We start from the raw sequence: 57,671 nt of genomic DNA, 5'->3' as shown, positions 1-57,671 counted from the left end.
TGGGCGCGGTGCGTCGACATCGAGGGGCTGTTCCAGGACTGGGCCGCCTTCCGGGAGCGGCTGACCCTCCTCGACTGCGCGCCCACCGGTCGGCTTCTCAAGGCCGCCGAGCGCTGCGCCGCGCAGCGGACGCCCGTCCCCTTCGGCGATCTGAGCCTGGTGGTGAGCGATCTGGACGCCGAGGATCCGTACGACAACGACCACTGCGCGTTCGAGGAAGCCGTCGTCGTCGACAGCAGGCCAGGCACCGGGGACTCCGCACGGTTCGACCTCGTCGTCGAGTGCGTGGTCACCGAGCAGCCGCGCTCCTGGCGCAAGGAGCCCGCGAGAGCCGAGATCACCCTGCTCAACGGCACCAGCGGAGGTTCGTTCGGGCGCTGCGGGCGGGTGGCGGGCCTGTACGGAGCCCGGCCGGACCCCGCCCGCCGGCCCGTACGGCTCATCGGCTGTGAGCCCTCGCCGGAACTGAGGCACCGGATGGTCCACCGCCGTCACGGCGGGGACAGCCTGCAGCTCTGGCTCCTCGACCGCACGGGCCGGCCGGCCCCGGTCCGGGAGCACATCGCGGTGGACGTCGACGAGTGCCGCCCCTCCACGCTCGGCGGTGCGCTGATCGATGTGACGCTCAAGGGCGGGCTCTTCCGCCGCCTGCCCTTCCCGCCCGCGGTCCGGCCGGTGTGGGAGGCCTGGTACGAAGGCCCGCCCGCGGTGCGCAACGCATGGGCGCGCTTCCCGGCCGAGGGGCGCAGCGAGTGGCTGCGGTTCACCGAGGTGTGCCCTGGCCCCGAGGAGCCCGGCACGGTGTGCGAGCTGGACGGGCGGTACGTCACCGACGTGCCGGGCCTGCACTGCGCGATCGGCGAGGCGGTCGGCGGCCCGGGGTACGCGTGGCACCAGTGCTGGAACGCGCTGCGCGGCTGCCAGTGCCGCGGCGAAGCGCCCCGCGCGCCCTTCACGCTCGTGTGGCACCACGCGGACGTGGCCCGGCAGGCCCTGGCGGGCGTCCGCGTGGACAGGGACGGCGAGGTCGACTACTTCGAGGCGGTGGTGCCGTTCCTGGAGCGGCTGGGCGTCACCGTGGTGCTGCGCTAGGCGCGTACGCCCGCCGGGTCCCGTACCTCCGGGGCGTCCTCCGACACCAGCCGCGCGGCCGTGTCCTCGGCCGTCCTGCGGGCCCAGCGTCCGCTGGTCAGCGCGCCGAGGACGAGGACCGCGAGGCCGCATGCGGCGATGATCCACCAGCCGGGCCGGGCGGCCGACACGAACGTGTCCCGGTAGGCCGCCCCCTGCACCCCCGACGCCAGCACGGCGCCGACCACGGCGACCCCGAGGGTGCCGCCGATCTGGCGGCTGGTCGAGGCGACGGCGGCGGCGACGCCCGCCTGGGAGCGGGGCATGCCGGAGACGGCGGTGTTGGTGATGGGGGCGTTGACGAAACCGAAGCCGATCCCGAACAGGACGTAGCCGACGACGAGCGTGACGTTCGACGTCTCCGCCTCGAAGGCCGCGAACAGGACGCCGCTCGCGGACATCGCCACGCCGGCGATCAGCAGCGGCAGGCGCGGCCCCCGGCTGCCGACCACCCGTCCCGAGACAGGGGCGCAGACGAAGCACAGGGCGGCCATCGGCAGCATCCACAGACCGGCGTGCAACGCGTCCAGACCGCGCACGTTCTGCAGGTAGAGCGTCGACAGGAAGAGGAAGCCGCTGAGCGCGGCGAACGCGCTGACGGCTATGACCGTGGCCCCGCTGAACGGCGCGGAGCGGAAGAAGCGCAGATCGATGAGGGGTTCGGCCCGTCGCGGCTCGAACCACAGGAGGCCGAGCAGCGCGGCCACGGCGACCGCGCCGAAGGCGAGGGTCTTCGGGGCGCCGGAGCTGGGCGCCTCGATGATCGCGTACGTCAGCGAGCCGAGCAGCGCGATGACCAGCAGCTGTCCGAGCGGGTCGGGGCGGCGGGCCTTCGGCGCGCGGGACTCGGGGACGAAGCGCAGGGTGAGCAGCAGCGCCGCGAGGCCGACCGGGAGATTGATCCAGAAGATCGAGCGCCAGCCGACCGAGTCGACGAGGAGGCCGCCGACCAGGGGGCCGGCGGCCATGGAGATGCCGACGACACCGCCCCACGCGCCGATCGCGCGGGCGCGCTCGCGCGGGTCGGTGAAGGTGTTGGTGATGATCGACATCGCCACCGGGTTGAGCATCGAACCGCCGACCGCCTGCACCATGCGGAAGACGACGAGGGATTCGAGGTTCGGGGCGAGGGAGCACAGGACCGAACCGAGAGTGAAGATCACCAGGCCCGCGGTGAAGACCTTGCGGCGGCCGATGCGGTCGGCGGTCGAGCCCGCGAGCATCAGCAGCGAGGCGAGGACCAGGGTGTAGGCGTCGATGGTCCACTGCAGGCCCGCGACGTCGGCGTGCAGTTCCCGCTGCATCGAGGGGAGGGCGACGTTCAGGACCGTGTTGTCCAGGCTCACGATCAGCAGGCTCATGCAGCAGATCGCGAGCACCAGCATCCGGTGGCGGTGGCTGAGCTCGGGCATCCACCCAGCGTACGCCGTTTTCAATAGTGCGTCTAACTAATGACCGGTACACGATCTTGGCCGCGGGGTGAGACCGGATCCCCGTACGAGCATCCGCCGGCGTACGCGACAATGGGGGAATGTCCACGCCCACCCTCGCCCCCGCGTCCCCCCTGTCGATCGGCCCCCACACGGTGCAGCCGCCCGTCGTCCTGGCGCCCATGGCCGGGATCACGAACGCGCCGTTCCGCACCCTGTGCCGCGAGTTCAGCGGCGGCAAGGGCCTGTTCGTCAGCGAGATGATCACCACGCGGGCGCTGGTCGAGCGCAACGAGAAGACCATGCAGCTGATCCACTTCGACGCGACCGAGAAGCCGCGCTCGATCCAGCTGTACGGCGTGGACCCCGCCACCGTCGGCAAGGCCGTCCGCATGATCGCGGAGGAGAACCTCGCCGACCACATCGACCTGAACTTCGGCTGCCCGGTCCCGAAGGTGACCCGCAAGGGCGGCGGCTCCGCCCTCCCGTACAAGCGGAACCTGCTGCGGGCGATCCTGCGCGAGGCCGTCACCGGCGCGGGCGACCTCCCGGTCACCATGAAGATGCGCAAGGGCATCGACGACGACCACATCACCTTCCTGGACGCCGGGCGGATCGCCGTCGAGGAAGGCGTCACGGCGATCGCGCTGCACGGCCGGACCGCCGCACAGCACTACGGCGGCACGGCGGACTGGGACGCCATCGCCCGCCTGAAGGAGCACGTGCCGGAGATCCCCGTGCTCGGCAACGGCGACATCTGGTCCGCCGAGGACGCGCTCCGGATGGTCCGCGAGACCGGCTGCGACGGCGTCGTCGTGGGCCGCGGCTGCCTCGGCCGGCCCTGGCTGTTCGGCGACCTGGTGGCCGCCTTCGAGGGGCGCGCGGAGTTCGCCCGGCCGACGCTGCGCGAGGTCCGGGACGTCATGGTCCGCCACGCGACCCTGCTCGGTGAGTGGATCGGTGACGAGGCCCGCGGTGTCATCGACTTCCGCAAGCACGTCGCCTGGTACCTGAAGGGCTTCGCGGTCGGCTCCGAGATGCGCAAGCGCCTCGCGATCACCTCGTCGCTCACCGAACTCTCCGAAGGACTCGCCGAGCTGGACCTCGACCAGCCCTGGCCCGCCGGCGCGGACGGGCCCCGCGGCCGCACCTCCGGCAACAACAGGGTCGTCCTGCCGGACGGCTGGCTGAAGGACCCGTACGACTGCGCGGGGATCAGCGAGGACGCGGAACTGGACACGTCCGGGGGCTGACCCGGTCCGTGCGCCCGGGCCGGCACGGCCCGCGCTACGCACCTCCCACGGCGGTGAGCAGCGCCAGCGGAGCCGCCGCCGACCTCGACTCCCGTACGCACGCGTGCGGGTAGGGCACCGGCTCGCGGTGCGTGTCACGGCCGTAGCCGGCGAGGACCTCGGGGAGCCGGTGCCCGGCGGCGGTGGCCGCGTCGACCAGTCCGTGCGCGACCGTGCGGGCCTCGTCGTGCAGGCCGTAGCGGGCCAGCCCCAGCGTGATCAGCGCGTTGTCGTGCGGCCAGACCGAACCGCGGTGGTACGACATCGGGTGGTACGCGGGCTGTCCCGCGGCCAGCGTGCGCACGCCCCAGCCCGAGAAGAAGTCCGGTTCGAGGAGGCGGCGGCCCACCAGCTCGCCGTACTCCTTGTCCAGCAGACCGGACCACAGGAGATGGCCCGCGTCCGAGGCGAGCGCGTCGACGTGCCGGCCGTCGCCGTCCAGCGCCAGCGCGGGGAAGCCGTGCTCGGACATCCAGAAGTCCCGCTGGAAACGGTCGCGCAGATCGGCGGCGGCCTGTTCGAGCAGGGCCGCGTAGACCTCGTCGTCCCAGACCGTGCGCGCCAGCTGCGCGGTCCGGCGCAGGGCGTCGTACGCGTACCCCTGCGCGCCCGCCGCCATCACCGGGCCGGTGGGGCGGCTGCCGTCGGCCGAGCAGATCGCCCCCGGCGAGTCCTTCCAGTTCTGGTTGGCGAGGCCGCCCCCGTCCGCGCGGTAGACGAGATAGCCGCGCGAGGTCAGACCGCCGTGGTCGAGCATCCAGCCGATCGCCGCACGGGCGTTGGCCTCCAGGCGGCGGGCCGGCGCCATGTCGCCGGTCTGCTCCGTGTACGCGCCGAGCAGCACCAGGAACAGCGGAGTCGCGTCGACCGATCCGTAGTACCGCCCGTACGGCACCTGCCCGAAGTGCGCCAGTTCGCCGTGCCGCACCTCGTGCACGATCTTGCCGGGCTGGGCCACCGCGCCGGCGCCCGTCTCCGTCGCCTGGGTCGCGGCGAGCGCGGGCAGCGTGGCGGCGGCGAGCCCGGGACGGTACGGCAGGGCGAAGAGTGAGGTCAGCAGGGCGTCCCGGCCCAGCAGGGTGAGGAACCACGGGACTCCGGCCGCGGGCACCCGCAGCTCCTCGCCGTCCGGGCCCGTCGCCGGGACCTGGAGCACGGCCAGGTCGGACAGGCCTCGCGCGCAGGCCGCGGCCAGCTCCGGCCAGCCGGTCGGGAAGGGCACCCCCTCCGCGAACTCTCCTTCGAGTTCCAGCAGTTGCTCATTGACGGCGGCGGGGGACAGCGGCACGCGCGGTGCCACGACGGCGCCGTGCGGACGGGCGGCGACGCGCAGCGCCAGCTCCGCCGAACCGTGCGGTTCGAGTTCGAGCGTCCACACGAGGCGGCGGGCTCCCGTGCCCGTCTCCTCCACACCGTCCGGCGCGGGCTCGGAGGTGACCGTCGTACAGGACCGCCACTCACCGCGCCGGTAGCTGAACTCCACCCCGTCGTCGAGGACCTGACGCTGCCGCACCACGCCCGTCTTCGCGTATGTGCGGTGGTCGGAGCGCAGTTCGAACTGGTCGGTGAAGTCGGCGTCCGCGGTGACCGCGATACGGACCGTGGTGGGCGTCGGACGGTTGCTGGTGACGCGCAGCGCCTCCACGAACGCGCCCTCGGAGACCGCCTGTTCGCGGAAGAGCGTGCAGGCGGGCGGCTCCGTGCGCCCGCCGCGCGGCACCAGCACGCACCGCGCCGTGTCGCCGTCCGCCACCGGCGTGAGCGCCTCGGGCACCGCGCCGTCGACGGTCAGCTGCCAGCGGCTGAGGTGCCGGGCGTCCCGGACGAACAGCCCGTCCGGCGAACTGCCGCCCCGCACGCCGCTGATGTCCCCGCCGTCGCCCACGGCGGCGAACGTCCCACCGTGCACGAGCAGATGATGCCGGTCCGTCATCCCCGGTCCCCTCCCTTGGCGCCCGTGTCGCATGCGCTGTGTGTCGTCGTGTCGTGTGGTGACGCGCCCTGTGTCCTGTCGAACGCGTCGCGGCCCGCCGGGGACACGCATCGGTCCGCCCCGAAGGGGTCGTGCAGCAGGTCGAGCGTCAGCGCGGCCGTCCAGCTGAAGCCGAGCGCTCCACAGGCCGCGCCGGTGTACGGGTCCACGTACTCCGCGAATCCGGACTCCTGAGCCGTGTCGAGCAGCGCGGCCCGCAGACCGTCCGCCCGCGCGTGCTCCCCGTGCAGCCGCAGGCCGCGTTCCAGTAGCCAGTTGGTGTTGAACCAGGCCGGTCCGCGCCAGTACCGGTGCGGGTCGAACGCGTCCCCCGCGAGGTCGTAGCTCGGTACGAGCCGGGTGTCGCCGCCGAGTCCGAAGTGCGGGCCGCTCGCCGTGCGGACCAGCGCGGCGGCGATCTCGCGCGGCAGCGCGGGCAGGACGATCGGCAGCAGCCCGGCGACACTGCGTTCGCGGATCAGCGCTCCACCGGGAGAGCGCCGCTCCGCGCCGTGGGCGCCGCTCCGTGAACGCTGCTCCGTGCCGTGAGCACTCCTCGGAGACCGTCGCTCCGTGTCGTGAGCACCGCTCTCGCCCCCGTCGTGCACGTCCCGGCAGAAGAACATGCCCGCCACCGGGTCCCACAGCCGCTCCACCAGGGCCGCGGTGAGGCGTTCGGCGCGGGCGTGCCGGGCCGTGCCCGCCGCGCCCAGCTCCTGCGCGATGCACGCCAGCGCGTGCTCGGAGGCGATCAGCAGTGCGTTGAACGCGGGGTCCTCGACGGCGAACGCGCCGCCCCCGTCCGCGTATCCGCCGTCCCGGTAGTCGGCGGCCAGGCGCACGTACCGCCCGTAGTCGAGATCGGTCGGCCGGTCCTCGGCGGCCCCGTGGTCGAGGTCGGCGCGGCGGAAGGAGCGGGCCGGCGCCGGGGTGACCCGGCTGAGCGGGGCGTCCCAGCAGGGGCTGTTGTCCATGCCCTGCTCCCAGGGGTGGACCACGGAGGCGAGGCCGCCGCCCCCCAGGTCCCTGCGGTGCAGGAGATAGCGGTGCCAGGCCGCGAGACGGGGATACATCCGGGGGAGGAACGCCCGCGCCCACGACAGGCCCGGGTCCGCGCGGTGCACCAGCCAGACGGCGAGCGCGTGCACCGGTGGCTGCACGATGCCCGACGTCTGTACGGTGCGCGGGGCGCCCGCAGCGCGCCCCGCGGTCGAGGAGCGCCAGAAGTCGGGGCTCGGGAAGTACGCGTCCAGCGGGACGGAGGGGTTGAAGACGATGTGCGGGACGCGTCCGTCGGCCCACTGGGCGCCGAGCAGGGTCTCCAACTCCGTCTGGGCGCGCAGCGGGGACAGGTGGCGCAGGCCGATCGCGATGAACGCGGAGTCCCAGGACCACTGGTGCGGGTACAGGCCGCGCGAGGGCACCGTGGACGTGCCGGTCCAGTTGTCGTCGAGGACGCGGGCGGCCCTGAGGTGCAGGGAAGCGGCCGGCCCGGCAGGGTCGTATACAAGTGGTCCGGACCGGGAGATTCCGCCCGTGCCGGGCGGGACCGGCGGGCCGGAGGCGGGTGCGGGAGTGCCGGAGGTGTGCAGGGGGGTGGCGGTCCCCGTGCGCAGGGCGGTGAGCTGGGTTGTGCGGTCCACTCAGGTCTCCCCGAAGACGTCCGGCCGACCGGTTCGGCAGTGGCTACCGTAGGGTTACGTCTATTTAACACGCAAAACTCAATATGTAATGCAGAGTTGAGGAACGCAAGGGGGTGCGCATGACGGGAAGGGCAGGGAGAACCGTGAAGGCCTCACATCAGGCGAGCGCCGGAGATCTGCTCGAACTGGTGCGCAGCGGCCGGGCCACCACACGGGGTGCGCTCCAGCAGGCCACCGGTCTGTCCCGCGCCACGGTCGGCCAGCGGCTCGACCGGCTCTTCCGCGCGGGCTGGCTGCGTGAGGGCGCCGGCGGTCCGGTCGACTCGCCCCTCGGGGGCCGCCCCTCCATCACCCTGGAGTTCGACGACGAGCACGCCGTCGTCCTGGCCGCCGACCTCGACACCCGGCACGGCAGGGCGGCCCTCCTCACGCTGACCGGGGAGATCCTCGCCGAGCGGACCGGCGTCCTGGTGGTCGACGAGGGCCCGGAGGCGGTCCTGGACGAACTGGGGCGCTGGTTCGCCGGCCTGCTGGAGGAGGCCGGGCAGCGCGCGGACGCGGTGTGCGGCATCGGCCTCGCGGTGCCGGGTCCGGTCGACAGCGACACCGGCCGCGTGGTGCAGCCGCCGATCATGCCGGGCTGGGACGGCTACGACACAAGGGGCCGGCTGGGCCGTGCCTTCGCCGAACACGCCGGCCCCCGCACGGCCCCGGGCGGGGGCCGTACGGCGGTCCCCGTCCTCGTGGACAACGACGCCAATCTCATGGCGTACGGCGAACAGCGCACCGGCTATCCGGACTGCTCGGCGTTCGCCCTGGTCAAGGTCTCCACCGGGATAGGCGCGGGCATGGTCGTGGGCGGCGGCATCTACCGCGGTGTCGACGGGGGAGCGGGCGACATCGGGCACATCCGGGTGGGCGCCGACGCGCTGTGCCGGTGCGGCTCGTACGGCTGCCTGGCCGCCGTCGCGAGCGGTGGCGCGGTGGCGCGCCGGCTCGCCGAGGCGGGAGTCCCCGCCGCGTCCGGCTCGGATGTGCGGGCCCTGCTGGCGGCCGGACACCCCGAGGCGATGGCGCTCGCGCGGGAGGCGGGACGGCAGGTCGGCGACGTCCTCGCCACCGTGGTGACGCTGCTCAACCCCGGCGTACTGATGATCGCCGGCGATTTGGCCGGAACTCCCTTCCTCACGGGCGTGCGTGAGCTCCTCTATCAGCGGGCACTGCCCCGTTCCACCGCTCATCTGGACGTGGTGACCTCGCGGCTCGGTGAGCGGGCGGGGCTGGTGGGGGCCGGTGCGCTGGTCGTGGAGCACCTGTACGCGCCGGAGCGGGCCGAGGAGCGGCTGGCCGCGCTCGGTGTGTGACCACCGTGTGTCGTGTCCGCGAACCGGTCCGCATGGTGAAATCCGGACGTCCTCACCGGCGTGATTCTCGCCACCCTTGATAGGGGTGCCGCTCAGATGAGCGGATCTTGGGCGGCTGCACTTCCCTAAGGGGTGGCACTCAGTGCCACCCCTTGATCGTTCATCGATTAAACTCAGGCGTGCTGAAGCCCGCTCATGTGAGCGCTCATGAGGTATCATGGGGGATCATGCGTTCAAGAAGTGAAAACATCCTGGCCTCGGCGCTTGCCAAGCTTTGACTTTCGATCTGCTGGCGGACGAGTGGTTACAGGCGCATGACGCACAAGTGGACGTACCCAGGCGCCTTCGATCTGGGTATGTTCCTCGCCGTCAGGGCAGCCACCGCGACGTCGAGGAGTCGAGACGCGTGTCGGAAAACAAGGATCTTCACGTAGCCGAGAACGGCGTCGAAGGCGTGAAGTTCGTTTATGACTTCACCGAGGGCAACAAGGACCTCAAGGACCTCCTCGGCGGCAAGGGTGCAAACCTCGCCGAGATGACCAACCTGGGTCTTCCCGTCCCTCCGGGTTTCACGATCACGACCGAGGCGTGCAAGACGTACCTCGACAGTGGCGAGGAGCCCGCGGCACTGCGTGACGAGGTGAGTGCACACCTCGAAGCCCTCGAGGCGAAGATGGGCAAGAAGCTCGGCCAGGCCGACAACCCGCTGCTCGTGTCCGTCCGCTCCGGGGCGAAGTTCTCGATGCCGGGCATGATGGACACCGTCCTGAACATCGGCCTCTCCGACAAGTCGGTCCAGGGCCTCGCCAAGCAGGCCGGCGACGACCGCTTCGCGTGGGACTCGTACCGCCGCCTCATCCAGATGTTCGGCAAGACGGTCCTCGGTGTGGACGGTGAGCTCTTCGAGGAGGCGCTGGACGCCGCGAAGGACGCCAAGAAGGTCACGGTCGACACCGACCTCGAGGCGGCCGACCTGAAGAAGCTCGTCACCAAGTTCAAGAAGATCGTCAAGACCGAGGCCGGCCGCGACTTCCCGCAGGACCCGCGCGAGCAGATGGACCTCGCCATCAAGGCGGTCTTCGACTCGTGGAACGGCGACCGCGCGAAGCTGTACCGCCGCCAGGAGCGCATCCCGCACGACCTGGGCACCGCCGTCAACATCTGTTCCATGGTCTTCGGCAACCTGGGCCCGGACTCCGGCACCGGCGTCGCCTTCACCCGTGACCCCGCCAGCGGCCACCAGGGCGTGTACGGCGACTACCTGCAGAACGCGCAGGGCGAGGACGTCGTCGCGGGCATCCGCAACACGGTCCCGCTCGCCGAGCTGGAGTCGATCGACAAGAAGTCGTACGACCAGCTGATGCAGATCATGGAGACCCTGGAGAACCACTACAAGGATCTCTGCGACATCGAGTTCACCATCGAGCGCGGCCAGCTGTGGATGCTGCAGACCCGCGTCGGCAAGCGCACGGCGGGCGCGGCCTTCCGCATCGCCACGCAGCTGGTGGACCAGGGCCTGATCGACGAGGCCGAGGCGCTGCAGCGCGTCACCGGCGCCCAGCTCGCCCAGCTGATGTTCCCGCGCTTCGACGAGCACGCGAAGGTCGAGCAGGTCGGCCGGGGCATCGCGGCCTCGCCGGGTGCGGCGGTCGGCAAGGCGGTCTTCGACTCGTACACCGCCGTGAAGTGGTCGCGTTCCGGGGAGAAGGTCATCCTGGTCCGCCGGGAGACCAACCCCGACGACCTCGACGGCATGATCGCGGCCGAGGGCATCCTGACCTCGCGCGGCGGCAAGACCTCGCACGCGGCCGTCGTCGCCCGCGGCATGGGCAAGACCTGTGTCTGCGGCGCCGAGGAGCTGGAGGTCGACACCAAGCGCCGCCGGATGACCGTGCCCGGGGGGCACGTCGTCGAGGAGGGCGACCTCATCTCGATCGACGGCTCCAGCGGCAAGGTGTACCTCGGTGAGGTGCCCGTCGTCCCGTCCCCGGTCGTCGAGTACTTCGAGGGCCGGATGCACGCCGGCGCCCACGACGCCGACGAGCTGGTCGAGGCCGTGCACCGGATCATGGCCTTCGCCGACCGCAAGCGCAGCCTGCGCGTCCGTGCCAACGCCGACAACGCCGAGGACGCGCTGCGCGCCCGTCGCTTCGGCGCCCAGGGCATCGGCCTGTGCCGCACCGAGCACATGTTCCTCGGCGACCGGCGTGAGCTGGTCGAGCGGCTGATCCTGGCCGACACGGACGCCGAGCGCGAGGAGTCCCTCAAGGCGCTGCTCCCGCTGCAGAAGCAGGACTTCGTCGAGCTGTTCTCCGCGATGGACGGCCTGCCCGTCACCGTCCGGCTGCTCGACCCGCCGCTGCACGAGTTCCTGCCCGACATCACCGAGCTGTCGGTGCGCGTCGCGCTCGCCGAGTCCCGCAAGGACCCGCACGAGAACGAGCTGCGGCTGCTCCAGGCCGTGCACCGCCTGCACGAGCAGAACCCGATGCTGGGCCTGCGCGGCGTGCGCCTCGGCCTGGTCATCCCCGGTCTGTTCACGATGCAGGTCAGGGCGATCGCGGAGGCCGCCGCCGAGCGCAAGAACGCCAAGGGCGACCCGCGCGCCGAGATCATGATCCCGCTCGTCGGCACCGTCCAGGAGCTGGAGATCGTCCGCGAGGAGGCCGACCAGGTCATCGCCGAGGTGGAGGCGGCGACGGGTACGGAGCTGAAGCTCGCCATCGGCACGATGATCGAGCTGCCGCGCGCCGCGCTGACCGCCGGTCAGATCGCCGAGGCTGCCGAGTTCTTCTCCTTCGGCACCAACGACCTCACGCAGACCGTGTGGGGCTTCAGCCGGGACGACGTGGAGGCCTCCTTCTTCACGGCATACCTGGAGAAGGGCATCTTCGGGGTCTCCCCCTTCGAGACGATCGACAGGGACGGCGTCGGCTCCCTGGTGAAGTCCGCCGTCAAGGCCGGCCGCGAGACGCGCCCCGACCTGAAGCTCGGCGTCTGCGGCGAGCACGGCGGCGACCCGGAGTCGGTCCACTTCTTCCACGAGGTCGGGCTCGACTACGTCTCCTGCTCGCCGTTCCGGATCCCGGTGGCGCGCCTGGAGGCGGGGCGCGCGGCCTCCTCCTCGAAGGGCAGCGACCACCGCTAGGGCCTGTCCCGGCCCCGGGACCGCCGTCGGTCCCCGACCCTCACCGACGGCGGTGGTCCCGGTGCACGAAGAGAGGGCAGTACCCCTGTGCGGGGGGTGCCGCCCTCTCCGCCTGCCCGGGGACGGGACGGCGCGTACCGTGAGCGCGTGGACCGTGATCGTCGAGGGCGCGGGAACCGGAGAGGGAATCCGTCATGACCGGGTGGAACGCGGGCGACATCCCCGACCAGAGCGGGCGCACCGCCGTGGTCACCGGGGCCAACAGCGGCCTCGGCTTCGTGACCGCGCGGGAGCTGGCCCGGCGCGGCGCCCGGGTCGTCCTGGCCTGCCGGAGCGCGGAGCGCGGCACCGCGGCCCGCGAACGGCTCGTCTCGGAAGTGCCGGCGGCGGACGTGGAGTTCCTGCCGCTGGACCTCGGGGAGCTGGCCTCCGTCAGGGAGTTCGCCGCCGGGTACGCGGGCGCGTACGAGCGGCTCGACCTCCTCGTCAACAACGCCGGGGTCATGGCGCTGCCCGAGGGCCGCACCGGCGACGGCTTCGAGACCCAGTTCGGCGTCAACCACCTCGGGCACTTCGCGCTCACCGGGCTCCTGCTGCCCGCGCTGCTGCGCACGCCCGGCGCGCGGATCGTGACCGTGTCGAGCATGGTGCACGCGCTGGCGAACATCGACATCGACGACCTGGGCGGCGAGCGCGGCCGCTACCGCAAGTGGATCGCCTACGCCCGCTCCAAGACCGCCAACCTGCTGTTCACGCACGAGCTGGCGCGCCGCCTGGCCGCCGCCGGCTCGGACGTCGTCGCGGCCGCCGCGCACCCCGGTTACGCCTCCACCAACCTCCAGGCGGCCGGGCCCCGGCTGGAGGGCCGCAAGGGTGCCGAGCGGCTGATGGAGGCCGGCAACCGGCTCTTCGCGCAGAGCGCCGAGGCCGGAGCGCTGCCCTCGCTGTACGCCGCCACCGCGCCCCGGGTGGCGCCCGACTCCTTCACGGGCCCGTCGCTGGCGATGTGGCGGGGCGCGCCCGCGCCGTCGTGGCGGGCACCGTGGACCCGCGACGACCGGGCGGGGGAGCGCCTCTGGGCCGCCTCGGAGCGGCTGACGGGCGTCACCTACGACGCGATCGGGGTGTGACACCCCCGGCCGCGGGAACCGCCCCGCGGCCGGGACGGCGCCTCGGACCGCGCCCTGCCGAGCCCGCGCCCTGTCGACGGCTCGCGCTCTGCCGACGGCCCGCGCCCGGATGACGATCCGCGCCCGGGTGACGGCCCGCGTCGGGACGACGGGCCGGGGCGCGCGGCACACCTGGCCCGCGGCCGGTCGGTGGGCCGGGACCGGCCGCGGGCCAGGACGTGCCCTCGGTCAGAGCGAGCCGCCGCCGTCGAGCACCAGGTCCGTGCCGACCGTCGAGGCCGCGTCGTCCGAGGCCAGATACAGGATCGCCGCGGCCGCCTCCTCGGTCCGCGCCACCCGGCCGAGCGGCAGGTCGTGCCGCAGCCGCTCCGCGCGTCCCGCCTCGGTCTCACCGGGACGCAGCGACATGGTGGTGGCGGTGGCGCCCGGGCTGACGACGTTGATGCGGACGCCCTCCCGGATGTGGTCCAGGGCGGCACCGCGGCTGAGCGCGGTCACGGCGGCCTTGGTCGCGGAGTAGGCGGCGGCACCCGGGGAGGCCGTGTGCGCGCCGAACGTGGAGGAGACGTTGACGATCGCGCCGCCCGACGGCTGGGTCCGCATCCGGGCGATCTCGGCCCGCAGGGCCAGGAACACGCCGGTGACGTTGATGCCGAGCTGGGCGTGCCAGTCGTCCTCCGCCAGGTCGGCCAGGGGCCGGCCGCCGCGGAAGACCCCCGCGTTGTTGACCGCCACGTCGAGCGAGCCGAAGTGTTCCACGGCCGCCCGGACCAGCTCCTCCGCGTCGGCGGCGCGGGAGACGTCCGCCGTCACCGCGAGGGCCTTGCCGCCCTGCTCCTCGATCAGCCCGACGGTCTCGGCCAGGGGCATTGCCCGCCGTCCGGCCACGACGACCCGGGCGCCCTCAGCGGCGAGGGCGAGCGCCGTGGTGCGGCCGATGCCGGACCCGGCGCCCGTGACGAGGGCGGTCCGGCCGGTGAAGCGGCTGCCGGTGCTCCGAGTGATCATGATCTCCCCTTTTTTGACCGATCGTTTCAATATGAGGACGAGAAAAAGGCCCTCCGGTGGAGGGCGCGGAATTCAGTCGAGCAGGGCCAGGGCCTGCTCCGCCGCGTCCCGGACGCGGGCCGGGTCCGACGAGGCCTTGCCGACCACCCGCAGGCCCTGCATCAGGACCAGGAGCATGCGGGCCAGGGCGAGCGGATCACGGCCGGGGGGCAGTTCGCCCTGGGCCCGGGCGCGCACCAGCGCGGTGTGCAGGACGGTCTCCAGCTGGTCCCAGTTGCGCTCGACACGCCGGGCGGACGCCGGGTCGTGCGGGGCGAGTTCGGCCGCCGTGTTGGTGACCAGGCAGCCGCTGCGGCGCAGCTCCTCATGGGCGGCCTCGGTCGCGTAGCTCCGCACGACCGCCCGGACGGCCGGCAGTGCGGGGCCCGGCTGGGACAGCTCCCCGACGATCCGGGTGAGTCCTGTCTGCTCGTACCGGTCGAACGCCTTCAGGTACAGCTCGTGCTTGCTGCCGAACGTCGCGTACAGGCTCGCCCGGCCGATGCCGAGGTGCTCGACCAGGTCGGCCATCGAGGTCGCCTCGTAGCCGCGCCGCCAGAACAGCTCCAGGGCTGCCCGCAGCGCGGCGTCCGGGTCGAACTCCTTGGTCCTGGCCATGCAGGTGACCGTAAGTCATTCAAGAACGATCGGTCAAGAAGGGGTGGTGGCCGGTCAGGCGGCACGCACCTCGTACACCGCCACCCCGACCGAGTCGTCGTCCAGGCAGCGTCCCGACTCCAGGTCGAAGCGCTGCTTGAGGAGCGGGGAGGCGACGAACGGGCGGCCCCGGTGGGTGCCGGTCAGGCCGCGGGAGAGCACCGCCGCACCGGTGAACGGGTCGCGGTTGTCGACGGCGTACGTCCGTCCAGCGCGGTCGGTGAACAGCGCGACCTGACGGCCGTCGGGCAGCAGCGCGGCGACTCCGCGGCCCGGGGTCAGCAGGGACGGGTCGCAGACCGTGAACCAGCCGTCCTCCAGCAGGAGCTGGAGCCTGAGGGCCGTGGTCGTCTCGGGTGCCAGGGTCATCGCTGGGCGCTTCCTTCCAGGAACGGGGTCTCCCCTGCTCGGGCGGAGCCGAGAGCTCGGGGACGGGTGCCGATGGTCAGCAGCGGCAGGTCGGGCTTGATCTGGTCGCGCTCGGCGACGAACCCGACGACCGGGTCGGGGGTGTCCGGGGCGTTCACGAAGGACACGAACCGGGCCAGCTTCTCCGGGTGGTTGATGGTCTCGGCCCACTCGTCGCGGTAGTTCGCCACGTGCGCCGACATCAGCGACTCCAGCTCCTCGCAGATGCCCAGCGAGTCGTGGACCACCACGTCCCGCACGTGGTCGAGGCCGCCCGGAATGCGCTCCAGCCAGGTGGAGGTGCGCTCCAGCCGGTCGGCGGTGCGGATGTAGAACATCAGGAACCGGTCGATCAGGCGCACGAGTTCGGCGTCGCTCAGGTCCTGGGCCAGCAGATCCGCGTGGCGCGGGGTGGCACCGCCGTTGCCGCCGACGTACAGGTTCCAGCCGTTGGAGGTGGCGATCACACCGAAGTCCTTGGACTGCGCCTCGGCGCACTCGCGGGCGCAGCCGGACACCGCCGACTTGAGCTTGTGCGGGGACCTGAGCCCCCGGTACCGCAGCTCCAGGTCGATCGCCATGCGCACCGAGTCCTGGACGCCGTACCGGCACCAGGTCTGCCCCACACAGGACTTGACGGTGCGCAGGGACTTTCCGTACGCGTGACCGGACTCGAAGCCGGCGTCCACCAGCCGCGCCCAGATCAGCGGCAGCTGCTCGACGCGCGCGCCGAACATGTCGATGCGCTGGCCGCCGGTGATCTTCGTGTAGAGCCCGAAGTCCCGGGCCACCTCGCCGATCACGATCAGCTTCTCGGGAGTGATCTCGCCGCCGGGGATGCGCGGGACGATCGAGTACGAGCCGTTCCTCTGGAGGTTGGCGAGGAAGTGGTCGTTGGTGTCCTGGAGCGCGGCCTGCTCACCGTCCAGGACGTACCCGTCCGCGCCGATCGTCGGCGCGAGGGAGGCGATGATCGAGCCGACGGCCGGCTTGCAGATCTCGCACCCCTCGCCGCCACGGGCCTCCTCGCGGCCGTGCCGGTCCAGCAGCACCTGGTGCGAGGTGATCCGCAGCGCGAGGACGATCTCGTACAGCTCCTCGCGGGTCTGCCCGAAGCAGCCGCACAGCCCGTGGTCGACCTCGACACCGCTCGCCTCCAGCTCGTCGTTGACGAGCTGGCCGAGCACCTTGACGCAACTGCCGCACCCGGTGCCCGCCTTGGTGCACTTCTTGACCTCGGGAACCGAGGTGCAGGAGTGCTCGGTGACCGCGCCGCGGATCGTGCCCTTGGTGACGTTGTGGCAGGAGCAGACGACCGCGGAGTCGGGCAGCGCGGAGGGGCCGAGCGCGACCGGCGCGCCCGCGCCCGCCGGCAGCACCAGCTGCTCGGGCGCGACGGGAGGAACCGAACCGGTCAGGGCGCGCAGCGTGCCGTAGGCCTCCGCGTCACCGACCAGGATGCCGCCGAGCAGCTCGCCGTCCCGGCCGATGACCAGCTTCTTGTACGTGCCCGACCGCGAGTCGGCGTAGACGACGTCGAGGCAGTCCGCGGTGGCACCGTGCGCGTCGCCGAAGGAGGCGACGTCGACGCCGAGCAGCTTGAGCTTGGTGGAGAGGTCGGCGCCGGTGAAGCTCGCCTCGTCGGCGGCGATGGTGGCGGCGACGGTCTCGGCCATCTCGTAGCCGGGCGCGACCAGGCCGTACACACGGCCGTCGGAGGCGAGGGCGCACTCACCGATCGCGAACACCCGCGGGTCGGAGGTGCGGCACTGGGCGTCGACCGTGATGCCGCCGCGCTCGCCGACCGTGAGCCCGATGTCGCGGGCCAGCTGGTCCCGGGGGCGCACTCCCGCCGAGAACACCACGAGGTCCGTGGGGAGTTCGGACCCGTCGGACAGCCGCATCCCGGTGACGGCGCCGTCGTCCCCGATGACGATCTCCTGCGTGCCGGTGCCCGTGTGCACCGTCAGACCCATGTCCTCGATGGTGCGCAGGAGCGCCGCGCCACCGCCCTCGTCGACCTGCACCGGCATGAGCCGGGGCGCGAACTCCACGATGTGCGTGGACAGTCCGAGCCCCTTGAGGGCACCGGCCGCCTCCAGTCCGAGCAGTCCGCCACCGACCACCGCGCCGGTCGTGGCCCGGGCCTTCGCGTACTCCTCGATGGCCAGCAGGTCCTCGATCGTGCGGTAGACGAAGCAGCCCTCGGCGTCCTTGCCGGGGACCGGCGGGACGAAGGGGTACGAGCCGGTGGCCAGCACGAGCGTGTCGTACGCGACCGTCAGACCCGAGCGGGCCGTGACCTTCCGCGCCGCACGGTCGATCGACTCGGCCGGGTCGCCGAGGTGCAGCTCGATGCCGTGCTCCTCGATGAACTCCGTCTCGGTGAGGGAGAGCTCCTCCGGGGTGCGGCCCGAGAAGTACGAGGTGAGCTGGACCCGGTCGTAGGCGGGGCGGGGCTCCTCGCAGAGCACGACCACGCGGTGCGTGGCGGTCAGCCCGCGCTCGGCGAGCGCTTCGAGGAAGCGCTGGCCGACCATGCCATGGCCGACGAGCACGATCGTGGGGGTGTCCATGGACATCAGGAGCCTCCGTCGTTGGTGAGCAGGTGGAGCAGTGGTGCGCCGTCCCCGGGGAGCGGCTCGGCTCCCTCCCAGGCGCGGGCGAGGGCACCGACGGTGCCCAGGTCGCCGACGAGCACGCCGCCGACCACCCGGTCGTCGCGGACGACGACCTTGCGGTAGGTGCCGCGGGTGGCGTCGGCGAGCTGGACGACGTCGTCCCCGGGGCGGGGGTCGGGTTCGCCGAACGCGGCGAGGTCGAAGGGGGCACGGCCGCCCGCGAGGGTGAGCCGGGTCAGCGACCGGGTCCCCGTGTAGCGGGCGGCGGAGCGTGCCCGGGCGGGCGGAGTGTCCGCGGCGCCGGAGCCGGATGCGGCGCCCGGACCGTCGGCAGCGTCGGAGCCGTCCGCGGCACCCGGACCGTCCGCGGCGGCCGGGGAGTCCGTGGCGGCCGGGGAGTCCGCGGCCTCGGCGACGATCAGCCCGGCCAGCACGTCGGCCTGTTCGAGGGCCGGGGCGGCCAGGCCGTAGACCGTCCCGTCGTACTGGACGCAGTCGCCGATCGCCCGGATGTGCGGGTCGGACGTGCGCAGTTCGTCGTCGACGAGGATTCCCTTGTGGACGGCGAGGCCCGCCTGCTGGGCGAGTCCCGTGCGCGGGTGGACACCGCAGGCGAGGACGACGAGGTCGGCGTCGAGGGCGTAACCGTCGGCCATCTCCACCGAGCGGACCGCGCCGCCGACACAGCGCACGTCGCGCACCCGGCACTCGGTGTGCACCTCCACCCCGAGGTCGGTGAGGTGCCGGTGGACCAGGCGGGAGGCCGCCGGGTCCAGCTGGCGCTCCATGAGCCGCTCGGACTGCTGCGCCAGCACCACCTGGGCCCCGCGCATCGCGAGGGCGCGGGCGGCCGAGACACCGAGGAGTCCGCCGCCGATCACCACGGCGCGGGTGCCCTCCCGCACGGCCTTCGACAGGCCCAGGCAGTCGTCCATGGTGCGGAACGCATGGACGCCCTCCGGGAGTTCGTGCCCGCCCTGCGAGAACAGTCCGCGCAGCGGAGGGAGCACCGGGTTCGAGCCCGTCGCGAGGACCAGCGTGTCGTATGCGATCTCCGAGCCGTCCGCGCAGCGCAGGGTGCGCGCGGCCCGGTCGATGCCGGTGACCCGGGCGCGGACCAGGCCGCCCGGCGCCGGGAGGGCGATCACCTCGGGCGCGTACCGCCCGGCCAGGACCTCGGCGAGCAGGACACGGTTGTACGGCGCGTGCTCCTCCTCGCCCAGGAGCACCACGGAGACGCCGGGCGCGGCGGGCGCGGCGGGGCCGCCGGGACCGACGAGAGCGGGGCCGCCGGACGCGCCGAGCTCCGCGAGCCGCCGGGCGAGCCGTACGCCCGCGAGCCCGGCGCCGATCACCACCACACGCGTATTCGAGGTCATGACCACACGGTGCGGTGCCGGTGTTACCCGGCAGGATCACGACTGTTTCCCGGGAGGAACGCTGCCCTCAGCGGCACCGGACCCCGGGTGTGAGGCTTCGGGTCACGCACTCGGCCCCGGGTGTGAGGCTTCGGGTCGTGCGACGGGTGCGGGTGTGAGGCATCGAGGCCGCGACGGAGAGCTGGTGTGAGGCCTCGGTCCGTCCGGCCGGAGCAGATGTGAGGCGGTCCGTCCGGCCGGAGCAGGTGGGAGGGTTCGCGGCGTGCGACGCGACCACCGAGCAGCCTCGGCCGGTCCGGGCGGGAGCGGGGGAGGTGGGGTTGACCGAACCCCCGGTCTCCGTGCGGGCACCATCGAACGGGCCGCCCGCGCACGCGACCCTTGAGATGCCGGACCACACCAGCTCACCGACAGGGGGACCACCATGGCCACCGCTCGCGGACTCCAGCCGCCGCCCGCACGCGACGACACCGCCGTACGCGTCTGGCGGTTCGTCCGCGAACCCTTCACCGCGGGCACCTGGCGCCGCGTCGCCTACGCGCTGCTGGCCTTCCCGGTCGGCGTGGCGTGCGTGCCGTTGTCGCTGCTGGGCGCCCCGACCGGGCGGTGGCAGCGTGGTCTGCTGCGCCGCTTCCTCGGCGCCCGCCCGGCCGGCTCCTCGGGCGGCCTCGCCCACGCGCTCCTCGCGACCCCCCTCAACCTCCTGGTCCTCGCCGTCACCGCATACGGCTGGTCCCTCGTGCCGATGAACCTGGGCTGGCCCCTGCGCGCCGGCTCCGACTACGCGGACGCCTGGGGAGGGCCCACCTTCGCCGGCGCCTGGACCTTCCACGCCGTCGCCGGCGGCCTCGGCTTCCTGCTGGTCATGCCCTGGCTCGGCCGCGCCATGGCGTCCGTCCAGCTCCGTGTCGCGTCGGCCCTCCTGCCGTGACCGCCCCGCCGGACCCCGGCCCTCTCCGCGACTTCCAGGTCGACCCCATGAACCAGCTCCGCGCCGTGTTCGCTCTCCCGTTCGGGCGGCGGGCCCTCGCGGCCCTCCTCTACGGTCTGATCGCCTTCCCGCTCGCCCTCGTCGGCTTCGTCCTCACCCTCGTGGGGCTGCTGGTCGGCGGCGTCCTGTCGATCACCACGCTCGGGCTGTGGCTGATCGCCGTCACCGTGCGCGGAGCGCTGGCGCTCGGGAGGCTGCAACGCGCGCTGGCACGGCGGCTGCTCGGGCTGGAGATCGAGGACCCGCAGCGCCGCACCGGCAGCGGCATCCTCGGCTGGCGCCGGGCCCTCCTCGCCGACCGCGGCGGATGGCGCGCCGTCGCCTGCGCGCTGGCGACGCCCTTCACCGCGGTCTTCGGACTCGTCACCGTCGTCATCGGCTACGTATACGGCGTCCTGCTGACCCTGCACCCCCTGCTCAAGAACTGGAACTACGACACCCGGCGCGCCCCGGACGGCACGGAGCACCGTGTGTCACTGGAGTTCTTCGGCTTCCAGGTCGACTCCTGGCCCCGCTGGCTGATCCCCGTGGCCCTCGGGCTGCTGCTCCTCGCCGCCGCGTCCTGGCTGCTGCGCCATGCCCTGGCCCCGCACCGCGCCCTGCTCACCGCACTGCTCGGACCCGATGCCGCCGACCGCCGCATCCGCACGCTGGAGGAGACCCGCGCGCAGGCCGTCGAGGACGCGGCGGCGACCCTGCGCCGGATCGAACGCGACCTGCACGACGGCACCCAGGCCCGGCTCGTCGGCCTCGCCATGCACCTCACGATGATCAAGGAGCTGATCGGCACGGGAGCCTCCCCGCAGCAGCTCCTCACGGTCGTCGACACCGCGCAGGGCAACGCCACCCAGGCCATCGCCGACCTGCGCCACCTCGTCAAGGGCATTCACCCGCCCGTGCTCGACCAGGGCCTCGACACCGCCCTGGCCACCCTCGCCGCGGACAGCGCCCTGCCCGTCGAGGTCCGGGCCGACATCGCGGACCGCCCCAGCCCGGCCGTCGAGTCGATCGCGTACTTCTGCGCCGCCGAACTCCTCGCCAACGCGGCCAAGCACAGCGCGGCGAGCGCCGCCGCCGTGACCGTGACCGCCCGGGACGGACTGCTGCGGCTGACCGTGCGCGACGACGGACGCGGGGGAGCGGTGATCGGCGCGGGCTCCGGCCTGACCGGGCTGCGCACCCGGGCCCGTACCGTCGACGGCACGCTCACCTGCGACAGCCCGCCGGGAGGTCCTACCGTGGTCACGGTCGAACTGCCCTACTGATCCGGAAGGTCATATGCGCGTCGTCATCGCCGAGGACTCCGCCCTGCTGCGCGACGGGCTGGCCCAGCTGCTCCGGTTGCGCGGGGTGGAGGTCGCCGCCGCCGTGGGGGACGCGGAGGCGCTGCTGACGGCGGTGTCCGAGCACCGGCCGGACGTCGCCGTCGTCGACATCCGGCTGCCGCCCACACAGACGGACGAGGGGGTGCGGGCCGCCGTGCGGCTGCGCGCGGACCACCCCGGCACCGGGGTGCTGGTCTTCTCGCAGTACGTCGAGACCACGTACGCGGCGCAACTGCTCCGCGAACCCGCCGGGTTCGGCTATCTGCTGAAGGAACGCGTCGTCGACATCGGCGAATTCGTGGACGCCATGGAGCGCGTGGCCCGCGGCGGTACGGCCCTCGACCCCGAGGTGGTCGCGCAGCTCTTCGGCGCGAGCCGTCGGGCGGGCGCCCTCGACACGCTCACCCCCCGGGAGCGGGAGGTCCTCGCGCTGATGGCCGAGGGCCGCACGAACCACGCGATCGCCGCCGCCTTCACCGTCTCCGAGCGGGCCGTCGAGAAGCACGTCGCCAACATCTTCGTGAAGCTGGACCTGCCGCCGTCGGACACCGGGAACCGCCGGGTCCTCGCGGTCCTGCGCTATCTGGACTCGGTGCGCTGAAGCTCAGAAGTCGCTCAAGGTTCACCGGATCGATGGACGGCACATCTACCTCGTCCGTAGGGTCGCGATCATGCCCGACATATCGCTGACCATGGTCGTCGTCCTGTGCCTCGCCTCGCTGGCGGCCGGCTGGATCGACGCCGTGGTGGGCGGCGGCGGGCTGCTCCTGCTCCCCGCGCTGCTGCTCGGACTGCCGAGCGGCACCCCGGCGGCGTACGCGCTCGGCACCAACAAGGCGGTGGCGATCGTCGGCACGACCGGCGCGGCGGTGACGTACGCGCGCAAGGCGCCCGTCGACGTGCGCCTCGCGGTGCGGATCGGGCTCGCGGCGCTCGCCGGTTCCACGGCGGGTGCGTTCGTCGCGGCCGGGCTGAGCACCGACGTGCTCAAGCCGGTCGTCATGGTCGTCCTGCTCGGTGTCGGCGCTTTCGTGATCCTCAGGCCCGCCTTCGGCACGGCGCCCCCGACGACGCCCGTCTCCGCGCGCCGGGTCCTCGCCGCGATCGGGCTGGCGGGCCTCGGCATCGGTTTCTACGACGGGCTCATCGGCCCCGGCACGGGTACGTTCCTGGTGCTCGCCCTCACCGCACTCCTCCACCTCGACCTGGTGACCGCCTCCGCCACCGCCAAGATTGTCAACTGCTGCACCAACGCGGGTGCCCTCGCGACCTTCGCCTGGAAGGGCACGGTGCACTGGCAACTCGCTGCCCTGATGGCCGTCTTCAATCTGGTCGGCGGCACCGTCGGGGCACACACCGCGCTCAAGAAGGGCAGCGGGTTCGTCCGTGTCGTGCTGCTGACGGTGGTGTTCGCGCTGGTGGCGAACATGGCCTACCAGCAGTGGATCGCCTAGCCGGTGACCAGCGGTCCGGTCCGGTCGGGGCTCACCGGCCGAGCGTGACGGTGGCGCTCCAGGTGTCCCCGGCCTTGGCGGACGTCCCGTCCTGGAACTCCGTGTCGCTCGTGTACGCCCCGAGCAGGTCGACCTTCTCGCCCGGTGCGGACGACTGGAGGACGTCGCACACCTGCGGGACCGTGGTGACCTTCGTGTCCTTGATGTCGGTGATCACGTCACCGGCCGCCATGTTCGCCTTGGCGGCCACGGAGTGGCCGTCCACGCTCGTCACATAGACGCCGTCGATCCCCTTGGCGGTGACGGCCTTCTGAAGCTTCGTCGCCTCGGTCTCCTGTCCGGGGAAGTAGGACGCGAAGTCGGGGTCGCTCAGCGCGACCAGCCCCTGCCACCCGGGATTGTTCTTGCTCTTCCCCTCGGCGAGCCCCTCCAGGAGGGGTTTGGCGTGGTCGCCCGCGATGGAGTAGTACTGCCCCTGGGTGCCCTCGATGATGAAGGTGTTGATGCCCACGAGCTTGGCGTCGCTGTTCAGCAGCGGGCCGCCGGAGTTGCCCGGGTTGAGGGTCGCGGAATGCTGCACGGTGGACGACAGGTTGGGCGAGCTGACCTGCCCCGTCTGCGCGACCTCGGGGGACTGCACCACCCCGGTGGTGAGCACCGCCTTCTCGTGACTGGCGTCGCCCGCGCCGACCGGATAGCCGATCGCCGTCACCTGGTCGCCCTGTCCGAGGTCGCCGCTGTCGCCGAACTCCACTTCCTTGAGGTCGTCCTGCGGGGTGGCGAGCTTCACGATCGCCAGGTCCTCGCAGGGATCGGCCGCCACGACCCGCACGGGCACGGGCCCACCGTCCTCGATACGGACCTGGAGGGAGGTCTGGCCGGCGACCACATGGTCGTTGGTGAGGATGAGCCCCTTCTCGGCGTCGTAGACGACACCGGTGCCGTCGGCCTCGCCGCCGGCCAGCACCTGCACGGTCGCGGGTGCCACCTTCTCGAAGATCTCGTCCGGATCGTCCGCCCGCGCCTGCGCGGTGGTGAACCCGGCGCTCAGGGCGATGGCGGACACGGCGGTGACGCAGACTCTCGCTATCGGCCTCATCAGGGCCCTCCCAGCTCCCGGCCGAGGCCCCAACACTCAAGCCGGGGAGAAGAACTGCCCCTTCCAGGCTAATCCTCCGCCGCATCGCTGTCGCGGCGGGGAACGGCCGCCGCCGGATGACGCGGGCGCCGTCGGTCAGGCCGCGCGGCTCCCCGTCAGATGGGCGAAGACGACGACGTTGCCCTGGTACCCGGTCGTCTTCGAATAGCCGCCGCCGCAGGTGATGACGCGCAGTTCGGGGCGCTGCGCGGCGCCGTACACCTTGTCGTCGGGGAAGTCGCGGGCGTCGTACACCTCGACGGAGTCGACGGTGAAGACGGCCGTGCCGCCGTCGCGGCGCGCCACCTCGATGACGCTGCCCTTCTTCAGGGAGCCGAGGTCGTAGAAGACGGCGGGGCCCTCGGAGTTGTCGACGTGTCCCGCGACGATCGCGGTGCCCCGTTCGCCCGGTGTGGTGCCGGCCTCGTACCAGCCGGCGAGGTTCTTCTGCTCCGCGGGCGGGACGTCCAGGCTGCCCTGCGGGGTGAGGGAGAGACCCATCAGGGGGGCGTCCACGCGGATGGAGGGTATGCGGATGCGCTCCGGAGGGGAGTGCGGCAGCGCGGGCGCGGCGGGCCGCCGGTCACCGGCGCCGGGTGCCGCCGCCTGCGCGGCGGACGGCTGGGGCGGCGCGTTCGTCTCGGCGCCGCTGTGCAGCAGCAAGGCGCCGGAACAGAGGGCGACCACGGTGACGGACGCTATCGCGATGTTGCTGACCGGGCGCACGTGAGCCTCCTGGCGGGATATGTCCAAGGCCGCGCTCTCCTGGATCCTTGTGGGTCGGTGGGGGTCGGGTCCCGTTCCCCCTCCGGGCCGCGAGGGGCGTCGGGCCACGGAGGGGGAGGGGACGGCGGTACCGGCGGACGGACAGCGGAGGGTGTCCGTCAGATCCCGTCGCCTCTCGCCCGGCGATGCAGGAGCCAGGTACCGCCCGCGGCGGCGACGGCCAGGGCCGCCACTCCCGCCGCGGTCTGCACGGGATCGGTGCCCAGAGCGCCACCGACCCCCGTCTTCACCAGTCCGCGCGGCTGGACCTGCTCGCGCGTGGACGTCAGGGTCACCATCAGGTCACCCGTGACCTGCTTGCCGCCCGCGCACTGCGCGACGATCTCGTACGTGCCGGGCTGAGCGCTGGGCGGCACCCGGAACTGTCCGATCGCGTCGTTCTCGTGAGCGCTCGGGGCCAGCGGGAACGTGCCCGCGCCGACCGCGCTGGCATCGCCCGCCGCCGCGGCGGCCGCGCCGCACGCCGCCGTGTTGACCGTGACGCCCGCGCCCGGGACGACGGTCGAGGGGAACACCTCCAGCCTTCCGGTCTCACCGCCGTACGCGGGCGCCGTGGCGAGACCCGCGGCGGCGACGGCGAGCGCGGTACCGGTCAGCATCCGGGCGGTACGTCGCATCGTGCTTGCTCCTCCGAGGGGGCGCGGCCCGCGACACCCCCAAGTGCCGCTGCGTCGGTCACGCCCCTGCTTTACCGAGGTAAGTGGCACGGGACCGAACCCGCTTCCTGATGGACCGTCAAAAATGAGGTGAACGGGTGTCGGGGAGGAGCGCCACACGGGTTGGTTCCACGGCGTTCCAGCAGGTCACCGGTGTGCGAACGGCGCGTCGCGGAAAAGGGTCCGAAGGGGGCTGGCGAAGGTGTGAACGGGTGACCGGGTGCCGCTCCGGCGCGGCCGCGGGGGGTCCGACGCACGATGGCGGCCCCGTCGGCTTGACCTCAAGAAAACTTGAGGTATGAGGGTGTGGGGCATGAACACAGCCACAGCCGAAACCACGGCCCCCGTCTCCCCGCCGGCCGCCGGCTCCACGGCCGCACCCGACGCCGCGACCTCACCCGACTCCGCGCCGGCGTCCGGCCCCGCGCTCCCGGGCTCCGCGCCGGTCCCGGCCCCCGGCCCGCTCGCCGCGCCGGCCGCGTCCGCCGTCCCCGAGGCCCCGGTGCGGGTCACGGTGGTCGTCGGCAGTGACCGGGAGGGCCGCTTCGGCCCCGTCGTCGCCGACTGGCTGCTGGAGCGCATCGGGGAACGCGACGACTTCGCCGTCGAAGTGGTCGACGTCGCCGCCGCCTCGCTGCCCACGGCGCTCTCGCACGACCCGTCGCCGTCGGTGGCGGCCGCGCTCGCGGAGGTGTCACCGGCCCTGGACGCCGCGGACGCCTTCGTCGTCCTCACCCCCGAGTACAACCACTCCTTCCCCGCGGGTCTGAAGAACCTGATCGACCGGCACTTCACAGAGTGGCGTGCCAAGCCCGTCGCGCTCGTCTCCTACGGCGGCATCTCCGGAGGTCTCCGCGCCGCCGAACACCTCCGGCAGGTCTTCGCCGAACTGCACGCCGTGACCGTGCGCGACACGGTGTCCTTCCACGGTGCGGCGGGCGCCTTCGACGCCGGTGGCCGGCCGCGCGACCCGGCCGGCCCGTCCGCCGCGGCCACGGCGATGCTGGACCAACTGGCCTGGTGGGCACGGGCTCTGCGGGAGGCGAAGGAGCGGCGGCCCTACGGGGGATAGCGGCCCCGGTCACGCTGCGCGTGCATGGGCAGGCGTCCTGTCGACGCCTGCCCATGCACGGCCGGGGTGTCGCGGGGTCAGGCCACGGACACCGCGGACCAGGCGGCCGCGACCGCGTTGTACTCGGTGCTGCCCGCGCCGTACAGGTCCTTCGCCGCGTTCAGCGTGGCCGTACGGGCGCCCGCGTACTTGGTCGAGGACGTCATGTAGACCGTCAGTGCGCGGTACCAGATCTTGCCGACCTTGTCGTGGCCGATGCCGGTGACCGTCGAGCCGTTGCAGGTCGGCGAGTCGTAGCTGACGCCGTTGACCGTCTTGGCGCCGCTGCCCTCCGCCAGCAGGTACGCGAAGTGGTTCGCGACCCCCGACGAGTAGTGGACGTCGAGGTTGCCCACCGAACTGCTCCAGCAGTCGGCCGAGTTGCCGTCCTTGGAGGGCTTGTCCATGAAGCGCAGCGCGGGCTTGCCGAAACCGGAACGGACGATCTTCTCGCCGATCAGGTAGTCACCGGCGTCGGAGGAGTTGTTCGCGTACCACTCCACCATCGTGCCGAAGATGTCCGACGTCGCCTCGTTGAGGCCGCCGGACTCGCCCGAGTACGTGAGGGCGGCCGTCTTCGAGGTGACGCCGTGCGACATCTCGTGACCGGCCACGTCCAGCGCCACCAGGGGGCCGAACGTCGTCCCGTCACCGTCGCCGTACGTCATGCAGAAACAACTGTCGTCCCAGAAGGCGTTGTTGTAGTTGTTGCCGTAGTGCACGCGGTTGTACGAGCCCTTGCCGTCGCCGGCGATGCCGTTGCGGCCGTGGACGTTCTTGTAGTAGTCCCAGGTCTCGTTGGTGCCGTACTGGGCGTCGACAGCGGCCGAGGAGCGGTCCGACGTGGTGCCCGAGCCCCAGTGGTTGTCGGCGTCCGTGAACAGCGTCGCGGGGGCGCGGCTGAAGCAGATCCCGAAGATGCACAGGTCCGTCTTGTTCGCCGCGTCGCCCGTGTAGGTGTTCCCGCGCGTGGGGTCCTTGAGCTGGTACGTCGACCCGGAGAGCGTGGTCTCCAGCGGAACCGTGCCGCTGTAGAGCGACTTGCCGTCGCCGGTCGCCGTCTCGATGGTGTCCCAGGCGTCGATCTGCGCGCCGGTGCGGGCGTCGGTGAGGACGCTGCGGGCGACCGGGTTGCCGAGCGAGTCCTGCGCCACCACGGTGGTCTGCCAGGCGAGTTTGGGCGTCCCGTGCAGAGCGTCGACGACCAGCCGGGGCTTGGCCGTGATCTTCTTCAGGGCCTCGCCCAGGTGCGCGGCGCGCAGCGCGTTCACCGCCAGGTCGGCGGCCTTGGGCGCGGCCAGGCCGGGGGTCACGCTCGGCAGCGACAGAGGGCTGCGGGTGGCGCGGTCGGCGCTCCGGTACGCACCGCCCGGCGCCAGGTGGACCACGAAGTCCCCGCCCAGCACGGGCAGTTGACGGTAGGTCCGGTCGTACCGGACGTGCTGGGTGCCGTCCTTGTCGACGACGACGTCCCGTACGGAGGTGTCCTGCGCGGAGGTGAGTCCCAGACTCGTGGCGTGCTCCACGAGCGCCGACGCCGCGTTCGCGAGGGCGGTGGCCCTGCTCGGTCTGTCGTCCGCGCTCGCGGCCGGGGCCAGTGCCGTGGCCAGCAGTGCGGCCGTGGTCGCGGCTATGCCCGCGGTGGCGAGACGGGAACCTCGGATGTGCCGTGTCCGACTCATCGGTCTCCTTGGGAAGGCGCCTTGGGCGCGTGGGGGGAGGCGCTGATGTCGTCACAGATTTAAAGGTCCATGACATGTCATGTCCATAGCGCGCACTGATGGATGTGTGTGGGTGTGTGAGGGGTGAGAATCGTTTCTGCAAAGGCCTCGGCGACAGCCGCCGACGAGGCCGGGCGCGGACCGCCGCGACGAACCGAGAGGGAGCCGATCATGGCCACGGCCGCCTGGCTGACCGTCCTGACCACGACCGATGCCGCCGACAAGGCCGAGGCGCTCGCCCGCGGCGCGGTCGAGGCGCGGGTCGCGGCCTGTGCGCAGATCTCCGGACCGGTCACGTCCGTCTACCGATGGCGGGGCGACATCGAGACCGCCGCCGAGTGGCAGGTGCTCTTCAAGACGACGGGCGCCCGGTACGACGAACTGGAGGCGTATCTGCGGCGGGCGCACGACTACGACACCCCCGAGATCATCGCGACGGAGATCGTCCGGGGCGGCGCGGACTACCTGCGATGGCTGGAGGAGGAGACCGCCGGGTGAGACTCCCCTTCTTCGTCTACGGCACCCTGCGCCCCGGCGAGCACAACCACGACCGGTTCCTGCGGGGCCGCACACAGTCCGAGGAACCGGTCCGGATGCGGGGCGTCGTGCTGTACGACGGGCCCGGATACCCGTACGCCGTCGAGGAGGCCGGCGGAGTGGTGAGCGGTGAACTCGTGACCGCGCTGCCCCAGGAGTACGAGGAACTCCTCGCCGCCCTGGACCGGTTGGAGGAGTACGCGCCGGGCGATCCGCGCAACCTCTACGAGCGGGTGGCGCGCGACGTCGTGCGCGCGGACGGGACGGCGGGCCTCCGCGCCTGGGTGTACGTGGCCGCTCCCGCCGTCGCGGCCCGTCTCCGCGCCCGGGGCACGCGGATCACGGGCGGGGACTGGCGCTCGCGGTTCTGAGCGCACGGGCGGCGCACCCGCCCACGGCGTCCCCGCGGGGCGCGCCCCCTACGGTCACCGCTCGACGGCCTCCAGACGCACCGCGCACGCCTTGAACTCCGGCATGCGCGACGTCGGATCGAGGGCCGGGTTGGTCAGGGTGTTGGCGCGGCCCTCGCCCGGCCAGTGGAAGGGCATGAACACGGTGTCGGGCCGGATGGTGCTCGTGATCCGGGCCGGTGCCACGGCACGGCCCCGCCGCGACACGACCGCCACCGCGTCCCCGTCCAGCGCCCCGAGCCGCTCGGCCAGCCGCGGGTGCATCTCCACGAACGGGCCGGGGGCGGCGGCGTTGAGCTCGTCGACGCGCCGGGTCTGCGCGCCCGACTGGTACTGCGCCACGACCCGGCCGGTGGTCAGCAGCACCGGGTACTCGTCGTCCGGTTCCTCGGCGGCCGGCCGGTGCGACACGGGCACGAACCGCGCCCGCCCGTCGTCGGTGGCGAAGCGGTCGAGGAAGAGGCGCGGCGTCCCGGGGTGCACGTCCGCGCCGACGCCCTCCCGCGCGGGGTCGTCGGCGGCCGGTGCCGCGCCGTCTTCCGCCCGCGCCGGGCCGGCGGCCGTGCCCGTCGTGCCGTCCCCGTCCGCCGCCGCGGGGCCGCTGCCGCCGCCCGGCACCGCGCCGGTGTCCCCCGCGGGGTCGTCCTCGAACACGTCGAGCGAGGCGTCCTCGCAGTCGTCGCACTCACCGGCGGCCCCGGGCCCGGCTCCGGTCGTGCGGCCGGTTCCGTGGGTCCCGGCGGCGTCCGCGCGGGACGGCTCGACGGCCCCGGCGGGCTCCGGCGCCGGGCACGGCCAGAACACGCCGTTCTCCTCCGCCAGCCGCCGGTAGGTGATCCCCGAGTAGTCCGCCGCCCCGCCCGCGCTCGCCCTGCGCAGTTCGTCGAAGACGTCCTCCGGGTCCGCCGGGAAGCCCTTCTCCACGCCCAGGCGGGCGGCGAGTTCGCGCAGCACGTACAGATCGCTGTGCACGCCCCGCGGCGGGGTGAGCGCCTGACGCCGCAGCAGCACGCGGCCCTCCAGGTTCGTGGTCGTGCCGGTCTCCTCGGCCCACTGGGTGACCGGCAGGACGACGTCGGCGAGCGCGGCCGTCTCCGACAGGACGACGTCGGCGACCGCCAGGAAGTCGAGCGAGGCGAGGCGTTCCTCGATGTGCGCGGCGCGCGGCGCGGAGACCACCGGGTTCGACCCCATCAGCAGCAGGGAACGGATGTCCGTGCCCATCGCGTCGAGGAGTTCGTACGCGCTGCGTCCGGGGCCGGGCAGCGAGTCCGGGTCCACGCCCCACACCTCGGCCACGTGGCGGCGTGCCTCAGGGTCGGTCAGCTTGCGGTAGCCGGGCAACTGGTCGGCCTTCTGGCCGTGTTCGCGCCCGCCCTGCCCGTTGCCCTGCCCGGTGAGACAGCCGTACCCGGACAACGGCCGTCCCGCCCGCCCGGTGGCCAGGCACAGGTTGATCCACGCGCCGACCGTGTCCGTGCCCTTGGACTGCTGCTCGGGCCCGCGCGCGGTGAGCACCATGGCGCTCTCCGGCTCGCAGAACAGCCGAACGGCCTCCCGCAGCCGTGGAACGGACACCCCCGTGATCCGTTCCACGTACTCCGGCCAGTGGGCCATGGCCGCCGCCCGCGCGTCCTCCCAACCGCTCGTCCGGGCCCCGATGTACTCCTCGTCGGCGCGCCCCTCGGCGACGACCAGGTGCAGCATCCCGAGAGCCAGCGCCAGGTCCGTACCCGGGCGCGGCGCGAGGTGCAGGTCGGCCTGCTCGGCCGTACGGGTCCGGCGCGGGTCGACGACGATCAGCGTGCCGCCGTTCTCCTTCAGTTCGGTGAGGTAGCGCAGCGCCGGCGGCATCGTCTCGGCGAGGTTGGAGCCGACGAGGATCACACAGCCGGTCCGCGGCACGTCCTCCAGCGGGAAGGGCAGCCCCCGGTCGAGACCGAAGGCCTTGATCCCGGCCGCCGCCGCGGACGACATGCAGAACCTGCCGTTGTAGTCGATCTGCGAGGTGCCGAGGACGACGCGGGCGAACTTTCCGAGGGCGTACGCCTTCTCGTTCGTCAGTCCGCCCCCGCCGAACACACCGCACGCGTCCGGGCCGTGCTCCGCGCGCGTGCGCGACAGACCCGCGGCGATCCGGTCGAGCGCCTCGTCCCAGCCGGCCGGCTCCAGCACACCCGCCCTGCGCACCAGCGGCGACGTCAGCCGCACCCGGGACGACAGCAGCTCCGGCGCGGTCCGTCCCTTGCCGCACAGCGCCCCCCGGTTCACCGGGAAGTCCGCGCGCTCCGTCACCTCGACACCGCCGGAGGCGGGCGTCAGGTTCATCCCGCACTGCAGGGCGCAGTACGGGCAGTGGGTGGGCGTCGCGGAGGTGTTCATACCGCTCAGCGTGGGTCGGGCGTGTTACGCGCCGGGTCGGGCCGCGTTACGCCATCGGCACGGGGACCTCCCGGCCGGGTCCGGCGCGCCGTGAGGAACGCCCTCCGTCACCCGCCGGCGGCGGCCAGCGCGCGCGAGATCCCCGGCTCCTTCGGCCCGAGGAACCGCGGATCGGGTTCGAACACCGCGTCCAGGGCGGCCTTCCCCGCGGCGAAGATCTCCCGCGTGCCCCCGTAGTACCAGGTGACGTCGTGCTTGTCGTCCACGCCGATGCCGTACGACCGCACCCCGGCCGCCTGGCACAGCGCGACCGCCCGCCGGATGTGGAAGCCCTGGCTGATCAGCAGGGCCTCGTGGACCCCGAAGATCTTCCGGGCCCGTACGCAGGAGTCCCAGGTGTCGAAGCCCGCGTAGTCGCTGACGATGCGGTCGTCGGGCACACCCCGCGCGGTCAGATAGGTCCGCATGGCGTCCGGCTCGTCGTAGTCCTCGCGGCTGTTGTCGCCGGTGACGAGGACGACCTTGATCCGGCCGTCGCGGTACAGCCCGGCCGCCGCGTCGAGACGGTGGGCGAGGTACGGCGACGGCTCGCCGTCCCACAGGCCCGCGCCGAAGACCACCGCGACGTCCGTGCGCGGGGCGTCCGCCGTCGTGCGCAGCCGGTCGCCCGTCACCACGTACATCCAGGTCGCGGGAAGCAGCGCGAGGACGCACAGCAGCATCACCGCCTGCACGGCCCGCCGCTGTCCGGCCCGCGTGCGCGGCAGTCGCGGCCGGCGCAGCCGCCGCACCGCACGCGGCATCACGAAGCGCATCTCCGCTGTCCCCTCCCCAGGTGGCCCCGCCCCTTCAGGACGCGGCGGGACGCCGTCCGGTTCACGGCGACGGACGTGACCCGGTTCACTCGCGGCGCCGTCCCCGCAGCTCGCGCACGCTCACACCGCCCGTCCGTCCCGGCGTGAACCCCTGGAAAACACCCGTCATGCCCGCGCAACGGCCCGGCAACCTGGCACCGGCAGGATCGCTCCATGACGGCGTCGAACACTCCTCGCGACGAGTCCACGTACCGCCCGGGCGGCCCGCCGCCGCGCGGTGCCCACCCGGAAAGCCTCCTCGACGGCCACCTCGACAGTACGGCGCAACTCATGAACCGGATCACCAGCCAGCTCGGCAGCCAGCTCAGCCTCGTCTCGCTCAACGGCACGCGCCGCCCGGCACCGCCCGCGCTCGTCCTCGTGGCGCACGGCAGCCGTGACCCGCGCACCCTCGCCACCGTGCGCACCCTGGTCGAGCGGGTCCGTGAACTGCGTCCCCAGCTGCCCGTGCACCTGGGCCACATCGAACTGAACGAGCCCCTGCTGTCCGACACCCTCGCCGCCCTGCCCGCCGGCGACGCCGTCCTCGTCCCCCTGCTGCTCGGCCGCGGCTACCACGTCAAGCAGGACATCCCCGAGGCCGTGGCCGCCGCGCCGCACCTGCGGGCCCGCGTCGCCGCCCCGCTCGGCCCGCACCCGCTGCTCGTGGAGACGCTGTACGCACGGCTCGTCGAGGCGGGCTGGCGGACCAGGGCCGGCGAGGCGGCCCGCCGCGCGAGCGGTGTGGTGCTCGCCGCCGCCGGCTCCCGCGACCCCGACTCGGCCGTCGACACCCGCCGCACCGCCCACCTGCTCGCCGAGCGCCTCGGCGTCCCCGTCGTCCCCGCGTACGCGTCGGCCGCCTCGCCCACCGTCCCGGCGGCCGTGCGCGCCCTCACCACCCGCGGTCGGCACCGGATCGCCGTCGCCTCGTACTTCACCGCCCCCGGCCGCTTCGCCACCCAGTGCGCCGAGGCCGCCCCGTGGATCGCGGCCGAACCGCTCGGCGACCATCCCGCGATGGCCCGCCTCGTCCTGCACCGCTACGACCAGGCCGTCGCGGCCTCCGGGACCGTCACCGAACGCGCTCTCACCCCGGCCTGAACCGGACGGCTCCGCCCCGCCGGTCGCCGACGCCCACGCCCCGGATGTCGGTGCCTGCGTCTACTGTCGGTGGCATGGAAGGCACCGCACCGCAGGCGCACGAGACCCCGGAAAGCCCCGACCACCCCGAGAACCCCGTACGGCCCGCGCAGTCCGGGACCGGCCACGGGCCCCACGCCCCGCACGGCGGGTACGACGACTCCGCCGTGGAGCGCTGGGCCGTGGAGCCCGACAAACGTCCCGGGCGCACCGCCTTCCAGCGCGACCGCGCCCGCGTGCTGCACTCCGCCGCCCTGCGCCGCCTCGCGGGCAAGACCCAGGTCGTCACCCCCGGCACCCGGAGCCAGGTCTGGGACGCCAGCCCCCGCACCCGTCTGACGCACTCCCTGGAGTGCGCCCAGGTCGGCCGTGAGCTGGGCGCCGCGCTCGGCTGCGACCCCGACCTGGTCGAGGCGGCCTGCCTCTCGCACGACCTCGGCCACCCGCCCTTCGGGCACAACGGCGAACAGGCGCTGAACGAATTCGCCGAGGACTGCGGCGGCTTCGAGGGCAACGCGCAGTCCCTGCGGCTGCTCACCCGGATCGAGCCCAAGAGGTTCGTGCGCAGCGACGCCGTGGTACCGGCCGCCGGCGGAGGAGGCGACCTCGTCAGCGTCGGGCTCAACCTCACCCGGGCCGCGCTCGACGCCGCCACCAAGTACCCCTGGCCGCGCGGCGCCCACCCCACCGACCCCACGTCCCCGAAATTCGGGGTGTACGAGGACGACCGGCCGGTCTTCGACTGGATCCGCAAGGGTGCCCCCGGCAGCCGCACCTGCTTCGAGGCCCAGGTCATGGACTGGTCGGACGACGTGGCCTACTCGGTCCACGACGTCGAGGACGGGCTGCACGCCGGCCACATCGACCCCAACTGCCTGCACGCCGAACCGGAACGGCAGGAGATCTTCGCGGTCGCCATCGGCCGCTACGTCCCCGCGGACACCGACCCCGCCGAGCTGTCCGAGGCCCTGGACCGGCTCCTGGACCAGGAGTGGTGGCCCCACGGGTACGACGGATCGGCCGTCGCGCAGGCCCGGTTGAAGGACGCGACCAGCCAGCTCATCGGCCGCTTCTGCCTGGCCGCGGAGGGCGCCACCCGCGCCACCTACGGCAGCGGCCGCCTCGGCAGGTACACGGCGGAGCTCGTCGTGCCGCGCGCCGCCCGTCACGAGTGCGCCGTTCTCAAGGCCGTCGCCCACCGGTACGTGATGCAGCGCGCCGAGCAGGAGCGGCTCCGCGCCGATCAGCGCGTCGTGGTCGCCGAGCTGGCCGAGGCACTCACCGCACGCGCCCCCGACGGACTGGATCCGCAGTTCCGGGCGCTGTTCGACGACGCGACCGACGACCGCGCCCGCAAGCGCGTGATCGTCGACCAGATCGCATCCCTCACCGACGCCTCGGCGCGTTCCCTGCACCACAGGCTCACCACGCGTTCCCATGGGGGCGCAGGAGTGTGACCCTGCGTGGCCTGATCGGGCCACACCCTCTTCCCGCATCACGCTCCGTGCGGGACGCTCGCATGTGGCGACATCCTTACGAGGAGGCATCAAGTGGTCGACGCGGATCAGACATTCGTCATCGTCGGAGGAGGTCTCGCCGGCGCGAAGGCGGCCGAGACGCTCCGGGCTGAGGGTTTCACCGGGCGCGTGATACTGATCGGCGACGAACGCGACCACCCCTACGAACGGCCGCCGCTGTCCAAGGGCTACCTCCTCGGCAAGGAGGAGCGCGACAGCGTCTTCGTCCACGAACCCGCGTGGTACGCGCAGAACGACGTCGAGCTGCACCTCGGCCAGACCGTCGACGCCATCGACCGGACCGCCAAGACCGTCCGCTTCGGCGACGACGGCACCCTCGTCCACTACGACAAGCTGCTCCTCACCACCGGCGCCGAGCCCCGCCGCCTCGACATCCCGGGCACCGACCTGGCCGGCGTCCACCACCTGCGCCGCCTGGCCCACGCCGAGCGCCTCAAGGGCGTCCTCGCCGCCCTCGGCCGCGACAACGGCCACATCGTCATCGCCGGGGCCGGCTGGATCGGCCTGGAGGTGGCCGCCGCGGCCCGGGAGTACGGCGCCGAGGTCACCGTCGTCGAACCCGAGCCGACCCCGCTGCACGGGGTCCTCGGCCCCGAGCTCGGCCAGCTCTTCGCCGAGCTGCACCGCGAGCACGGCGTCCGCTTCCACTTCGGCGCGCGGCTCACCGAGATCGTCGGCCAGGACGGCGTGGTCCTCGCGGCCCGTACCGACGACGGGGAGGAGCACCTCGCGCACGACGTGCTCGCCGCGATCGGCGCCGCCCCGCGGGTCGCCCTCGCCGAGGCGGCCGGTCTGGAGCTGGCCGACCGCGCGCACGGCGGCGGGATCGTGGTGGACGCCCGCCTGCGCACCTCGGACCCCGACATCCACGCCGCCGGCGACGTGGCGTCCTTCCCGCTCGGCCTGTTCGACACCCGGGTGCGTGTCGAGCACTGGGCCAACGCGCTCAACGGCGGCCCGGCGGCCGCCCGCGCGATGCTGGGCCGCGACACGGTGTACGACCGCGTGCCCTACTTCTTCTCCGACCAGTACGACATGGGGATGGAGTACAGCGGCTGGGCGCCCCCGGGCTCGTACGACCAGGTGGTGATCCGCGGCGACGCCGGAAAGCGTGAGTTCATCGCGTTCTGGGTGAAGGACGGCCGGGTCCTCGCCGGGATGAACGTGAATGTGTGGGACGTCACAGAGCCGATCCAGCGGCTGGTCCGGTCCCGGGCCCAGGTGGACACCGAGGCGCTGGCCGACCCGCACACCCCTCTCGACGGTCTCGTCGCCTGAGGACAGCCCTCAGGCGTCAGGACTGTCGGTGCGCCACCGTAGAATTCATGCGTGGCAGGACGGATCAACGACGAGGACGTGAAGGCGGTACGGGACGCGGTCCCGATCGACGCCGTGGTGTCCGAGTACCTCCAGCTGCGCAACGCGGGCGGCGGCAACCTGAAGGGGCTGTGCCCGTTCCACGACGAGAAGTCCCCGTCCTTCCAGGTCAGCCCGAGCAAGGGGCTCTTCCACTGCTTCGGCTGCCAGGAAGGCGGCGACACCATCACGTTCGTGATGAAGGTCGACCACCTCTCCTTCTCGGAGGCCGTCGAGCGGCTGGCCGGCCAGGCCGGCATCACCCTGCGGTACGAGGAGGGCGGGTACAACCCCTCCCACCAGCGCGGTGAGCGCATCCGCCTGGTGGAGGCGCACAAGGTGGCCGCCCAGTTCTACGTCGAGCAGCTCGGCACCAGCCCCGAGGCCGACACCGGCCGCACGTTCCTCGCCGAGCGCGGCTTCGACCAGGCCGCCGCGGCCCACTTCGGCGTCGGGTACAGCCCCCAGGGCTGGGACCACCTCACCCGCTATCTGCGCGGCAAGGGCTTCACCGACAAGGAACTGCTGCTGTCCGGCCTCTCCCAGGAGGGCCGCCGCGGCCCCATCGACCGCTTCCGCGGACGCCTGATGTGGCCGATCCGCGACATCGGCGGCGACGTCGTCGGCTTCGGCGCCCGCAAGCTCTACGAGTCGGACAACGGCCCCAAGTACCTGAACACGCCGGACACGGCGATCTACCGGAAGTCCCAGGTGCTGTACGGCATCGACCTCGCCAAGAAGGAGATCGCCAAGAGCAGCCGGGCGGTCGTCGTCGAGGGCTACACCGACGTCATGGCCTGCCACCTGGCCGGCGTCACCACCGCCATCGCCACCTGCGGCACGGCCTTCGGCGGCGACCACATCAAGATCCTCCGCCGCCTCCTGATGGACAACGGCTCGGCGCGGGTCATCTTCACCTTCGACGGCGACGCGGCCGGCCAGAAGGCGGCCCTGCGCGCCTTCGAGGACGACCAGAAGTTCGCCGCGGAGACGTACATCGCGATCGCCCCGGACGGCATGGACCCCTGCGAGCTGCGCCTCGCCAAGGGCGACGACGCCGTCGCGGACCTCGTCGAACCGCGTACGCCGCTCTTCGAGTTCGCCCTGCGCCAGATCGTCCTGCGCTACGACCTGGAGACCCCGGCGGGCCGCGCCGCCGCCCTCGACGAGGCGGCGCCCGTCGTCGCCCGCATCAAGAACAGCGGCGCGCAGCACGAGGTCGCCGTGCAGCTCGCGGGCATGCTCGGCATCCTCGACACCCAGTTCGTGGTCAAGCGGGTGGCCCAGCTGGCCCGTTGGGCCCGTGAGCGGGGCGGCCGGACCCCGGCGCCGTCCGGACCGCGGCCCCAGCAGGCGTACGCGGCCGTCCAGGCACCCGCGGGCGGTCCCGCCCTCACCCTGCGCAACCCCGTCTTCGCCACCGAACGCGAACTGCTGAAACTCGCCCTCCAGCGGCCCGAACTGGTCGCGCCGGCCTTCGACGCGTACGGCGTGGACGAGTTCACCGCCCCGCCGTACGCCGCCGTACGCCAGGCGATCATGGAGGCGGGCGGCGCCGAGTACGGCGTGCAGGACTCCCAGGAGTACCTCGTCCGGGTCCGTGAGGCCGCGCCGGACGACATGGTCCGCGCCATGGTCACCGAGCTCGCCGTCGAGGCGATCCTGCGCAAGACCGTCGACGAGGGGTACGCGGGCGACCAGCTCGTCATGGTCCGCCGCCGCGCCGTCGACCGTCGCGTCCGCGACGTGCAGAGTTCCCTCGCCCGTCTCAGCGCCCATGGGGACCCGGCCCAGCTGGCCGCCGTGCAGAACGAGTTGTGGGTCCTCCAGCAGTACGGGCAGGCGTTGCGGGAGCGGGGCGCGGAGGCGCTCTGAGCGCCCGGCCTACGGGCACCGGTGCCCGGCCTTCCGCTTGCTGCCGCCCCACCGCCCCCTCACGTGCAGCTTTCAACCAGTTTGGGGTCCGGGAAAGCGCGCACCCGTCACCACGGTAACCACGCGGTCACGGACCGGACGCAAAAAGTCACCGCACGCCCCTCGTGGCGGCGATGTGTCGTACTCCACACTGGGTTCCGGTGCCTGAGTCCTCGGAGCGCGGCCGGCCCGCACGCGACGGGTTCCCGATCCCCGCGGTTCCGCCACACGACTACGGGATGGACAGCGGCGAGGCCGTCGACCCCATCCCCGACGTACCGCTGCCGCACGCCTCAGCAGCGACATTCCTGGAGGTCGCCCCCGTGCAGACCCAGACCCTCACCCAGACCGACAGCACCACGGACGCGGACGCCGAGGCGGACACCGTCGCGGCGGTCCCCCCGCAGAGCCGTGGTGCGCACCACCCCGAGACCGGGCCGGACGGCCCGCCGGAACTCGACGGCCCGCCGCCCGGTGCCGTCGAGAGCGAGGCGGAGACCGAGGCCGAGGCCCCCGAACCGGTCGAAGCGCCCCGCAGCCGCGCCACGGACACCGCCGGACCCTCCTCCGACCTGTTCCGCCAGTATCTGCGCGAGATCGGGCGGATCCCCCTGCTCACCGCGGCCGAGGAGGTCGAACTCGCCCGCCGCGTGGAGGCAGGACTCTTCGCCGAGGAGAAGCTCCGCCTCACGCCCGACCTGGACAGCCAGCTCGCCCTCGACCTGGACCGGCTCGTCGTCATGGGCCGTATGGCCAAGCGCCGACTGATCGAGGCGAACCTGCGGCTCGTCGTCTCCGTCGCCAAGCGGTACGTGGGCCGCGGCCTGACCATGCTCGACCTGGTCCAGGAGGGCAACCTCGGCCTCATCCGGGCCGTCGAGAAGTTCGACTACGCCCGCGGGTACAAGTTCTCGACCTACGCCACCTGGTGGATCCGGCAGGCCATGTCCCGCGCCCTCGCCGACCAGGCCCGCACCATCCGCGTGCCGGTCCACGTCGTCGAGCTGATCAACCGGGTCGTCCGGGTGCAGCGGCGCATGCTGCAGGAACGCGGCTACGAGCCGACGCCCGAAGAGGTCGCCGCGCAACTGGACCTGCCCGGCGAGCGGGTCAGCGAAGTGCTGCGGCTGGCGCAGGAGCCGGTGTCCCTGCACGCTCCGGTGGGCGAGGAGGACGACGTCGCGCTGGGCGACCTGATCGAGGACGGCGACGCCGCGTCCCCCGTGGAGTCCGCCGCGTTCCTGCTGCTCCGCGAGCACCTGGAGGCGGTGCTGTCCACGCTGGGCGAGCGCGAGCGCAAGGTGGTCCAGCTGCGGTACGGCCTCGCGGACGGACGGCCGCGCACGCTGGAGGAGATCGGGCGGATCTTCGGCGTCACGCGGGAGCGGATCCGCCAGATCGAGTCGAAGACCCTCAACAAGCTGCGCGACCACGCGTTCGCGGACCAGCTGCGCGGCTACCTCGACTGACGCGGCACGCGCCGGTGCCCCCTCCGCCGGCCCCCGGGCCGAGGGCCTGGAGGGGGCGGAGGGGTCGGAAACTCCCTAGTCCACCTCGGCCACGGCCTGGGCGAACTGCGCCTGGTACAGCCGCGCGTACGCCCCGCCGGAGGCGAGCAGCTCCGCGTGCGCACCCTGCTCGACGATGGACCCGTTCTCCATGACGAGGATCGTGTCCGCGTCCCGGATGGTGGAGAGCCGGTGCGCGATCACGAACGACGTCCGCCCGTGCGCGAGCTTCGCCATCGCCTTCTGGATCAGCACCTCGGTACGGGTGTCGACGGAGCTCGTGGCCTCGTCGAGGACCAGGATCACCGGGTCCGACAGGAACGCCCGGGCGATCGTGATCAGCTGCTTCTCGCCCGCGCTGACCCCGGTGCCCTCGTCGTCGATCACGGTGTCGTAGCCGTCCGGCAGCGTACGGATGAACCGGTCGGCGTGCGCCGCGCGCGCCGCCTCCTCGATCTCCCCGCGCGTGACGCCCACCCGTCGCCCACCACCGCCCTTGCCGGAGGCGCTTCGCGCCGCCCCTTCCACTCCGGCCCCGTACGCGATGTTCTCGGCGATCGTGCCCCCGAACAGCCAGGTGTCCTGGAGCACCATGCCGATCGCGGCCCGCAGGTCGTCCCGGGACATCGAGGCGATGTCGACCCCGTCGAGGGTGATGCGTCCGCCGGTGACGTCGTAGAAGCGCATCAGCAGGTTCACCAGCGTCGTCTTGCCCGCGCCGGTCGGACCGACGATCGCGACCGTGTGCCCCGGCTCGACCTTCAGCGACAGGTCCTCGATGAGCGGCTTCTCGGGGTCGTAGCGGAAGGACACGTGCTCCAGCGCCACGCGTCCGCGCAGCTCGTCGGGGCGCGCCGCCGGAACCGGGTCGGCCTCCTGCTCGTCCGCGTCCAGCAGTTCGAAGATGCGTTCCGCGGACGCGACGCCCGACTGCACCAGGTTCGCCATCGAGGCGACCTGCGTCAGCGGCATCGAGAACTGGCGGGAGTACTGGATGAAGGCCTGCACGTCGCCGATCGACAGCGTGCCGGAGGCGACCCGCAGTCCGCCGACCACGGCCACCAGCACGTAGTTCAGGTTCGACACGAACATCATCAGCGGCTGCATGACCCCGCTGTTGAACTGCGCCTTGAACCCGGCCTCGTACAACTGCTCGTTCTGCTCGGCGAACTGGGCCGCGGACTCGTCCTGCCGCCCGAACACCTTCACCAGGGTGTGCCCGGTGTACATCTCCTCGATGTGGGCGTTGAGCTTGCCGGTGGTGCGCCACTGCTGCACGAAGTGCGGCTGCGACCGCTTGCCGACGCGCGTGGCGACGTAGAAGGAGAGCGGCACGGTCACCAGCGCGACCAGCGCCAGCAACGGCGAGATCCAGAACATCACGACCAGCACGCCGACGATCGTCAGCAGCGAGTTGACCAGCTGGCCCATGGACTGCTGGAGGGTCTGCTGGATGTTGTCGATGTCGTTCGTCGCGCGGCTGAGGACCTCACCGCGCTGCCGCTTGTCGAAGTAGGACAGCGGCAGCCGTGAGAGCTTCGCCTGCATGTCCTCACGCATCCGGTAGACGGTCTTGTTGACGGCGCGGTTCACCATCCGCGTCGCCACCGCCATCAGCAGACCGGCCAGCAGGAACGTGCACAGCGCGAGCAGGAGCACACGGCCGACGGCGTCGAAGTCGATGCCCACGCCGGGGGTGAAGTCCGTCCCCGAGAGCATGTCGGCGATGCCGCCCTCGCCGCGTTCCCGCATCCCTTCGAGGACCTCGGACTTGGAGGCCCCGGCCGGCATCTGCCGTCCGATGATGCCCGCGAAGACGAGGTCGGTGGCCTTGCCGAGGATCTTCGGGCCGACCACCGAGAGGCCGACGCTCAGGACGACCGCGACGAGCATCACGCACATCGTGACGCGTTCCGGTTTGAACTGGGACAGGAGCCGCTTGCCCGACCCCTTGAAGTCCATCGAGCGCTGGTCGGGGCCGCCCCCGGCCATCATGCGTCCCATGGGCCCGGCCATCAGGCAGCCTCCGCTTCCGTGAGCTGGGAGAGCACGATCTCCCGGTAGGTCTCGTTGTCCGCCATCAGTTCGTGATGCCGTCCGCTGCCGACGATCCGGCCCTCGTCGAGGACCACGATCCGGTCGGCGTCCCGGATGGTCGACACCCGCTGGGCCACGATCACCACGGTCGCCTCGGCGGTCTCCTCGGCGAGCGCCGCCCGCAGCGCCGCGTCCGTCGCGTAGTCGAGCGCGGAGAAGGAGTCGTCGAAGAGGTAGATCTCCGGGCGCTGCACGAGGGTGCGGGCGATGGCGAGGCGCTGGCGCTGACCGCCGGACACGTTGGTGCCGCCCTGCGCGATCGGCGAGTCCAGACCGTTCTCCAGCGTCTGGACGAAGCCCTTGGCCTGCGCCACCTCCAGCGCGTGCCACAGCTCCTCGTCGGTGGCGTCGGGATTGCCGTAGCGGAGGTTGCTCGCGACGGTGCCCGCGAACAGGTACGGCTTCTGCGGGACGAGACCGACCGTCCTGGCCAGTAGCTTCGGGTCGATGGTCGAGACGTCCACGCCGTCGACGAGCACCGCGCCCTCGGTGGCGTCGAACAGCCGGGGGACCAGGCCCAGCAGGGTGGACTTGCCGCTGCCCGTGGAGCCGATCACGGCGGTCACCTCACCGGGCCGGGCCACCAGGTCGATGGCCTTGAGGACCGGCTCCTCGGCGCCCGGATAGCGGAACCCGGCCTGCCTGACCTCCAGATGGCCGTGGCGGCGCAGCTCGACGACGGGCGCGGACGGCGGGACCAGGCTGCTGTCGGTGCCGAGCACCTCCTCGATGCGCTCGGCGCAGACCTCCGCGCGCGGCACCATCATGAACATGAAGGTGGCCATCATCACGGACATCACGATCTGCATGAGGTAGGCGAGGAACGCGGTCAGGTCGCCGATCTGCATGCCGCCGCTGTCGATGCGGTGGGCGCCGAACCAGACGACCGCGATGGACGACACGTTCACCACCGTCATGACGATGGGGAACATCAGCGCGAGCATCCGGCCGGTGGCCAGCGACGTCTGCGTCAGCTCGGTGTTGGCGCCGCGGAAGCGGTCCTTCTCGTAGTCGTCGCGCACGAACGCGCGGATCACCCGGTTGCCGGAGATCTGCTCGCGCAGCACCCGGTTCACGGTGTCCAGCCGCGTCTGCATGGTGCGGAACAGCGGGCGCAGCCTGCGCACGATGAGGGTCACGCAGATGCCGAGCACCGGCACGACGGCGACGAGGACCGCGGACAGCGGCACGTCCAGGCCGAGCGCCAGGATGATGCCGCCCACACACATGATCGGCGCCGACACCAGGAGGGTGAACGTCATCAGCGTCAGCATCTGCACCTGCTGGACGTCATTGGTGGTGCGGGTGATCAGCGACGGGGCCCCGAAGTGGCCGACCTCACGGGCCGAGAAGGACTGGACGCGGTCGAAGACGGCGGCCCGGATGTCCCGGCCGACGGCCGACGCCGTACGGGCGCCGTAGTAGACCGCTCCGATGTTGCAGACGACCTGCGCCATCGAGATGCCGATCATCAGTGCCCCGAAGGACACGATGTAGCCCGTGTCTCCCTTCACGACACCGTTGTCGATGATGTGCGCGTTCAGCGTGGGCAGATAGAGCGTGGCGCACGTCTGCAGGAACTGCAGCAGCACCAGCAGGGCGATGGGCTTCTTGTACGGACTGAGGTGGGTACGCAGGAGTCGTATGAGCACGCGGGGTCTCTCGGGGTCGTCGACGGCTGGGTGATCGGTACGCGATCGGGTGGTGCACCACCCCCTATCGTCGAACACTCCACCCGCGTTACCTCAACCGAATTAACCCGACCGCGGTCCCGCGACGGGCCCGGCCCCGGTCCTTCGACGGAGGCCGGCGCGGCGCTACGGCGCCCCCGGACCGCGGAACGCCCCAGGATGCGTCTGCTCCCGTACGGACACGTACTGCTGCCGTACGGCCTGGCCCACGGCGAGCTCCTCGCCGGGCTCCAGCACCTGGGCGACCGGACCCTGCCACATCGGCGGCGTCCGCGGGTCGAGCGCGCCCTGCGAGACCCCCAGGGCCCAGGCCGCCTGCCGGGCCGCGCCGAGCGCCGCGTAGTCCGCGGGCTGCGGCACGACGACCTGCGCGCCGAACAGCGCGGGCGCCACCGCCTGGACGGCGGGCAGTTCGGCGGCCTGCCCCAGCAGGAAGATCCGGCGTACGTCGACGCCGCGCCCGCGCAGTACGTCCAGCGCGTCCGCGAGCCCGCACAGCATGCCCTCGAAGGAGGCCCGTGCCAGGTGCTCGGGCCGCATGGACTCCCGCCGCAGCCCGGCGAGGGTGCCCGCCGTGTGCGGCAGGTTCGGCGTCCGCTCGCCCTCCAGATAGGGCAGCAGGACGAGGCCGTGGGCGCCGGGTGTCGACTTCATCGCCAGATCGGACAGGCCCTCCAGGTCGGGCACGCCGAGCAGCTCGGCGGTGCCCCGCAGGGCCCGTACGGCATTGAGGGTGGTGACGACCGGCAGATGCATGCCCGTCGCGTCCGCGAGGGAGGTGATCATGCCGCTGGAGTCCACCAGCGCCTCGGGGTGCACGGCCATCACGGACCCGGAGGCGCCCAGCGACACCACCGCGTCCCCGAGCCCGATGCCGAGCCCGAAGGCCGCCGCCATCGTCTCGCCGGTCCCCGCCGAGATCAGCAGCCCCTCCGGTGTGGTGCCGGCCGCCTCGGCGGGACCCAGCACGTCGGGCAGGGACGCCTGGTGTCCGAGTGCCAGTTCGACGAGGTCGGGCCGGTAGGCGCCGGTGGCCGCGGACCAGTAGCCGGTCCCGGAGGCCCCGCCCCGGTCGGTGGTGCGCCGCGCGGGGCGGCCCAGCAGCTGCCACACCAGCCAGTCGTGCGCCTGCATCAGGAGGGCGGTGCGCCGCGCCGACTCCGGCTCGGTCCTGCTGAGCCAGCGCAGCTTGGTCACCGGCTGCGCGGCCTGCGGCACGGAGCCCACGGCCTGGGCCCACGCCTCGCGTCCGCCGAGCGCGTCCACCAGGTCGGCGGCCGCGACCTGGGCGCGCTTGTCGCCGCCGACCAGCGCGGGGCGCACGGTGTTGCCCTGCACGTCCAGCGGGACCAGGGCGTTCTGCTGCGCGGAGACACCGATGGCCTGCACGCCTTCGAGCAGGCCGCCGCCGGCCGCCTCGCCCAGGGAGAGTAGCCAGGCCTGCGGATCCACGTCCGAAGGACGGCCGCCGCTCTCGGCGGCCTCCACCGGATGCGGCGCATACCCCTGCCTGAGCACGGCACCCGTGTCCGTGTCGCAGACGACGATACGAGTGAAATCGGGCGAACTGTCCAGCCCGGCGACTATCCCCATGGCGGAAATTCTGCCGTACGCCACGAGGTGTGCGCGCCGCACGGGCCCTGGGGGGTTTCGTTTGGATCAGGTCGGATCAGGCCGCGGCGCATGGTGCGGTGCATCGCAAGGCGGAGCCTCACCCGCGTACTGGGCGTACTCGGGTGAGGCGACAACGCGGCGAGGTGCCGTGCCGGGCGTCGCGGACCCGAGCTGATCCGAACGACACCCCCTACGTGTTGCTGGTGCCCCAGTCGTCCTCGACCTGACCGTTGGTGTTCCGCTCGCGCAGGGAGCGCACGCGCTCGGCGACCGAGTCCGGGACGTGGTCGCCGACCTTCTCGCTCACGGCGTGGAACGCCTTGCCCGCGACCACGCGGCCCTGCTGGGCGGCGGTCTCCGCGGTGTTGCGCACCGCCGGGTTCTGGGCGACCTGGCGTGCGGACTTCTTCAGCTGCTCGTAGCGCTCGCGCCCGGCGCGCGTGCCGAGCACGTAACCCAGGGCCAGTCCGGCGACGAATGTGAGCCGGTAGCGCATGACGGCCACCCTTCCCTTGCGTCGGCATCGGTGCGGAGGGAACCGATTGGCGGAGCACCCCCCTGCTTGCGCTAATGTATGTGTCGCAGCGAGCGCACGCCCCCTGGCGAATACCCAGGTAGGTACGTTCGATGCAACGAGGCAATCCTCCGTAGCTCAATTGGCAGAGCAGCCGGCTGTTAACCGGCAGGTTACTGGTTCGAGTCCAGTCGGGGGAGCTCGATCTCCTGTAGCTCAATTGGCAGAGCAGCCGGCTGTTAACCGGCAGGTTACTGGTTCGAGTCCAGTCGGGAGAGCAACGGAAGAGGACCCCTCAGGGGTCCTTTTTCATGCCCGGGGGAACCGCGCGGGGCGCGCCGAAGTCCTCATGGTCATGTGATGCCGACCATCCGAAGCAGGAGATCGTATGAGCGGCTATGCTGCGGCAGACGGCGCGCACAAATGTGCGCGACACGCCGTACGGGGCGGTAGCTCAGCCGGTTAGAGCAGCGGACTCATAATCCGTCGGCCGTGGGTTCGAGTCCCACCCGCCCCACCCAGTGCTACGCGTGCAGAAACGATCTGACCTGTGTGGTCTCCGCCCTGACTGGGTTTCACCGGTCAGGGCGGACGTGTCTGTGGAGCCGCCGTCACCCGTGCGGCGGCCGGTCGCACCCGAACTGCCCCCTGAGTGATGAGGTCTTGGGCACAAGCCACGACGGTCTCCGCCGCGGGGGCTGGCCCGCCGGCCCAGCAGCCGCTCCACGGCGCACACATGGGCGTCCGCGAGGTCGCGTACGTCGACGGCCTCCCGGCCGACGCGGGGGTGTCCGGGACCCTGCGGTGCCAAGGACTGTTCCGCTCCTCTCCGGCTCCTGCCGGCCAACGTATCGGAGAGATCTCCGCTTATCGGTGCCGGGGTACGGGGACGCGGCGCCCGTGGCGGACCATGAGGAAGATCGATCTGCCGCCCGCCCGCGGAGGGGCAGTGGCCGGACGTGTACCGGCACGACGTGGAACGCCTCGTCGGCGAGGTGGATCAGGTGCGGGCCGAGAACGCGCCGCTGGACGCGTTCCGCGTCCGGTTCGGACGGCTCGCCGCCCATGTGCGCCTCCAGCACGGCCTCGGCGAGGCTCCGCACACGTGGCGGCCCAGAAGGTCATCAGTGACACGTACGCGCCCGTGACGGGCGCCGCCGCCCGGCCCCTGAAGGCCTGCGAGCGCGACGGCAGTGTGCGGTCCGGCCTCGACGCCGCCGACGTGCTGCTGCTCATGGGGTTCCTGTGGCGCGTCGGACCCGGCGGGGAGGGGCTCGCCCGGGCACGCCGCATCATGGAACTCGCCATCGACGGCTTCCGTCCGTAGGGCCGGGGGCCTGGAAGGCCCGGTCTCCGCGGGCCCGGGCAAGCGGAAGCCGGCCGGGCTGTGGGCGCCGGCCGGCTCCGATGGGGGGTGCGGTCGTCAGCGGCGGGCCGCGCGGCGCCGCATCACGACGACGGTGCCCGTGCCGACGGCGAGGGCCGCGGCGGCGGCACCCGCGAGGGGCAGGGCGGGACCGGAGCCGGTGCTCGCCAGGTCGCCGTCGACGGCGGAGTCGCCCGAGGTGCCGCTCGTGGACGATCCGCCCGTGCCGCCGGTGGAGCCGGAGCCGCCGGTGGACGAGGAGCCGGAGCCGCCGGTGGAGGTCGAGCCGTCACCGCCGGTCGAACCGCTACCGCCGGTCGAACCGCCGGCGCCGCCGGTCGAGCCGCTGCCCGCGACGGCGAGGGTGATGGCGGCCTTGTCGTTCTTCTTGTTCTCGTCGAACGGACGGGCCGTCCCGTTCAGCGCGACGGAGCCCTTGGCCCCGGCGACCGCCTTGGTGATCTTCAGCTTGAAGTCGTACGTGCCCTCGTACGCCGCCTCCACCCAGGCCTGGGCGGTGCCGCACTCGTAGGTGCCGGTGTCCACCTTGTTGCAGAAGCCGTCGGTCTTGGTCACCTCGGTGCCCGCGGGCATCTTGATCAGGATCCGGGTCGACGGGGCGCCCAGCTCCGGGAGCACCCAGCCCGGACCGGCGTTGGTGAACTTCGCCCGGAGGTCGACCGTCTCGCCGACCTTGCCCTTCAGTGCGGCTCCCGTCACCTGGAAGTCGGCCGTGCTGTCCGCGGTCACCCGCACGCTGATCCGGTCCCAGTCCTCGTGCTCCGCGGAGCCGGGCTCGGCCGCGGGGGCGTCGGGGCGCTCGACGAGCTTGACCGCGGGGCCGATGCCGCGCACCGGCGTCGAGGCGCCTTCGGAAGGCGCGGCGTCGTAGTTGGCGACCGAGACGGAGAGGTCGTCGTACAGCGCGCGGTCGAGCGCCTTGATCGTCACCGGTGTCTCCGGGGCGTACGCGACGCCCGGCTTCACGGTCTGGTCGAACTCGCAGACCGCGTCGGAACGGCTCGGGGCCTCGTCGAAGGAACTGACCTCGTAGCGAAGGCAGTTGGACGGCAGCTCCGCCTGGCTCAGGCCCTCGGTCACCGAGTACGCGATCCAGACCTTGCCGAGGTCCGCGGGACCGGTGTTGGTGAAGGTGACCGGCACGTCGAAGCTGCCGCCCGGCTTCAGGCCCTCCGGCGGGGCGATCTTGCCCAGGACCAGCCCGGGCGCCGGGTCGGCGGCGAGGGCGGGCGCGGCTCCCAGGGAGATCACGGCGACGGCGCCGATCGCGCCGGCTCCGATCACGCCGGCGGTCCGGCGGAGCGTACGGCGGTCGGGAGCGGTGTGCGGCATGGAGATCCCTCTGGGTGAAGCGTCGGTGACGGTCGGACGAACTGCGCGGGAACGCCAGTTCCCCACTCCTGAGACACGTGTGACGGCTGAAGGGTTGCACGCGGCGGAGAGCCGGATCCCCCGGCGGGAGGCCGGAGATCCGCGACGCGGCGGTTCGCCGGCGGTCGCCTCCGGGGCCGTCCGCGGATCTCCGGCCGTCGGCTCAACGCCCCAGCGCGGCACCGCCGTTGATGTGCAGCAACTGGCCCGTCACATACGCGGCCTCGGGAGACGCCACGTACCGGATGAGCGCGGCGATCTCCGCCGGGTGGCCCGGCTGTCCCGTGAGGGACTGCGCGACCCGGGAGGCGACGAACTCCGGAGTGGCGCGGTCGCCGAAGAACTCGGTGTCGCCGACGAAGCCGGGGGCGACCGCGTTCGCGGTGATGCCCTCGGAGCCGAGGCGCTGGGCGAGGTCGAAGGTGTAGGTGTTGATCCAGCCCTTGGAGCCGCCGTACGAGCCGGGGCCGCGCAGCGAGGCGATCGAGGAGAGCTGTACGACACGGCCGCCGGGACGGCGCAGGTGGGGGATCAGCGCCTCGGTGAGCAGGACGGCGGTCAGGACGTTGGCGTCGAAGTTGCGCCGGTAGCTCTCGGCGACGGAGGCGAGGCTGCCGTCGTGCGAAGGGGCCACGTTCCCGCCGGCGTTGGCGACCAGTACGTCGACCGGGGTGTCGTTCCCGGTGATGAACTCGCGGGCCGACTCCACCTGTTCGGGGTCGGCGAGGTCCGCCGCGTACCAGGAGGCGGTGCCCGCCCCGTGCCGCTCGTCCAGTGCGTCGGCGGCCTTGCGCAGGACGTCCTCGCGGCGGCCGAGGAGCACCACACGGTCCCCGTCCGCTGCGAACGCCTCCGCCGTCGCCAGACCGATCCCGGTCCCGCCGCCGGAGACCACCACACGTCGCCCGCCCATGGACACCCCGCCCGTCTCGTCGCTGTCCTCAGATATGAATCCTGGTCAGATCCACATACGGAGGGCGACGCTACGGAGACCGTGAAGTGGCGTCAAGTGACTTGATATGAAGCCATGTTGACCTGCGCATTCGTTTCGTGGCTCGGCCCGGTGGGCAGGGATGGGGCAGCGTTTGTCCCGGTCCATGGACCGAGGAAGGGGGGCGCTGTGCGCGATCATGTGCGGACGGCGGACGGACGGCAGCTGCGCGTGGAAGTCTCGGGGGATCCAGGGGGACGCCCGGTGTTCCTGCTGCACGGGATGCCCGGCAGCAGGGTCGGACCCAGGCCGCGTTCCATGTTCCTCTACCAGCGCGGCACCCGGCTCATCAGCTACGACCGACCTGGGTACGGGGGATCCGACCGCATGCAGGGGCGCCGGGTCGTCGACGTCGTGCAGGACGTCACCGAGGTCGCCGACGCCCTGGGGATCGACCGGTTCGCGGTGGCCGGGCGCTCCGGGGGCGCCCCGCACGCGCTGGCCTGTGCCGCGCTGATGCCGGCGCGGGTCACCCGGGCCGCCGCGCTGGTCGGGCTGGCGCCGCGGAACGCGGAGGGGCTCGACTGGTTCAAGGGAATGGCGCCGTCGAACGTCAACGAGTTCCGGACCGCGTTCACCGACCCGGAGCGTTTCGTGGCCCGGCTGATCCCGAGGTCGGCCGCCATCCGGCGCGACCCCGTGCGGCTGTTGGAGGAACTGCGGCACGACCTCACCGACGACGACCGGCAGATCGTCTCCGACAACACCATCCGCTCGATGCTGCTGCGCAACTACCGCGAGGCGCTGCGCACGTCGCCGTACGGGTGGATCGACGACGCGCTCGCGCTGACCGGGAACTGGGGTTTCGACCCGGCGGACATCAGGGTGCCGGTGCTCCTGTGGCACGGGGTGAAGGACGTCTTCTCACCGGCGTCGCACTCCTCGTGGATGGCGGCGCGGATTCCCCGCGCGACGGCCGTGCTGGAGCCGAGCGCGGCGCACTTCGCCGCGTTGCGGGCCCTGCCGAAGGTGCTGACCTGGCTGCTCGCGGACGTGCCGGTCTGGCCGGCGCACCGGCGGGGGCGGGGGGCGCACTCCGCTGCTGTGCCGGGTCCTCCCGTGCCGGTGCCTGATGCGCAGGTCTCCGGGGGCTGCCGCCCCCAGGCCCCCGCGTCGGCCTGAACGGCCTCGTCCTCAAACGCCGGACGGGCTGAGACTCGCCCCGCTCGTCCAGACGGGCGTCCTGCGGTGCCGGACGGCTGAGAGCTGCCCGGCCCGCCCACAAGGCGCCCAACAGTGGCGGGCGGGATGAGAGTTGCCCCGTTCACCCGGACGGGTGTCCTGCGGTGGCGGACGGGCTGAGGCTCGCCCCGTCCGCTCAGACGGAGCCCAACCATGCCGGGCGGGCCGATACGCCCGTCCGGCACCGCAGGGCCGTCGGTCACACCGCCAGTGGTTCCAGGTCCCGGTAGATACGGCGGCCCTCGGCCGCCACCCGGGTCATGCCGTTGTCGTCGCCGAGGCGGTCGCGCAGCTCCGACAGGGCCTCGTCGCGCAGCCGGCCGGCCTCGTCCTTGCGGCCCAGCTCGGCGAGCGTGAGGCCGTAGTTGGTGACGACGGCGAGCGTCTCCGGGTGGTGCGGACCGAGGACGGTACGCAGGGTGACGACGGCCTTCTCCTCCAGTTCACGGGCCTCGCCGAGCTGACCCTGGTCGGCGAGGACGTTGGCGTAGTTGATGCCGGTGAACAGGGTGTGCGGGTGCTTCTCGCCGAGCACCTCGCCCATGCGGCGCAGCACCTGGCGGAACACGGTCTCCGCCTCCTCCGCGTCGCCGCAGCCCCAGTGGAATATCCCCAGGTTGTTGAGGGCGGCCTGGGTGTACGGATGAGCCTCGCCCGGCACCTTCATGTACTCGGTCAGCGCCTCCCGGGCGACGTCGCGCGCCGCCTCCCGCTCGTCGGCGGCGAAGAGGTCGGCCGCCATGTTCAGGTCGCAGGCGAGCGAGTCCGGCGTCGGCGCCGGGTACTGCGCCCGGTACTGCGCGCGGGTGGCCGTCGTCAGCCGGCGCGCGTCCTCGAACTGCCCTGCCCTGCGCAGCGACACGGCGAGCGACTTCGCGCAGCTCAGCGTGCCCGGGAAGTCCTTGCCGAGGATGCGCTTGTGGGCGTCGTAGGCGCGGGAGAGCAGGGAGACCGACTCGGTGTACCGGCCGACCTCGCGCAGGTCGCGGCCCAGCCGGGCGGCCGAGGCCAGCGTGTACGGGTGGTCGGGGCCGAGGACCTCGATGCGCCGGTCGTAGGTGTCCTGGTCGATGGCGCGGGCCTCGCCGTACCGGCCGACCATGCGCAGCGCCAGCGCGAGGTTGTTGGCCGCGCTGAGGGTGCGCCGGTGCGACTCGTGGAAGATCTGGCTGAAGCCCTCGTGCGCCTCGCGGGCGAACTCCACCGCCGATCCGTACACACCGAGCGCCGCGAGGTCGCTGGCCAGGCCGGACATGGTGACGTACGTGTGCGGGTGCGAGGGGCCGAGCACGCGCTTCTGACGTTCCAGGAGCTCGGTGTTGATCTCCCGGGCCTCCACGTAACGCCCCTGCGAGCGAAGGATGTTGCCCAGCTGGCAGCGCAGATACAGGTACTGGACGTCGTCCTCGCCGAGGGCCGGCTTCCAGTGTTCGAGGAGGTCCTCGGCGAGTGCCTGGGCACCGGCGAACTCGCCGCGCTTCCAGAGGTAGCGGACACGGTCGATGAGCAGCCTGCGGGTCGGCGCCTCGGTGCAGTTGCGGGCGTCGGACGCCGACAGGTGCGGCCAGATGACCGCGAACCTCGCCCAGGTCTCGGGGTCGTCGATGGGTTCGTCGCCGTCCGGCCGGCAGCCCGCCAGGACCGTGTGCACGATGTGCCGGGCGTGCCGCTGCTCCTCCTCGGTGAGCTGGGAGCGGATCACCGCCTGCACCAGCCGGTGGACCTGGATGCTGTTGCTGACCTGGTCGACCTTGGCGAGCGCGAACCGGCCGATCTCCCGGATGACCCGGCCGAGCAGCAGACTCTCCTGGAGGGCGGGGTCGTAGGGCCGGAGGGCGTCGATCATCTCCTTGCTGTAGAGCAGGTGGACGGAGATCGGCTCGGCGGCGAGGAACGCGCACAGCTGGAGCAGCCGTACCGAGGCGGGGGAGTTCTCCCGCAGCCTGGCTATGGAGATGTTCCAGGTCGCGGCGACCGTCTTGGGGTAGTCGGCGGGCTGGTTGAGGTCGAGAACCTCTGTGGTCTGCTCGGCGAGCTGGCGCAGGTAGTCGTCGATGGGGGTGGCCGTCTCGGCGAGCCAGGCGGCGGCCTGCTCGACCGCCAGCGGCAGGTCGCCGACCGCGGTCGCCACCTGGTCCGCCTCCTCGGTGGTGAGCCCGGAGGCGCGGCGGGTCAGGTGCTCGATGCTCTCCTCGCGCAGGAACACGTCGATGGGCAGGGAGGCGCCCTCCTGCGCCCAGGCCTGGTTGCGCGAGGTGACGAGGATGTGCCCGCCGCCCCCGGTGGGGAAGAAGCGGGTGAGCTTCGCGGGGTCGTCGGCGTTGTCGAAGACCAGGATCCAGCGTTTGGTGGGCGCGCCACGGCCCAGCATCTGCACGGCCTCCTGGCTGGCCACGTTGATGTCCTCGCCGCCGGGCGCGCCGATGCGCGCGGCGAGTTCGGCGAGCGAGGAGACGACGTTGCCGGGGTCCTCGGCGGAGATCCACCACACGAGGTCGTAGTCCGCCATGAAGCGGTGCACGTACTCCAGCGCGACCTGTGTCTTGCCGACGCCGCCCAGCCCGAACAGCGCCTGGGGCTGCGGCAGGACGACCGAGATGCCCCCGCTGAGCTGGTCGCGGACGTGATCGAGGATGACGTTGCGGCCGGTGAAGGTGTTGTTGCGCTGCGGGGCGTTCCAGATGCCCGGGGTGCTGCCGGGGAAGCGCGGGCCCGAGGGTCCGCTGTCGAGGGGGCGGCCCGGCAGCTCCAGGACGTTCAGCAGCGAGGTGATGCACTGGGCCTCGTCGAGGCGGTGCAGGTCCACCGGGTTGCGGTCGAGGTAGGAATCGGGCAGCCGGACCTCGTCGACCCGCAGCGCGATCAACGGGCTGTGCGGGGTGTCCGGGTCGGTCTCTGTGAGGGTGCGCCAGACGGTGTCTGCGTAGCGGGACTTGCGGAAGGCGTTCGACAGCAGCACCAGGGTGCGGGTCGCCGGGTCGGGCTGCTCGACGGGGCCGGTGGAGATGTCGTGCGGCACGACGTTGCAGCCAGCCCGCTTCAGGAGCGCCTCGGTCCAGTCCGCCCACATGCGGTTCTCCGCCGCGTACACGATCGAGACGTCGGCCACGGACGTCATCGGCCGGCGCCGCAGGAACGCGTCGCGGCAGCGCAGCCGCACCGGCTCCGGCACCGGCGGCAGCGAGGTGACCTCGCCGTCCGAGATGACGGCCGTGAGCCGCTCGAAGGCGGACAGCAGCGAGTTCGCGATGCCGCTCTCGTCGCCGACGGTGGCGAGGGTCTCCTCGTACGCGTAGTACGGGCGGTACGGGATCTCGACGTTCCCCCAGTACGCGGTCATCTCCTCGAAGGCGAGGTCCTCGCCGCCGAGGCCCTTGGGCAGTCCGTCGAACTTCATCCGGGCGAGCGCGCGCCCCGCGTCGACCTTCTCCTTCTCACCCTCGTCGATGCGCATCGGCACCGGCAGCACCCGGATCTTGCGGTCCCGGTAGCCGTCCTCGACGCTGCGGGCCACGGCCGCCGCGCCGTCGAGGGACTGGTCGCTGAGCGTGAAGCAGTCGACGAGCACGTCGGGCATCTGCATGGTGCAGATGTCGGCGTTGTCGGACAGGCCGGTGCGGCTGTCGATCAGGACGTAGTCGTACGAGGACTTCATGTCGTCGCGCAGCGCGTCGAGGAACTGACCGCCGCCGAGGCGCTCGTAGAAGTTGTCCCATTCGAAGGACGACACGGTCGCGGAGTACGAGCGGTCCTGGCGCCCGGCGGACAGGAAGTCGAGGGAGCCGCCTTCCTGGAAACGCAGACCGAGCCGCTCCGGGGTCAGGGAGATGGCGTGCGGTTCGACGCGCGCGTAGTCCAGATGCCAGGGCCCGGAGCGCTGGGTGCCGGTGGTGGACGCCCAGGCGTACTCGTTGATGATGTCGATGACGCCGGTGGTGGCCGCGAGCGCGCTCAGGTCCAGGAACGGGTGGAAGAAGCGGTGCAGGCCCGGGGCCTCCAGGTCCCAGTCGACCGCCAGTACGCGTTTTCCGTTGGCGGCGAGGATCCATGCGGTGTTGGCCAGGGCCATGGTGCGGCCCGTGCCCCCTTTGTACGAGTAGAAGGTGATGATGCGTCCGTCCTGCACGGCCGTCATGCTTCTTCTCCTCCGTCGTCGGCTCCGCCTTCGTCCAGTGGCGGTTGGATGGGGCCCAGCAGGCGGGGCCTGCGGATCGGCGGGCCCGCGGGCGGATGCGCCTCCGCGTGCTTGAGGTACTGCCGGGTCGCGTGCGCGACGACGGCGGGCAGTACGTCGGTGAAGGCCTTCAGGGTCGGGACGCCGTTGACGGCGACCCGGCAGTCGGCGCGCCGGCCCCGGTCCAGGATCAGCGGCAGCGTCTGTTCGAGGTCCGCGGCCAGCTTGCGGCCCTCGTCCCCGTGGCACTGGATGTCGGCACGGTTCCAGGGAACGATCGCGCTCACCCAGGGCCGGGCGTTGGCGTCGAAGGCCGCGAGTCTGCGCTTGCGTTCGTCGTCGGTCAGCGCCCACCGGTCGACCAGCAGGATGCCGGGGTGACTGGGCGCCGCCTTGTCGGAGTCGTCCGCCACCAGGTTCTCGCCGGTGTCCTCGTCGTCGAAGGACGACACCGTGATCCGGTAGTCCAGGGAGCGGATCAGCTCCTCGGCGAGCGCGGGCAGCGAGCGGGTGGACTCCGAGTGGTACGGGTTCCAGTCCTGGGCGTCCTCGCCGTAGGGCCGGTTGTCCCGGTGCTCGGGGATGCTGTGCCGGGTCGGCGCGGCCACGGTCAGGTGGATGCGCCGGGGCCCCTCGCCGCGCGGCTTGAACGCGCTGGGCGTGCTCTCGTAGGGGCGGGGCCTGCTGGACGGCAGCGGCGACTCGTGGGCGATGCGCACGATCCGCTGGGCGAGCCCGAGCACGGTCTCCTCGTACTCGTCGTGGAGCCGGTTCAGCTTGATCAGGCCGTAGATCCCGTTGGCCGCGTACCGGTCGCCGAACTGTGCCTGGTCGACATGGATATGCCTTACGGAATCCGGGAGTTGGGCGTAGTCGATATGCGTCCACAGCGCGGGGACGATGGCCGACATGGCGCCGGCGCCGGTGGCCCGCGCCCGTACGATCCGCTCGTTGAAGGCGAACCATTCCCGGCCGCAACTCTCACTGGTGAAGTACCGCGGCGAGAACAGCGGCACGAACACCCGGCATGTCGCGAGATTCTCGCTGAGTTTCTCCGGCCAGCCGTCCCCGGCGCGCATCTCGCGGTCCATGAAACCCGCGGGCGCGCCCGCGGGCAGATCCGTGAGCGCCATGATGTGGTCGCACAGATCCGTGAACAGGACGTGCACCCAGTGGTCCGGATCGCCGCCGCTGGACCCCCACGCCGGTGTGTGGGCGTAACTCAGGAAGAAATACGGCCGGTTGTCCGATGCCCGTTCAGGTATGTCCACGCGCCCCCCTGCCTGTGGATGTGCCCCTACGGGATGTTCACCTGGCCGGAACCCACAATCTTCCCGACCGAGGGCCCGCACGGGTCGCCTCTTTCACGTCAAACCATGTCGATATCCAGACATCTGGACACCCGCCAGGTCGACGGCCTTCCGCACCCCGAAGAGCAGCACCGCTCTCCCCGCCATTTCCCGTTCCGTCCAAAGATCACGCGGCAGGCGCGCCCCGATCGCCCCGAAGTCCCCGTCGTCCAGCACGATGTCCTCGTACGCCGTCCAGCGGCCGGGACCGCCCACCACGCAGTGGTAGGAGCGCCGGGCGGGCGCGGGACGCAGCCGGTACTCGGCGAGATGGAAGGCGCTGCACACCTCGAACCCCACCCGCAGCAGCAGGACATGTGCGTCGGCCGCGTACAGCTCGGCCATCGGGGAGGTCTCGCCGAGGTGGCAGTGCGGGTCGTGCCCGCCCAGCAGTTCCCCGGCGCGCGGGCCGAGACCGGCCAGCGAGGTGTGCGGATGCCCGCTGCGCACCGAGCCCGGTGTGGTGCGCACGCACTCGGCGAGCACACCCATCGTCGGACAGGGCGTCGTCGCCGGGTCGAACGGCGGCACCGACGCCCGGAACACCGCCTCCTCGCTCTCCGACATGGCCGCGGTGAGCGTCTTGTACGCACGTGAGGTGAACGAGTTCTCCGGGGTGAACGTGGGCACGACGAGTGTGCCGTCGGGACCGAGCGCGTCGAGCAGAGCGTCCCGTACGTCGGCGGCGCGCACCCGCGCACCGCCGAGTGAGGCGTGCACCATGAGGACACCGCCCGGGCGCACACCCAACTCCGTGAAGAACTCCGCCAGTTCGGCGCGGGATGTCACGACAGGACCGCCCACTCGGCGCGCAGTTCCTCGGCCAGCACCACGCCGGTCTCGGTGAGTTCGTCCTTCGGGCGTTCGCCCAGCTGCTCCAGCGCGCGCTCCGCGCGGTCCAGCGCGGCCGCCCGCAGGGCCGCGTCGCCGGCGAAGTACGTGGCGTTGCCGAGCGCCCGGCTGGCCTCGTCGAGCAGCCGGCCGGCACGGTTGCCCGGCACGTTCAGGTCGGCCGTCCCGCGCAGCGCGGTGAGCCGCGCCCGCCGCCCGGTGCGCGGCAGTTCCCGCACGAAGTCCTCCGGGTCGAAGTCGACGGCCACCCCGAGCGCGCCGAGCCCGTGGGCTCCGAGCCGCACGCCCGAGCCCTCCTTCAGCGGGGTGACCGTGGTGACCAGCAGCGCGTTCGCGTCGGTGCGCCAGCCGGGCGCGCGCTCGTCCATCAGGTCGAACGCCGAGCGCAGCCGCCGGGCGAACG

At 72.4% G+C, this 57,671-nt stretch carries 43 protein-coding genes and 3 tRNA genes (2 of these 46 cut by a window edge); 22 read left to right on the top strand and 24 right to left on the bottom strand.

Features of this window, described 5'->3' with window-relative positions; translation table 11 throughout:
* Positions 1-1,092, top strand: partial view of a barstar family protein gene (locus ACSYGO_RS17220; RefSeq protein WP_460387006.1) — the 3' portion only. It extends 81 nt beyond the left edge of the window; 1,092 of the gene's 1,173 nt are visible here — the last part of the coding sequence; its start codon lies beyond the left edge, outside the window; its stop codon occupies positions 1,090-1,092.
* Here ACSYGO_RS17220 and ACSYGO_RS17215 read toward each other — a convergent pair.
* A complete protein-coding gene (locus tag ACSYGO_RS17215) occupies positions 1,089-2,543 on the bottom strand; it encodes an MFS transporter (protein WP_432173431.1) in 1,455 nt (484 codons plus the stop codon). The two genes, ACSYGO_RS17220 and ACSYGO_RS17215, sit on opposite strands and share 4 nt — an antisense overlap.
* Before the next feature lie 119 nt (positions 2,544-2,662).
* On the opposite strand from ACSYGO_RS17215, the gene dusB reads away from it, so the two are divergent.
* Positions 2,663-3,814 carry a tRNA dihydrouridine synthase DusB gene (dusB, locus tag ACSYGO_RS17210; RefSeq protein ID WP_432173432.1) on the top strand — a complete coding sequence of 384 codons (1,152 nt, stop codon included), beginning with the start codon at positions 2,663-2,665 and terminating at the stop codon, positions 3,812-3,814.
* 34 nt (positions 3,815-3,848) lie between these two features.
* On the opposite strand, the gene ACSYGO_RS17205 is transcribed toward dusB, so the two are convergent.
* On the bottom strand, positions 3,849-5,786 hold the full coding sequence (locus ACSYGO_RS17205; protein WP_426680554.1) for an amylo-alpha-1,6-glucosidase: 1,938 nt from the start codon (positions 5,784-5,786) through the stop codon (positions 3,849-3,851).
* Positions 5,783-7,468, bottom strand: coding sequence for an MGH1-like glycoside hydrolase domain-containing protein (locus tag ACSYGO_RS17200; protein WP_426680553.1), 1,686 nt, complete (start codon positions 7,466-7,468; stop codon positions 5,783-5,785). The genes ACSYGO_RS17205 and ACSYGO_RS17200 overlap by 4 nt, the downstream gene beginning before the upstream one ends.
* A 119-nt stretch (positions 7,469-7,587) precedes the next feature.
* Between ACSYGO_RS17200 and ACSYGO_RS17195 the strand changes: the two genes are divergently transcribed.
* The 3 genes from ACSYGO_RS17195 to ACSYGO_RS17185 all read left to right on the top strand — a co-directional run bounded on the left by ACSYGO_RS17195 (position 7,588) and on the right by ACSYGO_RS17185 (position 13,110).
* Positions 7,588-8,832, top strand: coding sequence for an ROK family transcriptional regulator (locus ACSYGO_RS17195; protein ID WP_426680552.1), 1,245 nt, complete (start codon positions 7,588-7,590; stop codon positions 8,830-8,832).
* A 406-nt stretch (positions 8,833-9,238) separates the two neighbouring features.
* On the top strand, positions 9,239-11,980 hold the full coding sequence (gene ppdK / locus ACSYGO_RS17190; RefSeq protein WP_426680551.1) for a pyruvate, phosphate dikinase: 2,742 nt from the start codon (positions 9,239-9,241) through the stop codon (positions 11,978-11,980).
* Positions 11,981-12,174: 194 nt separating this feature from the next.
* Complete coding sequence (locus tag ACSYGO_RS17185; protein WP_432173434.1) at positions 12,175-13,110, top strand: oxidoreductase; 936 nt, start codon at positions 12,175-12,177, stop codon at positions 13,108-13,110.
* Positions 13,111-13,338: 228 nt separating this feature from the next.
* On the opposite strand, the gene ACSYGO_RS17180 is transcribed toward ACSYGO_RS17185, so the two are convergent.
* The 5 genes from ACSYGO_RS17180 to ACSYGO_RS17160 form a co-directional block, all read right to left on the bottom strand.
* Positions 13,339-14,118 carry an SDR family NAD(P)-dependent oxidoreductase gene (locus tag ACSYGO_RS17180; protein WP_460387005.1) on the bottom strand — a complete coding sequence of 260 codons (780 nt, stop codon included), beginning with the start codon at positions 14,116-14,118 and terminating at the stop codon, positions 13,339-13,341.
* 72 nt (positions 14,119-14,190) lie between these two features.
* Positions 14,191-14,775 (bottom strand): TetR/AcrR family transcriptional regulator, encoded by a 585-nt coding sequence (locus ACSYGO_RS17175; RefSeq protein ID WP_435223056.1) that lies wholly within the window; start codon positions 14,773-14,775, stop codon positions 14,191-14,193.
* Between the two features lie 54 nt (positions 14,776-14,829).
* Positions 14,830-15,183 carry a nitrite reductase small subunit NirD gene (gene nirD, locus ACSYGO_RS17170; RefSeq protein ID WP_028804561.1) on the bottom strand — a complete coding sequence of 118 codons (354 nt, stop codon included), beginning with the start codon at positions 15,181-15,183 and terminating at the stop codon, positions 14,830-14,832.
* Positions 15,180-17,804 carry a nitrite reductase large subunit NirB gene (gene nirB / locus ACSYGO_RS17165; protein WP_460387004.1) on the bottom strand — a complete coding sequence of 875 codons (2,625 nt, stop codon included), beginning with the start codon at positions 17,802-17,804 and terminating at the stop codon, positions 15,180-15,182. Before nirB ends, nirD begins: the two co-directional genes overlap by 4 nt.
* Positions 17,804-19,222 carry an NAD(P)/FAD-dependent oxidoreductase gene (locus ACSYGO_RS17160; protein WP_426680546.1) on the bottom strand — a complete coding sequence of 473 codons (1,419 nt, stop codon included), beginning with the start codon at positions 19,220-19,222 and terminating at the stop codon, positions 17,804-17,806. Before ACSYGO_RS17160 ends, nirB begins: the two co-directional genes overlap by 1 nt.
* A gap of 424 nt (positions 19,223-19,646) precedes the next feature.
* Here ACSYGO_RS17160 and ACSYGO_RS17155 point away from each other — a divergent pair, with 424 nt between their 5' ends.
* The 4 genes from ACSYGO_RS17155 (at position 19,647) to ACSYGO_RS17140 (ending at position 22,992) form a co-directional block, all read left to right on the top strand.
* Positions 19,647-20,153 (top strand): hypothetical protein, encoded by a 507-nt coding sequence (locus ACSYGO_RS17155; protein ID WP_432186602.1) that lies wholly within the window; start codon positions 19,647-19,649, stop codon positions 20,151-20,153.
* Entirely contained in the window at positions 20,150-21,478 is a 1,329-nt protein-coding gene (locus ACSYGO_RS17150) for a sensor histidine kinase (protein ID WP_426680544.1), read from the top strand. Before ACSYGO_RS17155 ends, ACSYGO_RS17150 begins: the two co-directional genes overlap by 4 nt.
* A 13-nt stretch (positions 21,479-21,491) precedes the next feature.
* Positions 21,492-22,139: a response regulator transcription factor gene (locus tag ACSYGO_RS17145; RefSeq protein ID WP_359487474.1), complete on the top strand. Its 648-nt coding sequence runs from the start codon at positions 21,492-21,494 to the stop codon at positions 22,137-22,139.
* Positions 22,140-22,209: 70 nt separating this feature from the next.
* Complete coding sequence (locus tag ACSYGO_RS17140; protein ID WP_028804556.1) at positions 22,210-22,992, top strand: sulfite exporter TauE/SafE family protein; 783 nt, start codon at positions 22,210-22,212, stop codon at positions 22,990-22,992.
* A 31-nt stretch (positions 22,993-23,023) separates the two neighbouring features.
* Here the strand turns inward: ACSYGO_RS17140 and ACSYGO_RS17135 are convergent, their stop codons facing one another.
* The 3 genes from ACSYGO_RS17135 to ACSYGO_RS17125 all read right to left on the bottom strand — a co-directional run bounded on the left by ACSYGO_RS17135 (position 23,024) and on the right by ACSYGO_RS17125 (position 25,533).
* The gene (locus ACSYGO_RS17135) at positions 23,024-24,091 is read right to left on the bottom strand and encodes a S1C family serine protease (protein WP_432186599.1); all 1,068 of its coding nucleotides are present in this window, start codon (positions 24,089-24,091) and stop codon (positions 23,024-23,026) included.
* Positions 24,092-24,226: 135 nt separating this feature from the next.
* Positions 24,227-24,856: a class F sortase gene (locus ACSYGO_RS17130; RefSeq protein WP_426680542.1), complete on the bottom strand. Its 630-nt coding sequence runs from the start codon at positions 24,854-24,856 to the stop codon at positions 24,227-24,229.
* Between the two features lie 158 nt (positions 24,857-25,014).
* A complete protein-coding gene (locus ACSYGO_RS17125; protein WP_028804553.1) occupies positions 25,015-25,533 on the bottom strand; it encodes a hypothetical protein in 519 nt (172 codons plus the stop codon).
* 541 nt (positions 25,534-26,074) lie between these two features.
* Between ACSYGO_RS17125 and ACSYGO_RS17120 the strand changes: the two genes are divergently transcribed.
* Positions 26,075-26,644: an NADPH-dependent FMN reductase gene (locus ACSYGO_RS17120; protein WP_426680585.1), complete on the top strand. Its 570-nt coding sequence runs from the start codon at positions 26,075-26,077 to the stop codon at positions 26,642-26,644.
* A gap of 77 nt (positions 26,645-26,721) precedes the next feature.
* Here the strand turns inward: ACSYGO_RS17120 and ACSYGO_RS17115 are convergent, their stop codons facing one another.
* The gene (locus tag ACSYGO_RS17115) at positions 26,722-28,365 is read right to left on the bottom strand and encodes a M4 family metallopeptidase (RefSeq protein WP_460387003.1); all 1,644 of its coding nucleotides are present in this window, start codon (positions 28,363-28,365) and stop codon (positions 26,722-26,724) included.
* Positions 28,366-28,575: 210 nt separating this feature from the next.
* Here ACSYGO_RS17115 and cutA point away from each other — a divergent pair, with 210 nt between their 5' ends.
* Complete coding sequence (gene cutA, locus ACSYGO_RS17110) at positions 28,576-28,902, top strand: divalent-cation tolerance protein CutA (RefSeq protein ID WP_095934151.1); 327 nt, start codon at positions 28,576-28,578, stop codon at positions 28,900-28,902.
* Positions 28,899-29,312 carry a gamma-glutamylcyclotransferase family protein gene (locus tag ACSYGO_RS17105; protein WP_426680540.1) on the top strand — a complete coding sequence of 138 codons (414 nt, stop codon included), beginning with the start codon at positions 28,899-28,901 and terminating at the stop codon, positions 29,310-29,312. The genes cutA and ACSYGO_RS17105 overlap by 4 nt, the downstream gene beginning before the upstream one ends.
* Positions 29,313-29,366: 54 nt before the next feature.
* On the opposite strand, the gene ACSYGO_RS17100 is transcribed toward ACSYGO_RS17105, so the two are convergent.
* Positions 29,367-31,733, bottom strand: coding sequence for a molybdopterin oxidoreductase family protein (locus ACSYGO_RS17100; RefSeq protein WP_460387002.1), 2,367 nt, complete (start codon positions 31,731-31,733; stop codon positions 29,367-29,369).
* Between the two features lie 107 nt (positions 31,734-31,840).
* On the bottom strand, positions 31,841-32,548 hold the full coding sequence (locus tag ACSYGO_RS17095; protein ID WP_432186597.1) for a SanA/YdcF family protein: 708 nt from the start codon (positions 32,546-32,548) through the stop codon (positions 31,841-31,843).
* Between the two features lie 213 nt (positions 32,549-32,761).
* Between ACSYGO_RS17095 and ACSYGO_RS17090 the strand changes: the two genes are divergently transcribed.
* The 5 genes from ACSYGO_RS17090 (at position 32,762) to ACSYGO_RS17070 (ending at position 40,007) form a co-directional block, all read left to right on the top strand.
* Complete coding sequence (locus tag ACSYGO_RS17090) at positions 32,762-33,691, top strand: sirohydrochlorin chelatase (protein ID WP_426680537.1); 930 nt, start codon at positions 32,762-32,764, stop codon at positions 33,689-33,691.
* 74 nt (positions 33,692-33,765) lie between these two features.
* Positions 33,766-35,187 (top strand): deoxyguanosinetriphosphate triphosphohydrolase, encoded by a 1,422-nt coding sequence (locus ACSYGO_RS17085; RefSeq protein ID WP_426680536.1) that lies wholly within the window; start codon positions 33,766-33,768, stop codon positions 35,185-35,187.
* A 93-nt stretch (positions 35,188-35,280) separates the two neighbouring features.
* Positions 35,281-36,546 carry an NAD(P)/FAD-dependent oxidoreductase gene (locus tag ACSYGO_RS17080; protein WP_426680535.1) on the top strand — a complete coding sequence of 422 codons (1,266 nt, stop codon included), beginning with the start codon at positions 35,281-35,283 and terminating at the stop codon, positions 36,544-36,546.
* A gap of 51 nt (positions 36,547-36,597) precedes the next feature.
* Positions 36,598-38,499: a DNA primase gene (gene dnaG, locus ACSYGO_RS17075; protein ID WP_426680534.1), complete on the top strand. Its 1,902-nt coding sequence runs from the start codon at positions 36,598-36,600 to the stop codon at positions 38,497-38,499.
* Positions 38,500-38,699: 200 nt separating this feature from the next.
* On the top strand, positions 38,700-40,007 hold the full coding sequence (locus ACSYGO_RS17070) for an RNA polymerase sigma factor (protein WP_426680533.1): 1,308 nt from the start codon (positions 38,700-38,702) through the stop codon (positions 40,005-40,007).
* Positions 40,008-40,082: 75 nt separating this feature from the next.
* On the opposite strand, the gene ACSYGO_RS17065 is transcribed toward ACSYGO_RS17070, so the two are convergent.
* The 4 genes from ACSYGO_RS17065 to ACSYGO_RS17050 all read right to left on the bottom strand — a co-directional run bounded on the left by ACSYGO_RS17065 (position 40,083) and on the right by ACSYGO_RS17050 (position 45,944).
* Positions 40,083-42,062 (bottom strand): ABC transporter ATP-binding protein, encoded by a 1,980-nt coding sequence (locus tag ACSYGO_RS17065; RefSeq protein ID WP_426680532.1) that lies wholly within the window; start codon positions 42,060-42,062, stop codon positions 40,083-40,085.
* Complete coding sequence (locus ACSYGO_RS17060) at positions 42,062-43,795, bottom strand: ABC transporter ATP-binding protein (RefSeq protein WP_460387001.1); 1,734 nt, start codon at positions 43,793-43,795, stop codon at positions 42,062-42,064. Before ACSYGO_RS17060 ends, ACSYGO_RS17065 begins: the two co-directional genes overlap by 1 nt.
* A 165-nt stretch (positions 43,796-43,960) precedes the next feature.
* Entirely contained in the window at positions 43,961-45,427 is a 1,467-nt protein-coding gene (locus ACSYGO_RS17055; protein ID WP_426680530.1) for an FGGY family carbohydrate kinase, read from the bottom strand.
* 211 nt (positions 45,428-45,638) lie between these two features.
* Entirely contained in the window at positions 45,639-45,944 is a 306-nt protein-coding gene (locus ACSYGO_RS17050) for a YtxH domain-containing protein (RefSeq protein ID WP_426680529.1), read from the bottom strand.
* Between the two features lie 145 nt (positions 45,945-46,089).
* On the opposite strand from ACSYGO_RS17050, the gene ACSYGO_RS17045 reads away from it, so the two are divergent.
* The 4 genes from ACSYGO_RS17045 to ACSYGO_RS17030 all read left to right on the top strand — a co-directional run bounded on the left by ACSYGO_RS17045 (position 46,090) and on the right by ACSYGO_RS17030 (position 47,289).
* Positions 46,090-46,162 (top strand) — tRNA-Asn (locus tag ACSYGO_RS17045).
* 5 nt (positions 46,163-46,167) lie between these two features.
* Positions 46,168-46,240, top strand: a tRNA-Asn gene (locus tag ACSYGO_RS17040).
* A 165-nt stretch (positions 46,241-46,405) separates the two neighbouring features.
* Positions 46,406-46,479 (top strand) — tRNA-Ile (locus tag ACSYGO_RS17035).
* Positions 46,480-47,067: 588 nt separating this feature from the next.
* Entirely contained in the window at positions 47,068-47,289 is a 222-nt protein-coding gene (locus ACSYGO_RS17030; RefSeq protein WP_460387000.1) for a hypothetical protein, read from the top strand.
* Between the two features lie 96 nt (positions 47,290-47,385).
* Here ACSYGO_RS17030 and ACSYGO_RS17025 read toward each other — a convergent pair whose 3' ends face one another.
* Entirely contained in the window at positions 47,386-48,681 is a 1,296-nt protein-coding gene (locus tag ACSYGO_RS17025) for a hypothetical protein (RefSeq protein WP_435223034.1), read from the bottom strand.
* 202 nt (positions 48,682-48,883) lie between these two features.
* Positions 48,884-49,633 carry an SDR family NAD(P)-dependent oxidoreductase gene (locus tag ACSYGO_RS17020; RefSeq protein ID WP_426680526.1) on the bottom strand — a complete coding sequence of 250 codons (750 nt, stop codon included), beginning with the start codon at positions 49,631-49,633 and terminating at the stop codon, positions 48,884-48,886.
* Positions 49,634-49,840: 207 nt separating this feature from the next.
* Between ACSYGO_RS17020 and ACSYGO_RS17015 the strand changes: the two genes are divergently transcribed.
* The gene (locus ACSYGO_RS17015; RefSeq protein ID WP_426680525.1) at positions 49,841-50,833 is read left to right on the top strand and encodes an alpha/beta fold hydrolase; all 993 of its coding nucleotides are present in this window, start codon (positions 49,841-49,843) and stop codon (positions 50,831-50,833) included.
* Positions 50,834-51,092: 259 nt separating this feature from the next.
* Here the strand turns inward: ACSYGO_RS17015 and fxsT are convergent, their stop codons facing one another.
* The 4 genes from fxsT to fxsBH form a co-directional block, all read right to left on the bottom strand.
* Entirely contained in the window at positions 51,093-55,028 is a 3,936-nt protein-coding gene (gene fxsT, locus ACSYGO_RS17010; RefSeq protein ID WP_432176890.1) for an FxSxx-COOH system tetratricopeptide repeat protein, read from the bottom strand.
* Positions 55,025-56,338: a TIR-like protein FxsC gene (locus ACSYGO_RS17005; protein WP_435223031.1), complete on the bottom strand. Its 1,314-nt coding sequence runs from the start codon at positions 56,336-56,338 to the stop codon at positions 55,025-55,027. The genes fxsT and ACSYGO_RS17005 overlap by 4 nt, the downstream gene beginning before the upstream one ends.
* A gap of 93 nt (positions 56,339-56,431) precedes the next feature.
* Positions 56,432-57,205 carry an AAC(3) family N-acetyltransferase gene (locus ACSYGO_RS17000; protein WP_432186586.1) on the bottom strand — a complete coding sequence of 258 codons (774 nt, stop codon included), beginning with the start codon at positions 57,203-57,205 and terminating at the stop codon, positions 56,432-56,434.
* Positions 57,202-57,671, bottom strand: the end of a protein-coding gene (gene fxsBH, locus ACSYGO_RS16995; RefSeq protein ID WP_432186585.1) for a radical SAM/SPASM protein FxsBH, inactivated beta-hydroxylase extension form. It continues 1,687 nt past the right edge of the window; 470 of the gene's 2,157 nt are visible here — the last part of the coding sequence; its start codon lies off the right edge, out of view — the gene reads right to left on this strand; it ends in the stop codon at positions 57,202-57,204. Before fxsBH ends, ACSYGO_RS17000 begins: the two co-directional genes overlap by 4 nt.

The organism is Streptomyces krungchingensis, from assembly GCF_054729265.1.
This window is presented reverse-complemented; position numbering and strand designations above follow the sequence as displayed.

Coding starts and splice junctions, on each gene's coding strand:
- ACSYGO_RS17215 (WP_432173431.1), bottom strand. CDS start 2,543: ATGCCCGAGCTCAGCCACCGCCACCGGATGCTGGTGCTCGCGATCTGC.
- dusB (WP_432173432.1), top strand. CDS start 2,663: ATGTCCACGCCCACCCTCGCCCCCGCGTCCCCCCTGTCGATCGGCCCC.
- ACSYGO_RS17205 (WP_426680554.1), bottom strand. CDS start 5,786: ATGACGGACCGGCATCATCTGCTCGTGCACGGTGGGACGTTCGCCGCC.
- ACSYGO_RS17195 (WP_426680552.1), top strand. CDS start 7,588: ATGACGGGAAGGGCAGGGAGAACCGTGAAGGCCTCACATCAGGCGAGC.
- ACSYGO_RS17185 (WP_432173434.1), top strand. CDS start 12,175: ATGACCGGGTGGAACGCGGGCGACATCCCCGACCAGAGCGGGCGCACC.
- ACSYGO_RS17180 (WP_460387005.1), bottom strand. CDS start 14,118: ATGATCACTCGGAGCACCGGCAGCCGCTTCACCGGCCGGACCGCCCTC.
- ACSYGO_RS17175 (WP_435223056.1), bottom strand. CDS start 14,775: ATGGCCAGGACCAAGGAGTTCGACCCGGACGCCGCGCTGCGGGCAGCC.
- nirD (WP_028804561.1), bottom strand. CDS start 15,183: ATGACCCTGGCACCCGAGACGACCACGGCCCTCAGGCTCCAGCTCCTG.
- nirB (WP_460387004.1), bottom strand. CDS start 17,804: ATGTCCATGGACACCCCCACGATCGTGCTCGTCGGCCATGGCATGGTC.
- ACSYGO_RS17160 (WP_426680546.1), bottom strand. CDS start 19,222: ATGACCTCGAATACGCGTGTGGTGGTGATCGGCGCCGGGCTCGCGGGC.
- ACSYGO_RS17155 (WP_432186602.1), top strand. CDS start 19,647: ATGGCCACCGCTCGCGGACTCCAGCCGCCGCCCGCACGCGACGACACC.
- ACSYGO_RS17145 (WP_359487474.1), top strand. CDS start 21,492: ATGCGCGTCGTCATCGCCGAGGACTCCGCCCTGCTGCGCGACGGGCTG.
- ACSYGO_RS17140 (WP_028804556.1), top strand. CDS start 22,210: ATGCCCGACATATCGCTGACCATGGTCGTCGTCCTGTGCCTCGCCTCG.
- ACSYGO_RS17135 (WP_432186599.1), bottom strand. CDS start 24,091: ATGAGGCCGATAGCGAGAGTCTGCGTCACCGCCGTGTCCGCCATCGCC.
- ACSYGO_RS17125 (WP_028804553.1), bottom strand. CDS start 25,533: ATGCGACGTACCGCCCGGATGCTGACCGGTACCGCGCTCGCCGTCGCC.
- ACSYGO_RS17115 (WP_460387003.1), bottom strand. CDS start 28,365: ATGAGTCGGACACGGCACATCCGAGGTTCCCGTCTCGCCACCGCGGGC.
- cutA (WP_095934151.1), top strand. CDS start 28,576: ATGGCCACGGCCGCCTGGCTGACCGTCCTGACCACGACCGATGCCGCC.
- ACSYGO_RS17100 (WP_460387002.1), bottom strand. CDS start 31,733: ATGAACACCTCCGCGACGCCCACCCACTGCCCGTACTGCGCCCTGCAG.
- ACSYGO_RS17095 (WP_432186597.1), bottom strand. CDS start 32,548: ATGCGCTTCGTGATGCCGCGTGCGGTGCGGCGGCTGCGCCGGCCGCGA.
- ACSYGO_RS17090 (WP_426680537.1), top strand. CDS start 32,762: ATGACGGCGTCGAACACTCCTCGCGACGAGTCCACGTACCGCCCGGGC.
- ACSYGO_RS17085 (WP_426680536.1), top strand. CDS start 33,766: ATGGAAGGCACCGCACCGCAGGCGCACGAGACCCCGGAAAGCCCCGAC.
- ACSYGO_RS17065 (WP_426680532.1), bottom strand. CDS start 42,062: ATGGCCGGGCCCATGGGACGCATGATGGCCGGGGGCGGCCCCGACCAG.
- ACSYGO_RS17055 (WP_426680530.1), bottom strand. CDS start 45,427: ATGGGGATAGTCGCCGGGCTGGACAGTTCGCCCGATTTCACTCGTATC.
- ACSYGO_RS17050 (WP_426680529.1), bottom strand. CDS start 45,944: ATGCGCTACCGGCTCACATTCGTCGCCGGACTGGCCCTGGGTTACGTG.
- ACSYGO_RS17025 (WP_435223034.1), bottom strand. CDS start 48,681: ATGCCGCACACCGCTCCCGACCGCCGTACGCTCCGCCGGACCGCCGGC.
- ACSYGO_RS17020 (WP_426680526.1), bottom strand. CDS start 49,633: ATGGGCGGGCGACGTGTGGTGGTCTCCGGCGGCGGGACCGGGATCGGT.
- fxsT (WP_432176890.1), bottom strand. CDS start 55,028: ATGACGGCCGTGCAGGACGGACGCATCATCACCTTCTACTCGTACAAA.